34 protein-coding genes and 1 tRNA gene are annotated in these 52,179 nt (G+C 51.9%); 13 read left to right on the top strand and 22 right to left on the bottom strand.

Annotation, left to right across the window (positions count from 1 at the left end; translation table 11 throughout):
* Nucleotides 1–143 precede the first annotated feature (143 nt).
* Genes KJ970_16430 through KJ970_16415 form a run of 4 tightly spaced genes read right to left on the bottom strand, consistent with a single transcriptional unit; the run spans nucleotide 144 to nucleotide 3,531 of the window.
* Nucleotides 144–1,340 (bottom strand): glycosyltransferase family 4 protein, encoded by a 1,197-nt coding sequence (locus KJ970_16430; GenBank protein MBU2692508.1) that lies wholly within the window; start codon nucleotides 1,338–1,340, stop codon nucleotides 144–146.
* Nucleotides 1,337–2,254, bottom strand: coding sequence for a hypothetical protein (locus tag KJ970_16425; GenBank protein MBU2692507.1), 918 nt, complete (start codon nucleotides 2,252–2,254; stop codon nucleotides 1,337–1,339). Before KJ970_16425 ends, KJ970_16430 begins: the two co-directional genes overlap by 4 nt.
* On the bottom strand, nucleotides 2,247–2,624 hold the full coding sequence (gene acpS / locus KJ970_16420) for a holo-ACP synthase (protein MBU2692506.1): 378 nt from the start codon (nucleotides 2,622–2,624) through the stop codon (nucleotides 2,247–2,249). The genes KJ970_16425 and acpS overlap by 8 nt, the downstream gene beginning before the upstream one ends.
* A 10-nt stretch (nucleotides 2,625–2,634) precedes the next feature.
* The gene (locus KJ970_16415) at nucleotides 2,635–3,531 is read right to left on the bottom strand and encodes a glycosyltransferase family 2 protein (protein MBU2692505.1); all 897 of its coding nucleotides are present in this window, start codon (nucleotides 3,529–3,531) and stop codon (nucleotides 2,635–2,637) included.
* Between the two features lie 270 nt (nucleotides 3,532–3,801).
* Between KJ970_16415 and KJ970_16410 the strand changes: the two genes are divergently transcribed.
* Both KJ970_16410 and KJ970_16405 read left to right on the top strand, forming a co-directional pair.
* A complete protein-coding gene (locus KJ970_16410; protein MBU2692504.1) occupies nucleotides 3,802–4,839 on the top strand; it encodes a zinc-binding dehydrogenase in 1,038 nt (345 codons plus the stop codon).
* A 48-nt stretch (nucleotides 4,840–4,887) separates the two neighbouring features.
* Entirely contained in the window at nucleotides 4,888–5,757 is an 870-nt protein-coding gene (locus KJ970_16405) for an amidohydrolase family protein (protein ID MBU2692503.1), read from the top strand.
* Here the strand turns inward: KJ970_16405 and KJ970_16400 are convergent.
* Nucleotides 5,754–6,488 (bottom strand): class I SAM-dependent methyltransferase, encoded by a 735-nt coding sequence (locus tag KJ970_16400; GenBank protein ID MBU2692502.1) that lies wholly within the window; start codon nucleotides 6,486–6,488, stop codon nucleotides 5,754–5,756. The genes KJ970_16405 and KJ970_16400 overlap by 4 nt on opposite strands.
* A 112-nt stretch (nucleotides 6,489–6,600) precedes the next feature.
* Here KJ970_16400 and KJ970_16395 point away from each other — a divergent pair, with 112 nt between their 5' ends.
* From KJ970_16395 to KJ970_16385, 3 genes are all read left to right on the top strand, one after another.
* Nucleotides 6,601–7,638, top strand: coding sequence for a M20/M25/M40 family metallo-hydrolase (locus KJ970_16395; protein ID MBU2692501.1), 1,038 nt, complete (start codon nucleotides 6,601–6,603; stop codon nucleotides 7,636–7,638).
* Nucleotides 7,639–7,831: 193 nt separating this feature from the next.
* Nucleotides 7,832–10,501, top strand: coding sequence for a hypothetical protein (locus tag KJ970_16390; GenBank protein ID MBU2692500.1), 2,670 nt, complete (start codon nucleotides 7,832–7,834; stop codon nucleotides 10,499–10,501).
* 36 nt (nucleotides 10,502–10,537) lie between these two features.
* A complete protein-coding gene (locus tag KJ970_16385) occupies nucleotides 10,538–11,677 on the top strand; it encodes a hypothetical protein (protein ID MBU2692499.1) in 1,140 nt (379 codons plus the stop codon).
* A gap of 25 nt (nucleotides 11,678–11,702) precedes the next feature.
* On the opposite strand, the gene KJ970_16380 is transcribed toward KJ970_16385, so the two are convergent.
* Entirely contained in the window at nucleotides 11,703–15,248 is a 3,546-nt protein-coding gene (locus tag KJ970_16380) for a hypothetical protein (GenBank protein ID MBU2692498.1), read from the bottom strand.
* A 285-nt stretch (nucleotides 15,249–15,533) separates the two neighbouring features.
* On the opposite strand from KJ970_16380, the gene KJ970_16375 reads away from it, so the two are divergent.
* Genes KJ970_16375 through KJ970_16365 form a run of 3 tightly spaced genes read left to right on the top strand, consistent with a single transcriptional unit; the run spans nucleotide 15,534 to nucleotide 20,210 of the window.
* Complete coding sequence (locus KJ970_16375) at nucleotides 15,534–16,265, top strand: creatininase family protein (GenBank protein MBU2692497.1); 732 nt, start codon at nucleotides 15,534–15,536, stop codon at nucleotides 16,263–16,265.
* Nucleotides 16,266–16,305: 40 nt separating this feature from the next.
* Nucleotides 16,306–18,294, top strand: a complete 1,989-nt coding sequence (locus KJ970_16370; GenBank protein ID MBU2692496.1) for a DUF3857 domain-containing transglutaminase family protein — start codon at nucleotides 16,306–16,308, stop codon at nucleotides 18,292–18,294.
* Nucleotides 18,295–18,302: 8 nt separating this feature from the next.
* Nucleotides 18,303–20,210, top strand: a complete 1,908-nt coding sequence (locus KJ970_16365; protein ID MBU2692495.1) for a DUF3857 domain-containing protein — start codon at nucleotides 18,303–18,305, stop codon at nucleotides 20,208–20,210.
* A gap of 65 nt (nucleotides 20,211–20,275) precedes the next feature.
* Here the strand turns inward: KJ970_16365 and KJ970_16360 are convergent, their stop codons facing one another.
* The 3 genes from KJ970_16360 to KJ970_16350 are packed head-to-tail and all read right to left on the bottom strand — an operon-like array spanning nucleotide 20,276 to nucleotide 23,282.
* Nucleotides 20,276–20,806, bottom strand: a complete 531-nt coding sequence (locus KJ970_16360) for a hypothetical protein (protein ID MBU2692494.1) — start codon at nucleotides 20,804–20,806, stop codon at nucleotides 20,276–20,278.
* Nucleotides 20,807–20,853: 47 nt separating this feature from the next.
* A complete protein-coding gene (locus KJ970_16355) occupies nucleotides 20,854–22,152 on the bottom strand; it encodes a 4-hydroxybutyrate CoA-transferase (protein MBU2692493.1) in 1,299 nt (432 codons plus the stop codon).
* Entirely contained in the window at nucleotides 22,149–23,282 is a 1,134-nt protein-coding gene (locus KJ970_16350) for an alanine dehydrogenase (GenBank protein MBU2692492.1), read from the bottom strand. The genes KJ970_16355 and KJ970_16350 overlap by 4 nt, the downstream gene beginning before the upstream one ends.
* Before the next feature lie 437 nt (nucleotides 23,283–23,719).
* Here KJ970_16350 and KJ970_16345 point away from each other — a divergent pair, with 437 nt between their 5' ends.
* Nucleotides 23,720–26,515 (top strand): T9SS type A sorting domain-containing protein, encoded by a 2,796-nt coding sequence (locus tag KJ970_16345; GenBank protein MBU2692491.1) that lies wholly within the window; start codon nucleotides 23,720–23,722, stop codon nucleotides 26,513–26,515.
* Nucleotides 26,516–26,601: 86 nt separating this feature from the next.
* On the opposite strand, the gene KJ970_16340 is transcribed toward KJ970_16345, so the two are convergent.
* On the bottom strand, nucleotides 26,602–26,967 hold the full coding sequence (locus KJ970_16340; protein ID MBU2692490.1) for a cupin: 366 nt from the start codon (nucleotides 26,965–26,967) through the stop codon (nucleotides 26,602–26,604).
* A 143-nt stretch (nucleotides 26,968–27,110) separates the two neighbouring features.
* On the opposite strand from KJ970_16340, the gene KJ970_16335 reads away from it, so the two are divergent.
* The gene (locus tag KJ970_16335; protein MBU2692489.1) at nucleotides 27,111–28,733 is read left to right on the top strand and encodes a DUF2079 domain-containing protein; all 1,623 of its coding nucleotides are present in this window, start codon (nucleotides 27,111–27,113) and stop codon (nucleotides 28,731–28,733) included.
* Nucleotides 28,734–28,818: 85 nt separating this feature from the next.
* Here KJ970_16335 and asnA read toward each other — a convergent pair whose 3' ends face one another.
* Nucleotides 28,819–29,949 carry an aspartate--ammonia ligase gene (asnA, locus tag KJ970_16330; GenBank protein MBU2692488.1) on the bottom strand — a complete coding sequence of 377 codons (1,131 nt, stop codon included), beginning with the start codon at nucleotides 29,947–29,949 and terminating at the stop codon, nucleotides 28,819–28,821.
* A gap of 332 nt (nucleotides 29,950–30,281) precedes the next feature.
* Here asnA and KJ970_16325 point away from each other — a divergent pair, with 332 nt between their 5' ends.
* Complete coding sequence (locus KJ970_16325; protein ID MBU2692487.1) at nucleotides 30,282–31,538, top strand: hypothetical protein; 1,257 nt, start codon at nucleotides 30,282–30,284, stop codon at nucleotides 31,536–31,538.
* A gap of 61 nt (nucleotides 31,539–31,599) precedes the next feature.
* Here the strand turns inward: KJ970_16325 and KJ970_16320 are convergent, their stop codons facing one another.
* The 7 genes from KJ970_16320 to KJ970_16290 all read right to left on the bottom strand — a co-directional run bounded on the left by KJ970_16320 (nucleotide 31,600) and on the right by KJ970_16290 (nucleotide 44,695).
* Entirely contained in the window at nucleotides 31,600–34,356 is a 2,757-nt protein-coding gene (locus KJ970_16320) for a metallophosphoesterase (protein MBU2692486.1), read from the bottom strand.
* 109 nt (nucleotides 34,357–34,465) lie between these two features.
* Complete coding sequence (locus tag KJ970_16315) at nucleotides 34,466–34,738, bottom strand: RNA-binding protein (protein MBU2692485.1); 273 nt, start codon at nucleotides 34,736–34,738, stop codon at nucleotides 34,466–34,468.
* A gap of 277 nt (nucleotides 34,739–35,015) precedes the next feature.
* Nucleotides 35,016–36,134, bottom strand: a complete 1,119-nt coding sequence (locus KJ970_16310; protein MBU2692484.1) for a class I SAM-dependent methyltransferase — start codon at nucleotides 36,132–36,134, stop codon at nucleotides 35,016–35,018.
* A 119-nt stretch (nucleotides 36,135–36,253) separates the two neighbouring features.
* The gene (locus tag KJ970_16305; protein ID MBU2692483.1) at nucleotides 36,254–38,845 is read right to left on the bottom strand and encodes a carbohydrate binding family 9 domain-containing protein; all 2,592 of its coding nucleotides are present in this window, start codon (nucleotides 38,843–38,845) and stop codon (nucleotides 36,254–36,256) included.
* Between the two features lie 174 nt (nucleotides 38,846–39,019).
* A complete protein-coding gene (locus KJ970_16300; protein ID MBU2692482.1) occupies nucleotides 39,020–40,468 on the bottom strand; it encodes a glycosyltransferase family 39 protein in 1,449 nt (482 codons plus the stop codon).
* The gene (locus KJ970_16295; GenBank protein MBU2692481.1) at nucleotides 40,449–41,840 is read right to left on the bottom strand and encodes an FAD-dependent oxidoreductase; all 1,392 of its coding nucleotides are present in this window, start codon (nucleotides 41,838–41,840) and stop codon (nucleotides 40,449–40,451) included. Before KJ970_16295 ends, KJ970_16300 begins: the two co-directional genes overlap by 20 nt.
* Nucleotides 41,837–44,695 (bottom strand): CotH kinase family protein, encoded by a 2,859-nt coding sequence (locus KJ970_16290; GenBank protein ID MBU2692480.1) that lies wholly within the window; start codon nucleotides 44,693–44,695, stop codon nucleotides 41,837–41,839. The genes KJ970_16295 and KJ970_16290 overlap by 4 nt, the downstream gene beginning before the upstream one ends.
* Nucleotides 44,696–44,941: 246 nt before the next feature.
* On the opposite strand from KJ970_16290, the gene KJ970_16285 reads away from it, so the two are divergent.
* On the top strand, nucleotides 44,942–46,672 hold the full coding sequence (locus KJ970_16285; protein MBU2692479.1) for an endonuclease: 1,731 nt from the start codon (nucleotides 44,942–44,944) through the stop codon (nucleotides 46,670–46,672).
* A gap of 30 nt (nucleotides 46,673–46,702) precedes the next feature.
* Here the strand turns inward: KJ970_16285 and KJ970_16280 are convergent.
* The 4 genes from KJ970_16280 to KJ970_16265 all read right to left on the bottom strand — a co-directional run bounded on the left by KJ970_16280 (nucleotide 46,703) and on the right by KJ970_16265 (nucleotide 49,451).
* Nucleotides 46,703–46,786 (bottom strand) — tRNA-Leu (locus KJ970_16280).
* Between the two features lie 141 nt (nucleotides 46,787–46,927).
* Complete coding sequence (locus KJ970_16275) at nucleotides 46,928–47,599, bottom strand: hypothetical protein (protein MBU2692478.1); 672 nt, start codon at nucleotides 47,597–47,599, stop codon at nucleotides 46,928–46,930.
* A 138-nt stretch (nucleotides 47,600–47,737) separates the two neighbouring features.
* On the bottom strand, nucleotides 47,738–49,153 hold the full coding sequence (locus KJ970_16270) for a polysaccharide-degrading enzyme (protein MBU2692477.1): 1,416 nt from the start codon (nucleotides 49,151–49,153) through the stop codon (nucleotides 47,738–47,740).
* Complete coding sequence (locus KJ970_16265) at nucleotides 49,113–49,451, bottom strand: hypothetical protein (protein MBU2692476.1); 339 nt, start codon at nucleotides 49,449–49,451, stop codon at nucleotides 49,113–49,115. Before KJ970_16265 ends, KJ970_16270 begins: the two co-directional genes overlap by 41 nt.
* A 180-nt stretch (nucleotides 49,452–49,631) precedes the next feature.
* On the opposite strand from KJ970_16265, the gene KJ970_16260 reads away from it, so the two are divergent.
* On the top strand, nucleotides 49,632–52,179 hold a 2,548-nt coding region (locus KJ970_16260), incomplete at its 3' end, for a hypothetical protein (GenBank protein ID MBU2692475.1).

The following is a 52,179-nucleotide window of genomic DNA, read 5'->3' as shown; positions in this document are numbered from 1 at the left end:
TTTTATAGCTCCACCCCTCCGGTTTCTTGTGATACCGGCAATGCGGATTGGGACAGTGCGGCGGCTTGAAATAGGTTCGACATTTCGACATACCCTGCTAGGTGAGCAGGAAACACGCCAAATGCAATCTTCGAAGCACAAGCTTAGTTCTCCAGTAGAAGATCGAGATAGATGGTAGCCAATCTGCCATAAGTCAACTTCCACGTGTATTGCTCTACGACTTCCTTCTGCGCCAGAGCCGCCATTTTTCCAGCGGTTGCTTGATCCTTCAGAAGTCCAACCACCGCAGTTATCATCTCCTGGGGATTCCCGGCGGCAACCCAATGGCGACCCGACTCGACCTTCAAGCCGTCCATTGCCTCGGGATATGCGACGATGGGAATCCCAGCCGCCAAGGCCTCGACGGCCCGGCTGCGGAATCCTGAACAAACGCGGAGAGGAAGGGTTAGAACCCGGCCGGCCCGCAGATAGTTCGCTGGATCGGGAACCGTTCCTGGAACGTGAATTTCCGGTCGGCGGCCGAGCGCGATGATATCGGGATGGGGTGACGAGCCCAGGAGCAGAAGACCGGCGCGTGGCCATTGGGCAAGGATTCCCGGGAAGATATTTTCAGTGAGTTCCTTCACTGCGATGAGGTTTGGTTTCGTTCCCATCGCTCCATAGAAAACAATCCAATCGCGGTCCGGCGGTAGATCGGGCGCCGGATCCGCCTCACTCCAGCGCTTTGCGTCGACTCCCATCCCCACTTCAATAAGCTGAGTCTCCTCAGATAACAATGGTTTGAAGATCAGACCATCCCGGGGAGTAATGGCGATGACCGCATCGTAAGCCCGCAGCATCCGCAATTCTTCCGATTTTGCGCGCGGGGGGATCCGTCCATAGAGCAAAGCCTCTCTCTCAAAGAAGACATCATGCGTGTCAAGACACCACAAAGGTGGACGTGGAAAGGGGAAGAGATGACGAAGGGTATACCAATAGGCTACGTGTACAATATCGAAGGATTCTTCCTTGAGAATCGCCTCCACTCTTTTCCCGAATTCCGGAGGACTTTGGAAGTAGGCGATGCGGCTAAGACCCTCGAAATTCCGGAGACGCGCCCTGAGATGGTTTCTGATCCAGGAAAAACGTGATCGTTTGTGGGGGGCTAAAAAGGGAACGACCCGTCCCAGCTTCTGCAGCTCTTCCGGCGGGTCCGCCTCCTCCGGTCCATGGGCCAAATAGACTATCGTCAGCTGAAACGAACCCGAGAGCGCTTGAAGAAGAGAAAGATTCCTGACCCGGTTGCCCGCCGTCGGCGGCCAGGGTCTATCGGGAAATACGGCGAGAAGTCGCGGTCTCAACGACGTTTGATCCTATCCTCCAGGAGCTTTCCTTTCTCTTCCTCTGAAAGCCGCTGGACCTCTTCCATAAAGAGCTTGAAATGCGGCAAGGGAATTTCAATCGTCCGTTGCTCCCCGCATTCCTCGCTCATGATAACAAACCGGTGTTTATAGAGAAAAATGTCAGGGTCCAGGGCCATGTACTGCCCGATAACCCGAAACCTCTTACCTTCCGGGCAATTCGGTTTCAACCGCGCGACAATCCAATCTTCCTGCGTGATCCTTGACGTATGTTTTTGAATAATCCCTTCGTGGCATTGATGAAACTGCTGCACCCAATCCCAGATAAATCGGATATAACCGTCATAGACACCTTCGCGATCCTGGACGCCGGCTTTCATGATCAAGGAGTCGCTCTTTGCATAAAGAAACCGGCCCAAGCGGGTGACGTGAAATCCCAACATTCTGGTGGGCGGAGGGTTCAAGGTGATATTGGCCAGCTCGAATTGCTGGCGCCCTTCGGTAAGAAGCTCATCCGGGTGGATTTCGGTATAGCTCTTTAACAAGGGATAAAGCTGAGTCGAAATCGTATCGGAGAGGTCATCCGTCATAACGATCCAATCCGCTGTATTTTTATTCTTCTCGGCCCACTCGAGGATCGGGCCATCCTGGTAATCGATCTCCCAGAAGAAGAGTTCCGCGAGGCCGCGCGACAGCTCCTCGCGACTCCAAAGCTTGTCCCGCAAAGCATTGACCCGGGTATCCACCGAATCCCGCCCGAAAACGAGGATCGTTTGTCCTTTAAGCCGATCAGGCGAGGCGAGTCCGGGCGAAGACCAGCTCATGAGCGCCATAAAGCTCATCACAGCTATCATCGAAACGATGGGAAGCCGCTTCCGGGACAGCGGTTGTTTTATATCAGATACATTATACATTCTGTTCCTCCAAAATCACGATAGCGACCGCGTGACCTCGCAGATGACTGAGACTCACATGAGCCTTGCCGCCCAGTTCAGCCACCAATTCCCCCGCGGCCCCATGAAACTTCAAAACCGGCTTTCCGGATTCAAGGTTAACGATCTCAAGATCAACCCAGCGGATTCCCCTGCCCCAGCCTGTGCCGAGGGCTTTCATCGCCGCCTCTTTACAGGCAAATCGGGAGGCAAGATATTGATCCGGATCCCCATGCATCCCTTCCTTCTCCAAAGGTCCAAGAATGCGGTCGAGGAATCGCTCCCCATGCCGTTCTCTCAATCGGCGCACCCGGTCAACCTCAATCATATCGATCCCAAGCCCTATGATCAACGCCTCCTCCTCATCCACTCCAGCCCGAACGCTTATCGATCAGATCGGCCAGCAGACCGAGCGCGGCCATTTGGAGACCTGACATGAAGGTGATACTGACCGTCGCGTCCATGATCTTCGGGAGGAACAGCCAGCTTCCTATAAAAATAAGCAGAGAAGCGAGAAGTAGAAGACCGGCTATGGGAAGAAAAATCTTCAACGGCCGGAAATAGAGAACGGTCCGCACGATGAGAGAAATAAAATTCAGCGTATCGTATATGGGCCGGATTTTGGATTTGCCCTTGCGGTGATGATAATCAATCGGGATGTATTCCACGATATAGCCATTCACCAACATGGCCAGGGTGATCGTCGTGGTGAATGAGAAACCAGATGGAAAGATGGGGAAGAAATGTATCGCCACATCCCTGCGGAAAGCCCGGAGACCGGAATTCAGATCGGGGATATCGGCCTCGGAGAGATAATTCGCGAGGCGGTTCAGGAACCATTTGGCGGGGCGCCGGATCAACGGGATGGCGACCGAGGTGCCGGTTCTTCCCCCCACCACCATATCGACATCACTCATTCGAGCCACTAATTCGGGAATGCGTTCATTGGGATAGGTTCCATCGGCATCGGTGATCACGATGATCGGGGATTTGGCTTCGCGGATCCCCGTTTTCAGGGCTGCCCCGTAACCTCGGTTCTTAGGATGCCGGATAACCTTCACACCGCTCCTCCGAACCGTCTCGGAGGTCCCGTCGGTTGAACCGTCATCCACGACCAGAATTTCGTAGGCATCGCCTAACCGTTTGAGTTCTTCGAGAACCGGTACGATTCCCTGCTCTTCATTGTAAGCGGGAATCACGAGGGTCGCCTTGTAGGCTGGGGAGCCTTCAACCGGCGCTGTCCCGGTGAAACGGTCCATCTGTCGAGTCTGAGAGAAATCTCGCGTCACGGAATGCCCTCCAATTTGGCGATTCTAGTGCCCCTCCGGCGCTATGAAAAGGTTCTTTCCCATTTTCGGCCGATCACGGTGCCGATCCCCAGGACTTTCAGGCCGATTCGGAGATTGTTTCCGCATGGGGTAACGGCATAATAGGAAGGAAATTCGGGCGCTGGGTGCCCCCGGCGGATGACAGCCCTCCCCATCCCCCGGATAACACAATTGAAGGAAACCGTCTTGAAGGAGGCAGGGATGAAAGCATGGAGAGTCTTTGAACACGGTGGTCCCGAGGTCCTTCGTTTTGAGGAATCGGCCCGTATTCCGGAGCCGGGTCCCGGCGAGGCCCGTGTGAAGGTCTTGGCGACCGCCTTGAATCATCTCGATCTCTGGGTCCGCCGCGGCGTGCCGGGCCATACCTTTCCCCTTCCTCTCACGCCTGGTTGCGACGTCTCGGGCCTGGTCGATCAACTTGGAGCCGGTGTTCAAGGCTGGGGCGCCGGTGATCCGGTTCTCATCGCGCCCGGCATCGGTTGTGGACGGTGTCCCCGCTGCCTCGAAGGCCGTGACAACCTCTGCCGGCGGTTCGGCATCCTCGGTGAATCCCGTGACGGTGGCTGCGCTGACATGGTCGTTGTGCCGGCATCCCACCTCATCCCCCATCCTGATAACCTTTCACCCGAAGAAGGCGCCGCTGTTCCCCTCGTTCTGCAGACGGCCTGGCATATGCTGGTCAACCGGGCCGCGTTGCAAGCGGGTGAATGGGTTCTTGTTCAAGCCGGAGCCAGCGGCGTTGGTTCCATGGCGATTCAAATCGCAAAGCTCTGGGGGGCTCAGGTCATCGCCACCGTGGCAACCCCATCCAAGGCAGACCGGGTGCGCGAACTCGGAGCCGTGGAGGTGATTGTCAGTACGGAACAAAATGTGCGGAAGGAGATCCGGCGCATCACCGGCGGCGGGGTTGATATCGTTCTGGATCATCTCGGCGGCGTAGGATTTATCGAGAGTTTGTCCTGCCTGAATCTGGGAGGGCGCCTCGTCAATTGTGGAGCGACTATCGATCCGAAGATTGAATTGGATCTCCGGCATCTCTTTTTCAAAAACCTTCAGATCCTGGGTTCTACTATGGGAACCAGGGGAGAGATTGAGCGCGGGATCGATCTGGTTCGGAAGGGTTTCCTGCATCCGGTGGTTGACCGGGTTTTCCCGATGGAGGAGCTCCCCGAAGCGCATCGATACCTCGAGGAACGGCGGGCGGTCGGCAAGGTCGTTTTAAAAGGATTTAAAATCTAACCCGGCTCCAAAGGGAACCGCATTTTGTAAAACCCCCGGGGGTGCCACTTGAATCAAAGTTTGAAAGGGATCACCGACATCCATATCCATGTACAACCCTGGGACCAGCTCCGCCCCGAGGTGAAGGAGATCGTTTGTCGCGGCAGAAAAGACGCCGTTTTTATTGAGGGCGTCATCGCCGATCCCCATCTTCTGATATCAGAGATGGATCGCTTGGGAGTTCAGCGTGTCGGTCTGATGAATTTCGCTTCCTCCGTCATCGGCTCCGGAGAGGAGATCAATGATTGGACGGTGAACTATATTCGCGGGTATGAAAGCCGCCTGGTCGCCTTCGGCTGCCCCGATCTTCAAAACTGCCGCGATATCGGACGGCGGATTCGGGATCTGGCTGACCGGGGGCTCCGGGGCTTGAAGATTCATCCGCCCCACCAGGGAATGGCTCCGAATGCCTATCTTGAGGAGCCTGGACATCCATTGGCTGTCCTTTATGAGACGGCTCAGCATCTGAAACTGCCGGTCGCCTTTCATACCGGAACCTCTTCTTTCCCAGGAGCGAGAAGCCGCTTGGGTCATCCCATGCTCATCGATGATGTCGCCATTGATTTTCCCGAACTCACGATTCTTCTGGCCCACAGCGGGAGACCGCTATGGTATGACGAGGCGGTTTTCCTGGCGCGGCGCCATTCACATCTATATTTGGATCTTTCCAGCATCCCGGCGCGCCGGATACCCGAGATCCTCCCGCGTCTTGAGATGATAGCCGACAAGGTTCTTTATGGAAGCGATTGGCCGGGACCGGGCGTACCGTCACTTCAAGAATGCCTGACCGACTTTATAGAGTTGGATATTCCCCTTGAGGTAAAAACGAAGATCCTTATTGAAAATGGCAACCGGCTTTTGGGCGAGCCCTTCATTTAACGAAGCGCGATGATGAGGTAAGCCGCCCCGCCGGATGGATAGCGAAGATCAATATTTTGAAAACCGGCGCTCGCAAGAACCGGTACAATCGTTTCCGGTTTCGGCCCTTCCTCGACCGTGCGCACCATCCAACGATAGGTTTCGCCGTTGCGGGTCAGGAGGGCTGCCATCATTGGAAGGATATGACGAAAATAGAATCGATAGACCGGTCCCCAGAGGGGCCCTCGCCCCATGTCCATATCGAGCAGAACAAAAACGGCGCCGGGCGCGAGCACCCGCGCGACCTCACCGATATATTCATCCAATGACGGAATATGGCGCGTGGCGAATCCCATCAACGCCCCAGAAACCGAGTTTGCCGGCAAAGGAATCCGGTGCGTCTCGGCGGCGACTCGCATCCCCGACGGCGCCCCTCTCATTCTGTATCGATCTTGAAGAAGGACGGGGCTCAGATCCAATCGCAGGACCCGGGAGATATTGAAGCGGGTCAGAATCCGCGCCATGGCTCCGGTCCCCGAGGCCAGATCGAGCCAGAGGCCCTCTTCCGGGAATGGGACGCCGGATCTCTTTTCAGCCGCGCGTACTCCTTCACGAACGGCCAGCCGGCGCCATCCGTCGTCCAAGCCGAGGCTTAGAAAGGTGTTGGCGACATCATAACGGTCAACAATTTTCTCAAAGCGCCGCTGGATATCCGTCCGTCTCTTTTCCCAGGTCATTCCCAAACGATCCATTGATTTCACCTTTGCATTTTGGATCCGGCTCTTTACTATTCAACCGGGATTCAGTCGGTACTGCAAATCCGGCCGGTGAAAGAAAAGAGTGGAATAAAAGAAAGGCAAAGTCATGGAATTTCTAAAGCAACTGACGGAAACACCCGGTATTTCCGGTCGAGAAGAACGGGTGCGCGATCTCATCCGGAAACATACAAAGGGATGGTGGGACGAACTGCATGAGGACAGTATCGGTAATCTGATCGGTACCATAAAAGCTGCAAAGAGAAAGAGCGGCCAAAAAGAAAAGGGCGTCATCCTCAGTTGCCATTTGGATCAAATCGGATTTTACGTGCGCTACATCGATGAACAGGGATTCCTGCGTATTCATCATGCCGGCGGATTCGATACGCGGAATCTTTTCGCACGGCGTGTTCGCGTCATGACGGCTTCCGGCGATCTGATCGGAATCCTAAACCCCGCCACCCGGCCCATCCACGTCGCCGGCGAGGAAGAGAAGAAAAAGATTCCTATGATCTCCGAGTTCATGATTGATCTCGGTCTTCCCGCCCGCACGGTGAAATCGAAGGTGGAAATTGGAGATCCGGTCGTTCTTGAACAGTCCACGATTGAAATGGGTTCTCATGTTTGCGGCCAGGCGATGGATAACCGTATCAGCCCCTGGATCGCCCTGAACGCAATCAAAAAAGTCAAAGGCAAGAATATCTACGATATTTATTGGGTGGGCAGCGCCCAAGAGGAGGTTGGACTCCGGGGCGCCATGGTGGCGGCGCAGAATATTGAAGCCGAGGTTGCGATCGCCATCGATGTGACCCTCGCCGTCGACACCCCCGGCGCAAAGAAGGAGGAATCGATTTCAACATTGGGTGATGGTGTCGCTATAAAGGTTATGGATGGCTGGTCAATCAGCACTAAGTCCCTGCTGGATGATTTCACCGCTCTGGCGAAAAAGAAAAAGATAAAATTCCAGTATGAGATTCTTCCGATGGGTGGCACCGATGCGGGAGCCATGCAGCGTTATGGCGGCGGCCGCAGGGCGATCACCCTCTCCGTTCCCTGCCGCTATTTGCACACGGCGGTTGAAATGGTTCACAAAGACGACCTTAAAGCGACGGTCAATCTTCTCTCGGCCTGGCTGATGGGGAGTTGATCGTTGCGCCGGCGGGGGGCCGGTGCTGTGGCCCCCCACCCTGACTCAGCGTGCCCCCATTTGGTTCACCGCTCCATTTGTGATATTCTTGACCTGCAGGTATCGGGAAACATGCAATCCCGCCGCTGACCAAGATCATCCATACTTCGCACAATGATGTGCACAATATCTGCAAAATGAAGGAAAGGCCCAGATGAAATTAAGAATTCTCCTCGGAATCGTCGTGTTGGGCCTGTCCGCAGGCGCCATTATAGCGAACCTATGGCCGAACCTATGCCCGCGCCTTTTGCCGGATCTATTTATGGGTGATGGTGATCGTAACACTGTCACCATAGTGGCGAAACCGGTTGCCCTGCTTGATCCTTCCTCCCCTTTCAACGGTGGGACCGCGCCTCCGGCGCCGACGGAGATCGCCCAGTGGAAGCACGATCGAAAAGAACGAAAGCGGCTCCGTGAGGAATGGATGGAGAGTCTTCACCGGTGTCCGCCGGATGTCGATTGGCGCCTCATCGAAAAGGCGAACCGACGATCCCTCTCCTTGGAACGCTTTGCGAAAATAGAGCGGGATGAACGATCAAGTCAGTGGAAGGAAATCGGCAGTGTCAATCAGGCCGGACGGACACATGCCGCGGCGCCCAGCAGCGATGGTGCCTCCCTTTATATTGGAGCCAATCACGGCGGGATCTGGAAGGGCACTATTGATGGCCGGGACTGGGTCGCTCTTTCAGACGGATTGGGAATGGGCTCGAACCAAATTCTGGTCGTTCCTCCCGGATATGGACCGTTGGAACCGGAAATCGTTTTTACACTGAGACCCGGCTTTGCCTCCTACGGAAACGAAGGAACGATCCATGCTTCGAGCAATGGAGGGCAGACCTGGTTCGTTCCCGAGGGAGTTCCCGACGACATTTATGAATCGCGACGCATCGTCCACGATCCCTCCCATCCGCGGACGGTCTACTATCTAAGCCGTTCCCGGCAATATCTGGACGGCGGTGGTTATGATTATGGTTTTATCATCTCGAGATCGACCGACGGCGGCCTGACATTTGAAAAGCGAATCGTCTTTCCAGCCAATCCCCGCTGTGATCTTTGGATCGACCGGGTGGCCGGTGGGCCGATCTATGTCATGGCCGGGGGTACGATTTATCGATCCGACGATCAAGCCGCTTCCTTTCAGGAGGTGGGAACGGCCAGCACCGCCACCGTAGCCGATGTGGTGCTGACCGGCTCTGAAGCGGGCGCCCCCCATTTCTATGCCGCCCTTCAGGAAGGCGGCCAATGGAAGCTCTACAGATCATCCAATGCCGGACAGAGTTGGGCCTGGAAGCATGATATCGATGATTTTTGGGAAACACTTCTCGCCTCCATCACAGACCCCAACCTCGTCTTCTATGCGGGCGTCGAATGCTGGCGATCAACGAGCGGCGGCAGCGCCTTCAACAAAGTGAATAATTGGTATGACTATTACGGTAACCCTGAGGGAAAACTGCATGCCGACCTGCCGGGAATGAATGCCTATATGGTCGGCGGCCAGGAAGCCATCTATTTCAATACCGACGGCGGCACCTTTGTCTCCTATGACGGTGGTATCACAATTCACAATGTTTCCCTTTGGGGACTGGGTGTCAGTCAATATTATGATACTTTTACAAGTCAAAATGATCCCTATCTCATCGTCGCCGGAGCTCAGGACCAGGGATATCAGCAATCGTATCACGGGAGCCGTGGCGCCTTGATACCCTTCAATCAATTGATCAGTGGCGATTATGGACATCTTGCTTCCACCATTCGCGATCACAACTGGCTTTATTCCGTTTATCCTGGATTCATCCTTATTCAAAAAAATGAAACGGCGCCCCAATATCTTTTCCAGCTTGATTTTCCGACCCAATCCTGCAGTTGGATGCCATCTCTAACCGCCGACCCGTTTGATGCGGAAGCCTTCTATTTCTGCGGGGATCATCTTTGGCACTGCAAGCGAATTGAAAACAACTATACCTACGAGATGATCGAAGGGTCTCAGGATTTCAGCAGCGGCGGCTTTCTAACCGGCCTCGCCATTTCCACTGCGGACAGCGAGTACTGGTACGGCGTCACCAATGATGGAAAGATGTGGTTCTCACATAACGCCGGTTTGAGCTGGACTCAATCGGATCACGGACCCGGCTCGCAGTATTTTTACGGCACATCGATTGTGGCATCTCCCGGAGACCGTGAACTGGCTTATGCCGGCGGCAGTGGATATTTGGGCCATCCCATCTGGCGGACGACCGATGGGGGTCTTACCTGGGAGCCTTTCTCTGATGGATTGCCCTTTACCCTGGTCCTGGAATTGGCCCTGGGGGATGACGCCGGCGAGACACCCTATGCCGCTTGCGAGGCGGGTCCCTATCGCTACGAAGCCGGTGCCGCTCAGTGGGTTTCCATCCTCGGCACCGAAGCGCCGCTGACCTGTTATTGGTGTGTTGAGTGGGTTCCCGAAATCGGCGTCATGCGATTTGGAACTTACGGCCGCGGTATTTGGGATTTCTGGGTTCCCCCCGCATCCAGCTCGGTTGATGAAAGAAACCCGGGGGGATATCCCAATGAGACGTTTCATTCCCGATTAGTCTGCTCGCCCAATCCAGCGCACGGTCCCATTGAAATCCGATACAGGACCGCCACCGCTGGGAAAGTACGCGTTGAGCTCTTTGACATCAGCGGTCGAAGAATCGCGGATCTTCTCAACGGCCACAGGACGCCCGGAGATCACCAGTTCTCCTTTTCGCCTTCGACGCTTCACTTGGGAGCCGGCGCCTATCCGGTGCGCTTGGTCACGCCGGATGGGGTTGCGGTTGAAACGCTGCACATTGTTCGTTAGGCTCCCTATGGATTCATACAAAAGGGAGTCATAAATATGGTTCCCCAGAATAAGTCAACCGCAAAGACGCACCCATCCCGGGGCATGTCTATCCTTTTCACCATCACGGCCACTCTTCTTGTTCTTCTTATTGTTGAAATCGGATTGCGTGTCGCCGGATTCGAGTATCACAATATTCCCCGTTATATACAATTCGCCGACGATAAGTACAAATACCCGGAAAGACACAAAGGGCAGTACGATTTTATTCCGGATGATCATCTGTTTTGGCGTCTCAGAGCGAACAATCCGGCGTTACAGACCAATGGACATGGATACCGGGGCGGGGAATTCACAACCGATAAACCCGAGGGGACCACTCGGATCATCGCCCTGGGCGGATCCTGCACTTTCGGCCTGAGGGCCGCCTTCTCGTATACCACCGCGCTCCAGCAGTTCCTCAATAAAAATGACAGCGGGTTGAAATATGAGGTCATCAATACCGGTGTCCCCGGCTATTCGAGTTTTCAGGGATTGCGGCTATATGAAACTGAATTGACCAATCTCAAACCGGATATCATAACGGTCTATTTCGGCTGGAATGATCACTGGCTGGCCCGGCATTTTCAGGACAAAGACCAAATATTACCGTCAAAATCCACTCAATTCATCCTCGACACCGCTTCCAAAGTGCGAATATTGCAGGCTTTGCTGCGCCTCAGCGTTTCAATCCGCAAAGCAGCCGGGTCGGAGGCAAAGTCGCCTTTACACCGCGTGGAGCGCGAGGACTACAGGCAGAATCTTGAGCGGATTATTGCATGTGCGAAAAGACGAGGAACACAGGTCGTCCTCATCACGGCTCCCGCTGCATACGCACAATGGACCGATGTTCCGGATAATCTTGTAAACGATGGTTTTATAATCGACAAGGCTTCTCTTCTCAAGATTCACTCTGAATACAATCATGTCGTTCGCGAAGTCGCCCGCAATACGGGGAATCTCCTCGTTGATTGCGCCGCGATTTTCGACAACATCCCCGATAAGAGTTCCCTCTTCGGCAAGGACGGTATACATCCCAATGCGCCGGGGCATGTAGAGATTGGAAAGCAGATCTTTATGGGTTTTGCGCGAGGCGGCTTTATTAATATCAATGACTATGCTCTGGAAGATGATGCGGCCGGGATCCCGACAGAGTGAGATTCCGGCCGCTGATTGTTACTTTTTAATCGTTGCCGCCGACAAGCCAAAAATCCCTGGGGTAGAGCTTATGAACGGATTGGGGCTCTTCCGCGGTGGCGATATACTCCTCTAGTGAGGCGAACTGCTCATCGGGTCCGATGAGGAAGAAAACGCCGTCGCGACTTTCTTTTAGCTTCGGGCCGTAGCCTGCCAGCACCTGTCCATAGACCCTTTCCATTCGCTGATTCAGCTTCCCGGCAAGATCGGGAATCTTGCGGGCATCCAAGACGGCTTGCCGGTATCGGTTAACCACCTCAGGACCGAAGTGATCCACCAAATCCGAAGCCATGGCGATGCCTCTTGTCTCATAAGGCCCGGCCGCCCGTGATCCACTGAAGCTTCCGGCGACGGCGTATTCCATGAGTTTTTCATCGATTTCAGCATTCTTCAAAATATCTACGACGAATCGCATCGTTTGCGCCACATCGGGACATCGTTCGGCGTAGTAGCTGACCCGGCCGCTCTGGGACCCGTAACCATACCCATTGCTGTAAGCGAGACCTGCAGCCCAGGTTTTCATGAAGAGCCCATGTCCGCCGCTGCCGCCATAAAGCCGGCCGGTTAAACAATCCAGGATTGACTCCTCTTCCGGATTCCAGATGGCCGTGTTTGCAGCTGAGAAAACCAGCGTACCATTCCGCGTGTTCTTGTTGATCAATCCGACATAAACCGGCCGTTCCGTCAGATTCTCGCGTTTCGCGAGTCGCTCAAAGATATTCATACGAGAACTGTACGTTTGCCGGATGGAGGATGTTTGATCATCCAGCTTTCCCGCAAACTCCTTCAGACGCTCAATACTCCCTTCCCGATTCGCGGTATTGGAGATCATATAGAAGCGCGCATTATCCGTCCGAAGAAGCAACTCCATCACTTCATTCAGACCATCAAGCGCCGCCTGCGGAGGTGCTGCTAGATCTTCTTTGATTTGATCGCAGACATAGCGCCAGTCATTCTCAAGATCTGCGTCGGGACTATCGGGCAGGCAGGCTTGCAGGGTTTCAACTATCTTCGTACACGTTTTGCGGCAGTAATCCGTATCAGAAGGTATCGTCGACGCTTGTAGCAGTTTCAGAAGCTCATCTCGGCTCTTTCCATCGCCGTCACGGCGGAGGTCGTCCAAGAACTGCGCGATCATCCGACTCTCATCCTCGGTTCCCGCATCCCGCAACAGCCACTGCAGTTTCTGGAAATGATGTGCCCTCGTCAGGAATGACCGGGTTGAAAGATAAAGGGGGTTGTCTTGGAAACGATAGGCATTCGCGGGATCATCAACCCACGATTCTTCCCCTCCCTGCATCATTCCGCGGAGGCTGACGAGTGATTGATCCACTATATCCCTTAACCGCGGAAGGTTCTCCACGTTCAGATAGGGAGCGTAGAGCGATGCTTCCATCCATTCCAAGAGGGAAACGATCTCCTCGGGATCACCCGCGCCCCCATCCAGAACCAATTCAATCCGCCCCGTTTCCCGCCCGACATCATAATGGGCGTTGTAATTCATGACCTCCCTGCGAAGACGCTCCATCATCTCAGTATAGGGAACGATTCTCCCATCTTTCTCAACGCCGATCTCCGTTATAATGCTGGGCAGCAGGGGCAGATACACCAGATGGGATTCCGGGACGACATCCATTTTCAGCGCCAATCCCACGGTTGAAAAGGTCATGTTCTCAAATGTTGAAGCCACCAACTCGATGCCACCCGGCAATTGAATCACCTGATAATCCAACTGGTCATCGAGGGTCAGCGGGGGATTGTCGATAAATTTGGGGATTTCTTCCTCCGCCGCCAGCAATTCCAGCGCTTCGCTATTCTTGTCAAATTCGCTTTTATAGGCGGCGATGGCTTCTTGTTCATTCTGCGTGCCATATTTCTTTTTAAAATCCGCCAAGATCGAGGCAAGACGTTGCTCTTTCTCAAGTGAAGCTTTTTTCAATACGCCGGCATCAGGATAGACACCGACGGACACCGGCTGCATTGAGATCAGCTTCCAATGATCGATATAGCTCCGCCAGAAGTTTGCTTTCGAATCCAAGAGCTGCCGTGCGTGAGCAAAATGATTTTTTAGTACAAGTGACTTTCTGAATCCCCCCTCACGTTCAAGGAACTCCAGATAAGATTGCCAGCGGCCCGCAGTTCCCCGCCGGTAACCGAACATCGGAGGCGAGTTGAGGCTCCGTTCATAGCCCTTGGCGCTTTGATCCAGGAGGCTCGCGACGCGGTCATTGAATTTTCTCAGATCCTCCGAATTGTCTTCAAACGAGGCGAGCTTCTGAACCTCGTTGACCATCAGATTCCGAATCTCAGCCAGTGACTTTTCAGTGATGTACCCATTCTCTACCCCCGATATCCCGAAGAAGATCGGATGGCCCGGCTCGGCACTATTGTATCCAAAGGTGCCGGTGGCCCCGATATCCATCGTGCGGGTTTGGGAATTGATAAAGAGATCATAGAGATTGGAATCGGAGCCGCCGGCAAAGGCATCCAGGAAGTGATCCAACAGAAAACTTTCGAAGTTATCGTATTCAAGATCCGGCTGCCAGCCGTAGAGAATGCGCCCTCTGTCTTCAGGGTTTTCGCTGGCGTAGGGAATGATCTCTATATGACCCGGTTGAGCCGAAGGGCTCGGCGGCGGCAGGTCGACAAAACCGATCCCAGGGGTTGGGCTTGAATCGGAGCCGGGCTGGCATCTCTCCAGAAGTCCACCCGTTCGATTCAAAAAGGAAGACAGATCCATGTCGGACGGAATGGCGACAATCATCCCCATATTGCTGAGATGATAACACTCCCTGTGGAAATCCCTCAAATCCTTGGGAACCATGGTTCGCATGGAGTCAGGATGCCCTCCGGCGCTGTTGGCCAACGGATGATCTTTGCCATAAAGGAGATCGCTCATGGTCCCCCAGAGAGGATACCCGGGCCCCTCAAACGAGCTGATCATCTCGGTGTAGACGGTGCCCTTTTCTTCCAAGGTCAACCGCCCATCGGCCGGATCATCGGAAACCCCGATATGGCAGACTTCCCGGCGGATCTCCTCATCAGTGAAGGATGGGGCGAGCAGGGCCTTGAGACGCGCCTCCAGAGTAGAGTAAAAGCCGTCTTCTCCGGCAAGGGTGTTGAAGTGGTAGACGGTGGTGATTTGACTCGTCCAAGCGGAACTGCTGCCCAGGGTCATATCCTCCAAGGCGGCGACATATCTCCCCTGCTTGCCCTTCCCAAGAAGCAGGTGTTCGCAAGCATGGGGTTCGCCTCGATCGCTCAAGGGAATGGACTTAACCCACATGAAGCCCTGCGGAACCGACTGAATGCGCAGAAAATCGACCAGAAAACCGCTTTTCTCGTTTATAAAGCGGGCGCCGAGGATCTGCTCAGAGCCATCCTCATAGAGATTCAGGACCCTGAAGCCATTCACCGACTGATCCGGTTCGAGATCTTCCAGCCGCAACTCCGTTGAGGGATTATTTTGACAAGCGGGGAAGAGACACATCCCAAGGAACAAAAAGGCGTTCCATAACATACGAAAGGTCATCGCCATCCATCCTTTCCTTCGACTGAAGAGATTCGGGGACTCTCTGGAGTATACGATCCGGCGTTCGGGCTGTTGCGATCCATGGGCGGAATTCTGAAACAGCTTCCACACCCATCATATCCCATACCACCGGCCGGCAAGAGAGTTTAATGCTCCGGACTTGCCGGTCGCTTTCTTTCCCTATAGACTCCGTTCCAACCGAACCTTCGGATGGGAACCTCTGTGGATGCGTCTCTTGGCGGGTTTCCCATATCAAACGAACCGATAACCTTGGAAGGTGTCCCTATGGAATGGCAGAATTTGTCAACCGGTGATCATGCCCGCCACCCCTTTGAAACGGCGCTCCTCCCGATCGGGACAATAGAAGCCCACAATGGCGGCCCGGTAGGAACCGACAACCTGATCCCCGAAGCTCTGTGCCGGCATCTTTCGACACGGCTGGAATTGCCGACCCTTCCGCTGATGCCGTATGGGATTACGGGATCCCTGCTGGCCTACCCCGGCGGATGTTCATTGAGCGAAGCAGTTCTCGATTCGTTTCTCTTTGAATTGGGCCGTTCGCTTGCCCGGCACGGTCTGAAGAGGCTCTTGGTCATTAATGGACATGGAGGCAATACGGCGACCCTGGAGAAAGCCGCAGGTCGCCTGTTTCGAGAGATCAATCTCTATGTCGCGGTTATTGATTGGTGGTTCGAGGGGCAACCCGATGCCGTCGAGATCTTCGGTGAGGGCGGCATGGGGCATGCCGGCATAGACGAGATGGGGCTTCTCCTCGGCCTGCATCCCGAAATCCGAAATCACCTTCCACAAAAAGCGGTTCCGGCCTACTACCGTTTCAAGGGAGTCACGGCCATACCGACCCCGAGACCCGTCATCATCTATGACCATCCGGAATCACCCGTCGACTTTGCCCGTTTGACGGAAGATAAATGTACAGCCTTTGCAGATCGCATCCTCCATCGGATGGAAGAGATCATCCGCAATATCATGACAGGATGGGATACGACGCAACGATGAAGTCGATCCCGGAGACCGCCTCCGGGCGGAAGGAGAAATAATGCGGTTTTTGTTCGTGATTCTCGCCCTTACACTTTTCTGCGGGAGCGTTCATGCCATTGACCCACCTGCGAACATACCATCGCCCGATGCACTGGCCCTTATGTCTGAACCATCCGACCCGATTTTTGAAGAGGCTGATCGCATTCTGCTCTTTGATCGAACGACGATCGAGGTTGAGGAGAGTGGATTAAGTCACAGATATCATCATCAATTCATTAAAATATTGAAACCTGCCGGCGCCGTGGCCACCCGGGCTCTTCGTTTTGATTATGATACCAGCTCCAATATCATTGAAATTCGCAGTGTCCGCATATACCACGCAGACTCCACCACAATTGATGTTGATCCAGAAACGGCGGTTGACGTCACCGCACCGGCCGACCTCATATATTGGGGTGGAAGAATGAAGGTCTTGGGTCTTCCCCGGCTGATGCCGGGAGACGCGGTGGAAATCTTAACATATATGAAAGGCTTCCAAATAGCCTATCTCACAGAGGAGCCGTCGTCCTTCACCCCTGTCGCCTCGGAAGACAGCCTCTACATCCCTCCCATGCGAGGCCACTTCTATGACGTCGTTTTATTTCAAGGCGACCTTCCCATGGTTGAGAAAGTTTATGAGGTCCGGTTGCCTCGCGATAAACCTCTGCAATATTCAATGTATAATGGCGATTTGATGAGCAGCCTCCGATTCACGGACGAAGCTTTCATCTACCGATTCTGGAGCGAGAGGATTTCCGCCGTTACTTATGAATCCCGAATGCCCGATCTCAGCGATTTCGTCCCCAAAGTGGTCATGGCTACCGTTGAAAATTGGGAAGATAAGAGCCGCTGGTTTTATGAAACAAATGAGTGGGTCTTTGAATCAACACCGGAGATCGACGCCAAAGTACAAGACATCGTTTCCGCCGCTCAAAGCGATGAAGATAAAATGGCTCTACTCCTCCACTGGGTTGCGCAGAACATCCGTTATAGCGGCCTGAATATGGGCGCCGGCGAAGGATATACAATTCATCCAAGCTCGATGACCTTTCAAGACCGGTGCGGTGTCTGCAAGGATATCGCTGGCATGCTCGTGACAATGCTGCGATCCGCCGGGTTTAAAACCTATGCCGCGATGACAATGGCCGGTTCAAGGGTGGAAGATCTTCCGGCCGATCAGTTTAATCATTGCGTGGTCGCCCTTGAAACGGAGAAGGGCGAAACGATCATGCTGGATCCAACCTGGGCTCCATGGAACCGCCCGATTTGGAGCCGCTGGGAAGGTGAACAAAACTATGTCATCGGAAATCCAGAGGGTGACGGATTGAGCATCATCCCGGCTTTTGATCCGGCTGAGAACCTCCTCACTGTACGGAATGAAGCTCGGATCTCAAAGGATGGGTCTCTAAATGGCGTTTTCAAAATTTCCGGCCGTGGCATTTCCGACGGAGGACTAAGAAATTTAGTGGCAGGTCAATTAAAGCGTGATTTGAAACAGTCTTTGGAACGACGTTTCGGCCAACTCTCTGACCGGATCATCATCAGTGATTATACACTCGGGGATCATCGGGATTTCTCGGGAGATATGAGCATTGAAATCAAATACGCTATCCCCGGCTACGCCGATTTCATTGGAAAGGATATTATCTTCAGCTCCCCATCTCTCACTCTGCTGGCCCACAACCCCGCTTGGTCGCGGTTTGCCGCGGTTCCCATCGAACCGACCCGTGAACACGACCTCTTTCTCTGGGCCCCCCAATTGATCCAGATCGAAGAAAAGATAACATTGCCCGACGGCTTCAAAATTGAGCCGCCGGAGAACCTTGACAGAAAAGCCGAGATGGGCGCTGCAACACTGGAATGGGAAGCAAAGGGTCCGTCCCTCCATCTGCACGGTGAGCTCAAAATTGAGAAACGGATGATACCCTCCGGTCTGATCCCCGAGCTGCAGGAGGTCGTCAAGGCGCTTCAAGAGCAGGCCGACGAATCTCTTTATGGAACAAGGTGAGGAGAATCATGAATAAAAGATATATCATTGGATGGCTGCTGATCGCCTCACTCATTCTCTTTGCGAACCTTTCCAGCGTAAGGGCCGCGACGGGGACCAGCGGGCCATTGAATGAATCCGAAATGGTTCAACGGGTTCTGGCTGCTCCTCCTCTGATTCTCTCGGATGAAAATGACGGCTTTGTTCTTTTCGACGGACGCTATTACAAATTCGACGACGGCCGGCTTGAATTCCGGCATCAGCGATTGATTCAGATCCGCAGCGAACATGCCCTCGAGATTCTGGGTGATCCTCGCATCGCATACGATTCGAGTCGCCAGGAGCTGACCCTTCATAAAGCCCGAACCTACTTCCCCGATGGATCATTTCAGGATTCGCCGGAAAACGCCGCCAATGAGGTCACCCCGGACGCGCTTGACTTATCGGTGGATTATCTTACCCAGCGCGAGATGGTCGTCACTCATGTCGGCCTGGAGCCCGGCACCACGATCCTCTTGGATTGGACCCTTCGTGATATCCGACCTTCCGAGATTCCATTTAACGAAACGATATTCCCTCAGGATACCTATCCGGTTTTGGAAATGGAGATCTTCGTTGAAGGCGCTCTGCATGGGGAATCGGTGAATCCATCGGGAACCCTCTTCTCTATCCCTGAACCCCGACGGGAAAACAACAGTCTCCTTTGGCGGATAGAAAACATTCCTCCCGGTCCCGGCGATTCAAGCTATCGGATCGGTGATCAATCATCCGCCATCAATCTTTCGGCCCAAAAGGATTGGGATCTCCTTGCCGCAAGTCTTGGCGCCGCTCTGGGGGAGAACCTCTCGGATATCGTATCGATTGACCCGCTCATGACCTACCTGGAGAAGGCGGCTCCGTTCATCGGCGACCTGGAAAAGATGGAGGCTTGGGCTGGAGTCTGCCGGGATCATACGGCTTTGATCCGTTACACACCGCTCCGATCCACCCGGAGCCCCCGCTCCCTGGAGCGCATTTTACAAACATCAACGGCGACACCCCTTGAACGCTCTCTCCTCTTCGCCGCCTTCTGCCGCAGCAACAACTACGAATTTCAAGTGCTCCTTCCTTCACGATGGATGACCCTGAGCCACAATGTCCCCTCTCTTGAGCCTTTTGCCGATCCCATCCTTCAAGTTGTGGGCCGGAACGGTGATCTTTTCATGGTAAATCCATCTACGGGAATTGTACAATCACTCCGCATCGCGGCCGCTTCATGGCCGCAGCTGGCCATCTATCCAGGTATTCCCCATTGGATCGATCCGGCGAATGGAATTGATATCATTCAGATCGACATATTTTGGGATTTGGAGAGCGGCGCCGGCAAGGCCGACGGCTGTCTCAGCGGTCCCCGGACCCTGCTCATGGAACATAAAAATCCGGAAGGCGCGATCGAAGCATGGGCTGAAGGTTGGGCCGACAGCACCTCCATCGATAAAATCCGGATTTTGGAATCATCGCCCGACCGGATGCTTTTCCAGGTGAATGTCACCGCACCGATACCCGAGAAGGATGAGCGGGGACGCATCCCTGTGAGCCTCCCTCTGCCTCCTCTTGACTTGAAGGATCTCCGGCCACAAGGGATGAACCCCGTTTATAGCGTGTGCCGATCCAGGCTCTTTCCATTAAACCAGACACAAATCAACCTGACTTGGATTGTCAAATTCCCAAAATCCTGCAAACTTCTGAACCCTGTCAACGCCGAGGCATACTCTTGGCATGAGACTTCCTATACATTGACTCCGTCCACCGACGATCAATATCTACGGGTCGAATATGAATTGAAATGGAATGACAGGGCAATCGAGCCCGATCAATACCCCGCCTATCGAAATCTTTTGGCCGCGGCCCTTGATCTTAGAAAATTGACCCTCTATCTGGAAGAAACCGGCGAATAGATAACGCCCGGGGCCCAAAACACCAATTCGCCATCTGGCAACAAAACATACCGTATGATGGCAGGCTACCAGCCTTCGGTACAGTTGGAGTCGGTGAATACAAAAGCGGTTCCCAAGAGCCAAGTCTCTTCGCCGTGATCTGTATCAAAAGTGAACCATTTGACATCAACGGCCCCATGACCGCCCAATGCGCTGATCTTAACCTTCAACATATTTTCGGCGTGATCGGCGTCTAGGTTCTGCGCTCGGACAAAACCGATTTTTTCGTAGGGGCACTTCGGTTTTTGCTGATTCCGATAAATTCTGATCTTCTTGATCTCAGGAGGGTAGAATGGATCATCGACCGGCGCCCCGGCTGGATCCTTCTGAAAACCTGAGGGGTCCAGAGTTATCGGGCCATCCTCAGAATCCTTTGGAGTTATATCCCAAGGTGGAGTCTTGGGAGATCCAGGTTTTTCTTCAGATGTAACAACCCATTTGGAGTCGACCTCCGGGCCGCCTTTCTTATTCTTGGTGGCTGAACAGCCGATCATGAGAAGCATAGGAAGAGAAACTAAAGCTATGATCCCGGCAAGACGGAATAGACGCATCATCATTTTCGTCCTCCTGGCGCACTGGCCTGCCCATATTAAAGAAATCACTTTTAGAAAAGCAGGTTCATTTCTCTGGCTGCATTCTCAAGTTCCTGTTGGAAATCCGGGTGCGCAATCTTTATTAATGACACCGCTCTTTCCCGGCGATTTTTCCCGAACAGGTCCACCGCCCCAAATTCAGTGACAACATAATGGACATCCGCACGTGTTGTCACAACACCAGCGCCGGGCTTCAAGAAGGGAACGATTCGTGAAAGTGTCCCATTTTTTGCCGTTGCCGGAATGGCAATGATCGGCTTGCCGCCCTTGGATCGCGCCGCTCCCCTGATAAAGTCGACCTGGCCTCCGAATCCGGAGTATATGGTCGACCCGAGCGAGTCCGAACAAACCTGCCCCGTCAAATCAATCTCGATCGCCGAGTTGATAGCCACCATATTGTCGTTCTGGCTGATAACAACGGGATCATTCAAATATTCCACAGGGTGAGCTTCAATCAGCGGATTGTTATCCAAGAAATCGTAGAGTTCTTCACTTCCAAGAGCAAATGTGATCAAGACTTTTCCCGGGTGAATCGTCTTCCTGTTGCCTGTTACAGCACCCCGCTCAATCGCTTGCATGGCGCCGTCTGAAATCATCTCGGTATGAATTCCCAGATCCAGTGACCCCCGGATCGAAGCATAAACCGCGTCGGGTATTCCTCCAATGCCCATCTGGATCGTTGCTCCAGGCTGAATGAGACCGACAATATGCTGTCCAATAGCCATTTCAACATCCGTCGCTGGATTGAGCTTCAGCGTTGGAAGAGCTTCCGTATGTTCCACAATTGATTGAACCCGGCTGACATGCAGGAAGCAATCGCCCAAAACACGCGGCATCTTTTCATTGACTTGAACAATGACGGTTTTTGCGTTATGACAGGCTGCTTTTGAGGCCAGTGTTTCAACGCCGAGACTCATAAACCCATGCTCATCCGGCGGTGACACGGAAACCATAGTGACATCCAATGGAATGATATTTTCAGTGAAGAGGCGCGGTATCTGATGAAGGAAGACGGGGACATAGTCAGCCCGGCACTCGTTGACCGCGGAACGGTCCGCCGGACCGACAAAGAGCGAATTGTGTCGAAAATGACCCTCCATCTCCGGCGCCGACAAGGGGTCTTTCCCGAGCAAAAGCACGTGATTGAGTTGCACATTCTCTAATTCTTCAGCCCGGTTTACCAAGGCGTTCACAAGGGCTTTTGGAACAGCCGCGTTTCCGCCATAGTAGACTTTATCACCGCTTCGGATCATGCGGACCGCCTGTTCGGCGGTTTGTGATTTTGATTTGTAATCGTCAATCCAGCTCATGACACTCCATCTCCCGGCAACAAATCCCTCAAATTCTTTACCGGAATATTCATGGCCTTCCCAATACCCTCATTGACCATTTCTCCACGGTAAAGGTAAACACCCCTGCCCAACCCAACATCTTCCCATAAAGCGCCATCGACACCGAGATTGGCAAGGTTTTGTATAAATGGCAACACCTCATTGGCCAGCGCTCGTGAGGCGGTGCGCGCCACATTCGCCGTCATATTCGGAACACAAAAATGAATGACATCATGCATTTTAAATGTCGGTTGATCCAAAGTCGTCGGCCGGCTGGTTTCGACACAGCCACCTTGGTCAATGGCAATATCGAGAATAACGCTGCCGGGTTTCATGGCCCTCACCATCTCCTCTGTGATAAGATAGGGCGCTCTCCCTCCAGGAATGAGAACGGCTCCGATCAAAACATCCGCGATGGCGCTATATTGAGCCAATCGCGCCGCCGTCGGCACCATCGTCACGGCGCGGCCGGATAGTCTGTTATTGAGATGCCTCAGTTTTGGAAGGCTGGCGTCAAACACAATGACATGCGCCCCGCTGGCCAGCGCCTGGCACGCCGCCATGCTCCCCACCGTACCAGCGCCCAGGATAAGGACCGTTGGCGGCGGAACACCGGGCACATTTCCCATGAGGATGCCGCGCCCTCCCATTTCCGTCTGGAGATAACCCGCCGCGACATGCACCGACATATGTCCCGCCATTTCACTAAAGGGCAATAAAATCGGGAGTCTTTTCTTCTCATCCTGAACTATTTCATAGCCGATCAGGGTCGTTCGCAGCTCCTGGAGCTGCCGAATCATCTCTTTTGACGCCACCGCCAGGTGATGAAAGGCGCAGATCGTTGTATCCGGACTCAGAAGTTCAAGCTCCTCGGCAGAGATCGTCCCAACGCGACACACCAGCTGCGCCCTCTTGTAGACCTCATCACTGCTGTAGACGATTTGCCCGCCGACCTTCTGATATACTTGATCGGTGAAATGGGCTCCCTTGCCCGCTTCTCTTTCGATGAGAACTGTATGTCCCTGTTTGATAAGCCGGGAAACGGCAAAGGGACTCAGACCCACCCGATGTTCATGACGATGGGTTTCCCGCGGTACACTGATAATCATGGTTCTTCCTCCTCAGGTCCGCTTCGGCAATTCCTGACAAGACGGCATCCCCTTGTCGGGCCAGCGGGATTTATGCCCGCACCATGTGCAGTCTAGCCCGTGATTTATTCCATGCCAAGAGCTTGCCGGATATCCCCTCTTAAAACCTGGTTTCCGCTTTCTGCCGTTGAGGTCGCGTATCATATTGCCCACATGTGAGTTGCCGGATATCACGCACATCCCTCCCATCATTCCCGTTCATCAGGTAGTCAATTACTAACGGTTTTGCTATAATTTATCTTGGTTCGCCTTGCGATCACCACGCCGTGGTGGTTGCCGTTGTCAAAAAAGCATCCCCCAAGACAAGGAAACGCTGCGCCGCGCTTCTTTGCTTCATCTCTTGTCGCCATGAGGAGGAATCAATGCGTCTATGTTATCGGAGTCCCCGGAGCCCCAGATTGCGGAAAAAAGGGCAGCCGCTTGCCATCATATTGCCACTGATCATTTTTCTGACCCTCATAACCGGCGCATCGGCCGGCAGTGTGGAGGATGCGGATTTTCCCATCTCGTCGCAGATGGGTGATTCGAGAATCGGTCCCGATGCCCCCCCCATTCTTCTGCCCCCGACAGCGGCCGGTTGGCAGGGAGAGGTTAGATCTCCGTGGGATGTCGCTTCCTATCTGGCGTTTCACAAGGCGGCCGCCTTCGATGCCGGCACCGGCTCAGGCTCCCGGGAGATACCGACAGGCAACCAGTATCTTTATGATGTGGGTTATTATGATATCGTCTTTAATCTCAATCCGTCGACTCATGTTCTGACAGGAACCGTCACGATGAGGGCCACCGCATCCACGGCATCTCTCGATATGGTTGAACTGGATCTTCGGGTGAACATGAACGTCTCATCCGTCACATCCGGAGGCGCTGCAACGACCTATTCGCATCTTTCCGATATTCTTTCAATCGACCTGGACAGAACGTACAGCAGCGGCGAGGAGTTTATCCTGGTCATCGATTATTCCGGCACTCCGTCCGGCGGATATTTCGCTTTTGATAGCAACGGCGGAGAAACCTTGATCTGGACGCTGAGCCAACCCTACGGGGCCCGCACTTGGTGGCCCTGCAAAGATTATCCTTTTGACAAACCGGACTCCGTGGATATTCATGTCACCGTACCTTCCGGACTTATCACCGCCAGTAATGGTTCGTTGCGCGAGCAGACCGATGACGGAACGTTAGCCTATAGCTGGTGGCATGAGGAATACCCCATCGCCACATATCTCGTTTCGCTGGCCATCCACCCCTATTCCGTTTTCACCGATGCCTATGTCTATTCGCCCGGTGATTCAATGGACCTGGTCTTTTACGATTTCCCGGCCCATGCCGCCGGTAACCGCCCGATTAATGCAATGATCAAGGATATTATCGGGGCGTTTGCCAGTGTTTATAATGAGTATCCCTTCCTCAATGAGAAGTATGGTCACGCTGAATTCCCTTGGGGTGGCGGGATGGAACACCAGACCTGCACCAGTCTCGGATATTACGCGGAGAGCATCGCCGCTCACGAGCTGTCTCACATGTGGTGGGGTGATATGATCACATGCGAGGATTATCACCACATTTGGCTGAATGAGGGAATGGCCACCTATAGCGAAGCCATTTGGTACGAGCTTGCATATGGCCCCGAAGCCTATCATCAGGACTTGAGCGCCAATCAATATTTCGGTCCCGGAACGATCTATGTCCCGGATCTGAGCAACACCAATCGCATCTTCGACAGCAATCTCTCCTATAACAAAGGATCCTGGGTTCCGCATATGCTGCGGCATGTCGTGGGAGACGATGATTTCTTTGAGATCTTAAATACATATTACACGCAGTACGGCTATTCCGTCGCCACAACAGAGGACTTCCAGAGTGTTGCGGAATCTGTTTCGGGATTGGAATTAGGCGCCTTCTTTACTCAGTGGATCTACGGCGAGTATTTTCCCATTTATAGTTACTCGTGGAATGCTGCTGCTTCCGGAGACGGATTTGACATATCGTTGATCGTTGATCAATTACAGAGTTCCCAGATCTTCACTATGCCGATCGATGTCGCGATCACAACAGCAAGTGGAGAAGAGATCCAGGTCATTCAAGATCATCTAGCCACTCAATCTTTCATGCTCCATGTGGATGAAGAGCCGTTATCGATTGTTCTCGATCCAGATAATTGGATCCTCCGCCTTATCTTATCGCCCTTACCGGAACCGACCTTCGACAAGGAAATCCTCCTGGTCAACGGTGTCAGCTGGGATTCTTACGGCGCCGAGATTCTCTCCGCCTACGAAGACCGGGCTTTCAGCGGCGATCTCGCCATCGACTTCTGGGATTACTTTGATGAGCCGGGGTCCGGTTATCCCTCAACCCTACCGGCTCCGCGCGGTCATGGCGCCGTCCCCGGCGATATCCTTGGGGAATACAAAAATGTTATTTGGATCGGCAATGATTATAATGGGGATGTTTCAGGATGGATTGATTCCCCGATCTACTCCTATCTCGGCGCGGGCGGCAATGTGCTGCTGATGACGCGCCGGGGCGAAAGTTTCATCATGGACCCCTATCGCGAGTATCTTGGAATCGATTGGGAAAGCGAAACAACGATATATGATTGCATCGCCGTCGAACCTGGTTTGTCGGATATAGCTCGGATTGGAACGCAATCCTATAACGCGACGTTCAGTTCAACTGTAGGCCCCGAGAGTACTCTCCTGTTTGAAGCTCAACAGGGTTTCGGCGCTTACCGCGGTATCGGGGTTATCGCCATTCCACCTGATGGTGGAACATACAATCCAGAAGGTGGCCGATTCGCCTTTTTGAGCGGGCGACCCTACCGTTGGGATCATTTCGATCTTCAAGAAAATGTGATTTACATCCTCTATCATTATTTCGGCATCGAGGCGAGTGATGTCGGCCAAAGTGAAAGCTCGAATCTGTCCTTCATTCTGAATCATCCGGGTCCCAATCCCTTTTCGGCTTTGACATCCATTGGATTCACACTCCCCACCGCGGAATCAACCCGGCTGGCTGTTTGGGATATCTCCGGCCGCCTTGTCCGGGTTTTATTAGACAACAAGATGGATGCCGGCAGACACTCCGTTAAGTGGGACGGTTTGGACGGATCCGGGAATGAAGTGGCAACCGGTCTCTACTTCTATCGGCTGGAATCCGGAACGCATTCGGCCCAGCAAAAAGTCCTAAAATTGAAATAGGATCTTCGAATCATAAGGCTATGCCCACCGGCATCTCAGGATTGCCGGTGGGTTTCTCTTTGTCATGAATTGTTCAACTCACAATCCTAAACAACCTCCCTATGAACCGTTTCCAATGAAAACGCAGGCAAGCACACGGAAATATATTGGGCCCCCTCTTTGCCGGGAGTGCTGTAACGGACTCTCTCTCCGGGAGAAACAATGATGGCCTGGTTCGCACAGACGTCAAGGAGGCCCCCCGGATACTCGACACGCAAGGTTCCGTTTAGAACCAAGGTGATCTCTTCAAAATCGGGAGTCTGAAACGGTTCATCCCAACCGGCGGGTGATGTCATCCTGGCGATGCTGACACGGCCATGCCCTGAATTTACCCTTCCGATATACTCTTCAATCCTTTTGGGGATTACCCCGGCGGCTTCAATAAGGGTCGGCTTTTCGATAATTTTCGGCATTCTTCACTCCTTATCCCTGCGATCCATCATTCGGTTTGACTCCAGTACATTAGATTGATGGCTCACATTATCCTTGTCCAATGGATATTTATGGGCTATGAATTGACTTATTCTGAGTCGAAGCGCTGCTGAGGTACCTACCTATGTTTCGTTTTTCACACCGCCTGGAACATCAAGACATACGAATGTTCACTATTGTACTGATTGCTATTCTATATGCGGTTTTTCTTTCATTTTTCTCCATCCGCGCCCATCTCGGCCTGCAAACCCAGATGAATGATCTCGGAAATGCCGATCAGGCTATTTGGGCGGCCTCGGAAGGCGACTGGTCCATGCCTCAATCCAACAACCTCGATGGCCAAATCCATAGCCGTCTCGGCATGCATGCCAATCTGTTATTTCTGCCACTTTCCCTTTTATATCACTTATGGCCGGATCCCCGGATACTGCTCATCCTTTCCAGTATGGCCTGTTCTCTCGGCAGTATAGGACTCTATAAAATCGCATCTCACCGACTGGGACCCATTGGGTGGTCTCTCGTCCCACCCCTTGCTTTTCTCTGCAGTCCGTTGGTTCATACCGCCAATCTGTACGACTTTCATATCATTACTATCGCAACGGCATTTATCATTTGGGCCATTTATAGTTTCTGGATTGGAAATAATATTAGAGCATGGATCTTCTTGATATTCGCGCTTCTCTGCAAAGAAGATATCCCTCTTATCACCGCAATGTACGGTATTATAACCCTAATGTATGGAAACCGACGGCGGGGAATCATCATCATTGTTATCAGTCTTCTTTATCTCATCGCCGTTTTAGGTTTGCTTGTCCCTGTCATGAATAAGGGAGAATGGACTTCGAATATCAATGGCGCTAACGATCGCTATTCTTGGATCATAAGGACTCCAGGGAAAATCCTTCCAACAATTGCGCGTCCAGACCGCCTTCGTCTCCTTCTCTACTTTCTTCTATCAGGGGCGATTGCCGCCTGGAAGGGACGCCGCTGGTTATTGCTGCTCATCCCTTCCATTTTCTATGGCCTGTTTTCGGACATGGTGTGGATGACAAGGCTGACGGGAACTTATTACTGGATCACCGCCGAAGCTGTCATTATCATTGCCTGTTTGGAAGCCTCCCGCGGATCGTTAACCGCCATGAAGAAGAGCCGTCCTTGGCCATTGATCTATCTGTCGACGGCGACGATTCTCTTTTCATTTCTATTTTCGCCTCTTCCCCACGGTGTGTGGGCCTCATGGGATAATTACAAAGTCGATGATGCTTACCGGTCCCTCGAGGAAATCCAAAAACGCATACCAATCGACGGGACTCTCTCGGTGCAAAACAATCTAGGAGCCCATTTGTCACATCGGCCTGATATTGCGACAATCCCCCGGCGAAGCGCCAAAGCATCCCATATACTGATCCATTTGAGGTATTTGGGAGGGCCTGTCAGCGGGCTATTCGTCAGGACATCGCCGTCCTTTATGTATGGGTTGTCGCTTCCCCAACTCCTGGAAGTCACACAGAGGCTCATTCAATCACCAGATTGGGGTATCGTTGAGTATTGCGACGGCTTTTACCTATTTGAGAGGAACGCGGAAGATCGGTTGGATGAGACTGAAATCCTGGATAGATTCAGAAGCGATTCCTCAAACATGGTGGAGTCATACAGAAGCCAATCAAATAATCTCTCTCCTCTGAGGCCCTATATTGTCTCAAGCCTTACTTGGAAACAATTATTCCATCCTGAATTCTTGAAATAATAGTAACAGCCATCGGCTTTCAAATCACCGATGGCTGTACATTTACTTATCTATCGAGCTACTCAATACTCAATCAAACAGCTGACTATTCCAGAACAAAGATCTTCTTCTCGGCACAGATCTTTTTTAGAATTTTGGGCCAAACAGTGACGCTGACCTCACCCAGATGCGCCTTCTTTAAAAGATACATATAGGTTCGGGACTGTCCGATCCCACCACCGATACTCAGAGGAATCTCATCATTGAGAATCGCCTGATGATATGGCAATTCCAAGAAATCGAGTTGATTCGTCATCTCCAGCTGGGTCTTCAAAGTCTCTTTGTTGACCCGAATACCCATCGACGTCAATTCATGCCGGCGTTTTGTCACATGGTTCCAAACGAGAATATCACCATTCAAACCATGCATTTTCTCGCCTTTCTTCGTGACGGACTCTGTAACCCAATCATCATAATCCGCGGCTCTCATCTCATGCGGATAGCCGTCCTTCAAGGTCCAGCCGATTCCATAAATAAAGACCGCAGGATATTCCTGCAGAATCGCCGTTTCTCTTTGTTTCCTTGGAAGCTCAGGATACATTTCAAGAATTTCTTCAGCATGAAGGAACTTCAATTCGTTGGGCAGATCCGGATATTTATTTGTTTTCAGTTGTGGATACATTTTTTGAACGTGGACCTCAGCTCCTTTGAGAACCTTCCAAATTTTCTTGACGGTATCTGTCAGGAAATCCAGGTTCCTCTGGTTGGGAGTTATGACCTTTTCCCAGTCCCACTGATCGACGTAAGCGCTATGATCATGGTCCAAGAAATAGTCTTTACGCACTGCATGCATATCGGTATTGATGCCTTCGCCAACCGCACAATTGAATTGCTTCAACGCGACTCGCTTCCACTTTGTTGCGGCCTGAACGACCTGCGCATCGATAGGATTTTTTCCGTGGTCATTTGAAATGTGGAATTCAATCGGTGTGCGCGATCCATCGCGGTCCAAGTAGTCATTGACGCCGCTAGTCTTATCAACAATCAACGGGACCTGTACCATCATAAGATTCAACTCTTTACAAAGATTCTCCTCGATGTAGTTCTTTGCTGCAAAGAGGGCCTTCATCGTCTCTTTCGGGGTCAGCAGTGACTTGTAATCGTTGGGAAGAACTTTTACCAACTCATCATAGTTGCCAATGCCGGGACCAGCCAGATCAGCTTTCTTGTCTCCCATGCTCATTTCTCCTACTTATTTTAGTAATTAGAGATGCCGAACGGGTTATATGAACACCAAACTCTGGTCATCCTAGCTTTTGTCGCTTGGCAGTTCAAGATACCCCGATTCGAATTCTGGCCCGTTTTGCTATCTGGCTTTATAACATTGGGATAGAAACTCAGATCGCATAGATCCTGGAACAAGCTTTCATTATTCTGTTATTCTTCCGGTAAGATCCCGTCCAAAGTTAAGGGGGACATGGGAACCCCAAACGGGACGACTCCTGATGAAGATTCTTTATCGCGTGACCCAAACTGATCGAATCAACCGATGAAGTCGAAGGAGGATACTTGAGATTCATTTCAACCGCCGCGATGAGATTGCTTCCGATCTTAATCATCCTTCAAGTTTCATATAGTCAAAATCCTGCAAACGCCGAGAGCCCCTCTCCGTCCTCAATTGCTGAAAGGATTTATAACCGAATTATACCGCTTAATGGAGTCGAAAGGCTCAAGCCGCAGGAATTATGGCGGGCGGGTGGAGAAGATGACGAGATCTTCTTTGGTAACATCCAGAATGTTCTGTCCGACCAGGGCGGCAATATATACCTCCTTGATACCCAGCTTTTTCAAATTCTCGTCTACACTCCGGACGGCCGCTTCCGTGGAACCCTTGGGCGCCAGGGCGAAGGTCCGGGTGAAGTGAGAAATCTAACGGACATGCTCTTTCTTCCGGACGGAACACTGGGTCTTGGGCAGGCATTTCCCGGAAAAATAATAAAACTCGATTTGGGGGGAAATCCAGCCGGTTCGATTGATCTGTGCTCTACATCAATAGAAAGTGGAAATCTCATCGTATTTCTTGCAGGAAAATCTATCAACGATTTGATTCTTCTTGCTGGAATGCGCTGGCATCCGGATGAAAGCGGCCTGATGCAGCAAAATATGTTTCTATCTCGCTTTGATCCGAAAGGACTTGAACAGATTTGTTATCACAAAAAGGTTTCTTCTGTCAATTTGGCCGAGTTTGCTTTTGATGAAATGCAGTTTGACTTTATATGGTCACGCTTTGCCATATTGCCGAATGATAATATCTGTTTCGCTCCCTATCGGAATCTTTATGAAATTCATATTTGCAACAAGGACGCCGAGATCATAAAAATCATCTCGAAGGAATATGAAAGTCTTAAACGAGATGACAGAGGCAAAAAGAATGCCTTGTTGACCGGGGAAGCGACAGGACGAAATTACGGGGTCCCCGTGAAGAGTGTCAAAGTCGAAGACACAGAGCCTGACATCACAGCGCTTCAACCTGCCCAAGACGGGTCGCTCTGGGTTCAAACAAGTCGCGGGGACCACCTCTCTCCCGACGGAATTTTCACAACCTTTGATTTCTTTGACTCTGAGGGCATATTTTTAAAGCAGGTAGAGGTAGAAGTCCCCGGCAAGGCGACGGAGGATGACATTTACATCCTCCCAAACAAAAGGATCATCGTTGTTCGAGGAACGGTCGCCGCATATCAGCGAGAATCATCCGTATCCAACTCTGATAAAGAGCTGGCAGGGGAAGATGGCCTATTGGAAGTGATTTGCTATTTAATTCCGTGAGCCACAATCTCTCCATGATAAGGCACGCAAAGCTCCTGGATACAGATTCCAGAATATATCTCTATCGGCTCAGAATCATCTTGCGCGATAAGGTCCGGTCTTTCGACTTCAGACGCGCGAAATAAATGCCGTCAGCGGCGGGTCGCCCCTGACGATCCCGCCCATCCCACACGACGACGTGTTCTCCACCATCCACAATGCGATCTACCAACCGTACAATCTCTCGCCCGGATAAATCATAAACAGAGAGCCGAATTCCTTCTTGATCCGGAAGGGAGTATTTGAAACTCGTTCGCGGATGAAAGGGATTGGGATGGTTTTGACTCAAACTGTATTGATAGCGTGAGGCCCCCGGCCCCGGCGCATCTGAAGAACTCAAGCTCAAGGTCACCGTCTGAAATGAATTCGGCATAATATCCACATTAACATAATAGACGGCGACAGAATCCTGAGGATCTACTTGAAAAAGCACACCTCCAATTACCTCAGCTTGTGCCGGCCCATTCGGCATGATGAAACGCAATTGGGCATGTTCAAACTGTTCGGAATAATTATTGGTGATCTCCGCAACAACTTCATTGTGAGTTCCATCATTTGCCGGTTGGTATTGTACTGTCAGCGATTCGCCGAAATTTCCTGCCGAAATAGTGGGGCGTGGCGACAGAACTCCCTGTGAGACCCTAATGAGCCTAAAGGACCGTTCTCCATCACAAACATTGTTGGTGGAAAGATCGTAGGGTTGTACTCCGATATCCCCGTCATCTCGATGTATATGCCCCCAGAGTCCCATTTCTATCCCTAAGGAACCGAGCTGGATCTGATTCGCGAAATCGTAATGATAAAAAAGCACCCGGGCTGAGCTTCCGGCCGCCTCGGTCAGGTCATCAGACAGCCACTGGAGTTGTCCTGTTGTAAAACTCGTGGCGCCGTAAATTCCGGAGCGCCACATATCATAATTATCGTAGGCTTCCATACCTATGTAATGCACCGGTCCATAGTCAAAACTATAATTTTGCGTGTACCATGGCGCTCCCGGCGGCGGATCGTTCAATCGACTCCAACCAAAGAAGCGCCACCAATCGCGCCGCGCCGTGCCCGCGCTGGGCGGTGTAGCATCCCAACCTCCGACATCATGATTGCCTGCCGTCAAGTAAACCGGAGATTGAAACTCCGCCAAAAGGCGCTGACCGCGGGTATAATAGCGCCCATAAAGAAAATCCTCTAATTCTCCTTCATTGATGAGATCTCCGGTCATAAGAACAAATTCTGGGTTTATTATTTTGATATCCTCGATCACTTCCCGGAAATCCACAATTTCCGAGGTGTCGGTATCAGCCCCACTTTCATAGTAATACAAAGTCGTCGGCAAATGCGTGTCAGTGACATGAACGAAGTAATAATCGTCTTTTAATGCAGGTATTAATTTCACTGCATTCCGCGTGACGTCATAAATTCCACCCGCTGCTGTTACTTCCAAATCATAGAGCTCATAGACAGCTCCATGGGGGATCAACGCCGACAAGCTCCACCATCCTGTGTCCTGATCAAATGATGATGCAGTGACGGTCAACGGAATCCATGTCCCGCCATGCAGAAGCGCGGCTTCCCAATCGGAGGTTTCGGGGACGGCGTCGCATGAGATTTCGAGCGTATCACCGGGAACAACAATGGAGGGGATATTCAGAAGAGGACGCTGAATTACCGTCAGAGTGTCACCGATAGCCGGAATCTCGGGGCCCCCACCGGAATCCAAGTAAAAATGAACATTATAGGATTCACCTGCACTGATGGTAAGCCAAGCATCATCTGATTCATACCCATCCCGCGAAGCCAGTAAGTGCCAGTTTCCCTCCGGAAGCGTTGCCATGGCGTTTCCCGACAATGATGCTTCCATTTGAAGATAAATGACATCCTGGTCATCAAATACATCTATAACGGCGCCGGGCAAAGGGGTTCCGTACGCCGCATCTTCGGCATAACATTGAACGGTGCCAACAGGTATTTCCAAAATCTCATGAGCAATGGATGCAACTGAAGCGATATCATTTCCACCGACGACAAAGCGACGGCTGTAGGTTGCTTCCTCTCCAGGACCTAGATGTTCACTCACAACATTTATATCAGACCAATAGCTTCCATTGGGTCCCCAAAGTGTAACTGAAGGTTCCGTATATCCATAGGAAACCTCTTCATCCGTCCCGGCCAGCCATGCTTCGGTCGTATTTCCCGATGTTATGAATCCATAACCTGGAATGAAGAGATGACATCCCCCCCAATGAAAAGCATCACCTAATTCAAAATTATTGTACGTGGAACCGCCGGCATTCGTCACGGTGGTCGTGAGGGTCACATAGGCATCCCCTTCCGCCAGCGAGTAGTCGGTTACGACAGTTAGAGAAGGGTTATCTGAATCGACACCCAAAACGCGCAGAACAGCCGGTCCGCCGCTGGAACCATCATCAATAACCGCTATGGAGCCGTACTCGGCCTGCCGGGGCCAGTCATTATCAAAATAAGTATATAAATTACCCAGGGCATCGATCCGCGCGGAACTGGCTCCGGCATCGATGATATTTCCGCCGGTATTAGCATTATATTGAACATGATCTATATCACTGATCACAACGGCAACCAGATCATTTTCAAGAATATAATCGTTGATTTGACCGTCAGAGTAATATCCCGTCAAGTAATCCTGTGAGGAGGTTATCCTGTGAGCGGTGACGGACCCGGCTGCGGGTGGAACAAAAAGCCCACAAAAAATGATAATCCCGACGAGCAAAGCGGGAATCTTGTTGCCTCTAAGCTGCTGCGGCATGTTGGCTCCTGATGAGTTGCATTCAAAACATTGTTGCGGCCAACAACGATGAATAATGCCTGCCGATGTTTCGAATGAGCTCATCCCCCGGCAGGCATTTTTTATTAGATTACCAGCGCTTCTTGGTCCGAGGCCGGTCCTCCCTCGGCTTGGCCTCATTAACCTTGAGGTTGCGCCCCCCCATTTCTTTGTCATTGAGCGCCGCAATGGCTTCTTCCGCTCCTTCGGACATTTCAACAAAGCCAAAACCCCGCGGACGGCCGGTTTCCCGGTCGGTTATGATTTTTACGGATTCAACATTACCGTACGGCGAAAAAAGCTCTTTCAGCTCTTCTTCCTTTATACTAAACGGCAGATTGCCGACATAGATCTTTTTGGACACGGTCCCTCTCTCCGCGTTTACTTCTCAGCAAACGCCTCTTATCAAGATAACAGTTGAAGGGAGAATGGTGTGAGTTGAATAGAGAAGAGGAAGCAGAGCACGGAGCAGATTTCAAGAGAATCACCCAATCACCCTTGTGGGTTTATCCCACCACGATAATCATACACCATGGGGATCCCCGGGCACAGGATTATTAGACCTCTGGAAAACGCTTGTTTATTGGATTCACCCTCCTCGATTATCGGAAGATTCTCGTAACTATCTATTTTAATTGCAGTTATAGAACCTTGGCGCTCAAAGGCCCCGATCGACGTCCTTTCCAGGAAGGTCCAAATGATGAAGGACCGCTACCCACCCCGCCCCGATTCTTCATTGCTGAATATTCGGCACTGGCAACAATTGTGTGGGATCGTCCAAAGAGCGCGAATATTCTGTCAATTGACCAGCTCATCGGCAAACCAATGAAAACTCCAAAGGCCTTAACAATCATTGACTTGGACCGGCCGACATAGCGCTCTTCAATCAAATGCTGTAGTTCCGATGTTGAGCAGAGGGTGTTGTGCTTGAAACGTACATTGGTAAAACCATGCTCTTGTAAAAGATTCGCAAGGGTGCGTGTCGAATAACTGAAGAGATGACGCGGAATATCCTCACAAGAGGAATGTGGAAAAAAAAGGCGGCGTTCGAGGGCCGCGGCATTGGGCACTGAGAACAGGATACCGCCCCCCGGCCGCAGCCACAGGGATATCCGCATCAGGAGCCTATTGGGATCGGGGATATGTTCAAAAGCATTCCAGAGAACCACAAGATCCTTTGACTGTGTCGGGATACGCTCATCGGCCTCTGCATCAAGCACACCCGGGACACCGACCTCCGATTGAATCCGTTCTATTACTTCAGGATTTATGTCCATCCCCAGGACGTCAAAACCCTGCGACTTCAGATAAGCCAGAAAGTCCCCTCCCCCCGGACCAATCGCCAGAATCGAAGATTGTGGTCCGACGAGCCGCCGCACCAGCTTAAGTTTCTCCCTCATCTTCCTGATCCTGCGGGGCGGCCTGATCCAGTGGACAATATCTAATACGCATGACTGATGCCGGGTTGCCGAGGGATCGGAGGGACGGTTGGAAATATACTCTTTCGGATAGAATTTCAGGAGAGCGGATTCAACAGGTCGCGGCGAGAGAAAGCGCAGTCCACATTCCTCACAGCCGACAAGTGAGAAGAAGTTCCGGGGTGTATGGCTGTATCGCATATCCTGCTCTGTGAAAAGGACCGTTCGGTTTGAGCTCCTACAGAGGGCGCAGGGAACCTCTTCTATTTCATTATTGTTCAGGTGATTCGTTTCATCTCCTGATTTCAGATTGAATCCGGCCGCTTTGGGTCTTTTGCTCACGACCCCTCCCGCCTTCATTCCAGAATTCCAATCCCGCCGGCCATCCGGTCAATAGACCCCTGTAGATCAGGAGTGAATACTGGCACCGGATAACGCTCCAGCGCAGTCCGAAGGCGGCGTCAGATGGAAAACCAATAACTTATCTTTGCCAGGAAACGGTTTTCGGCCTCATTGTCGAATATTGGCCGCGTGCTGAAATTATTCTCAAACTCGCCCGGATCACCATGGAAGGCACGAGCATCATAATCCTCACGGCTATGTGTCCAAACCAGGTAGAAACTCGAACCAGGCCTGTATTCCCACCGATAGACCAGATTGAGATTCACCGCGCCGTAGGCGAAATCATGTGCTGAAACGTCGTAGTCGTAGGCCTCCAAGTCATAACTATCAGGCTGGACCAACTCGCGGGCTTTTGAGTAGTTTCCCACAGTGAGGAAGGGTTGCAGATAAAGCTCCAGCGAAGCATCCCGGCTGAATAGGAAACGGCTGCGAAGAGTGAGATCCCAAGTTCTTTGCTCCAATTCGCCGAAGACATAACTGACGCCCCCGATGCCGCCGCCCGCATTCTCAAAGTTCCCAACCCACTGCGCATCGTTGAAAGCGCGTTCATATTCCAATGAGAGATTGTGGCGGATGCGGCTATTCTGAACCCAATAAACACTTCCATCTAATTCGAGACGCCGGCTCCCCTCAACATCGGCCCCTGTTTCAATTGACCCATCGAAGCCATACGTTTTCCGGCTATCGGACCAGAAGCCGATGGATGCATTATAATTGGCGGGCGCAGTCATGAGCGGGCCCCGCTGGGTGCGATCGGGGGTCCAACGGGTTGTATATATTTCGGTGCAGTCCGGGTGGTAATCCAAGTTGATCCATGCCCCCCAGAAATCGCGGGTCTCAAGCGATCCCTCAATATGCCAGAGGGTATTCAGGTTATGTCCCCTATCATAAGACCAGATCGTTTTCGATGGATCGGCGGGATCCGGAAAACGACGATCGGCATAGATCCAATTTTGATAGAATCGCGCATGAACGTTTCCATCTTTTAAGAAACGCTCTCCATCATCGGCATTGAACACCCGCGTCACCCATGCCTGAACAGCATAATGATTCGGATCACTGATATATCCCAAATCATTGATATCGAGTTTGTCGGATTGATGCCTGGTTGTCAGCGCCCAACGCCAATCACCTGATGTTTTTTCTACCTCAAAACGCGATCCGGTCCCATAGTCCGGATCCGGATTATCACTCGAATCTTCCGGATGACCCAATCGATCCACAATACTCCCGACGAAGGATCCAGTAATTTGGTACATTCGATCCCTGAAATTCAATTCAAAATCACCGCCGGTTGTATAACCATTGCGCGTGCTATATTCGTAACTGCCTTTATCTCGGATGACACCGGTCTGCATAATATTAATGCTGTGCATATCATTGTGGAATTGCTTGCCGAAACGCCCGATAGCATAGAAGGCTTTCTGATCGCCGTTCTTGAAGGTGTTGTGGGCCTGCCCATCCATCGTCTCATCGGTGGCGGCCACGAGAATCGCCGTAGAGATATCCCCGGCCGTTTTCCCGGTCATTTTACCCGCATACCGGATCCTTGAATTCTCGCTGCCGGTTCCAATCCGCCGCGAGTAAAAGACGGTAAAATCCGGATGCCAGAAGAATTGCGCTCCTTCAATAAAGAAGGGGCGTTTCTCAGAATAGTAGGTCTCGTAGGGTGACAGGTTTAGAACAGAGGGATCGGCTTCCACCTGGCCAAAATCGGGCTGGAAGGTCGCATTGAGTGTCAAATCTGAGGTGACACCATATTTGACATCCGTCCCGAAATTGCTGAAATGATGCCAATCTTCATTATAGAAGCCGTGGGCGCTGACATCGGATGGGTCGGTGGTGCTGCTGGCAACGTAGGGAGTGATTTCCAATTGTCGCGGAGAACGAATCCCTTTGATACCGGTTATGGTACCCGACCGGCTCATAAAGCCGTTTTGATCCCGATCCCAATTTGACCAGGCGGTGCGTTGCGCTTGGCTATGAATATATTGAAAGACATTGAAACCCCATGTCATCGATTCCGCAGCACGGTATCGAATGGAAGAAAATGGGATGCGCAACTCGGCGTACCAACCCTCTTCATCGATGGAGGTGTCAGCATCCCATACGGCATCCCATGAGATATCGTGGTAGAGATCACCGTAGTTGTAATAATCCTCTTTCACGCCATGTGGATTGATCCGAAAATGATAGCCGGTCACCATATCGTGATAGGGACTGATATAAATGCGGATCCGATCAGAGGAAGCAATTTGATCGCGCCGTGAGAGACAACTGATAATGGGCTCCCCCTTAAGCCGGTAACAAGCGACGCCGAAATAAATCGCGTCTTCATCATAGATCACTTTGAAAACAGTTTCTTCGCACGGTTCGCCCCGGCGTTCGGGCTCAAACTGTGTGAATCCGGTCGCCGCTGGGGCATTCATCCAATCGACTTCATCCAAATGACCATCGATCTGAATCGAACCATGAGAGATTTTATGAGCCGTGAGTGAAGGCGGCTCATTCATCCGGCCATTGGCCGCTTCTGGATATCCGGGGCCTGTCCTCTGCGGATCGAACCCATCCAAGGCAAGGCCGGGCGAAATGGAAAAGGCGATCAGTATCAATCCGAGGACTGACAGGGCGATGATTGGGCTGCTTTTCACGGGTTTCTCCATCGGTAGGTGGTCCTGCGAATGCCATGGCGGCTTCAAATTCTTTGAAACCATGAGATATACGGCCTACCGTATAAGACGTCATTGAAACCCAAAGGGTTCAAATTAATTAGGCTGTTTGCTTGGATTATTTTTACTAAACTCGTGAATCAGCCTCACTCATATTCAAAAAGCGGCATTCCCATCCCTTCGAATGTATATATTCTTGAATTCCGTCTGCGTATAGTACGACATCAAATCACATTCATTTATATTCAGGTTGAACCGAGATATTATTTTCGGTTTCTTTGATAGTATCAAAGCGCATATATTGTAGTCTTGATAACGCCCGTTCGTAATCTTATTGAAGTTATCCAAGCCTTTGTTCTTACTGACCGAATACCAGAAATAATGAAGGTCCCGCCGGTAAAGATTAAACTGTATATCACCGTCATAGACACAATCATTCGAGGCTGAGTTCTCCAGCACATATTGAATGGCTGCCAATTGTTTGCCGTTGGTTCTTTGCTTTACAAACGTCAAATAGATTAATGGCATTGCGATAAGACACATCAGGATGACCGCCCGCAAGATCTTCGGCGATCGCATCCGATCCGTCAATTCGGTCAGCACATAACCGCCCGAGATCGAAAGCAGAGGAAGCGCCCCCATGAAATATTGCCGGTGAGGTTGTTTCGCAATGAAGGCGGTCAGAACTAGCACGATTCCAGCAAACGAGACAACCTTCAGATTGAAAGGCAGGCGGGGCCGGATCAGAAGGATCAGCGCTCCTCCGCCGCCGAGAATCCAAAACATTGTGTTTTGGTAAAATGATCTTGTTAAATTTGCGTGACCGGCAAAAGGCTGTGGCTGGCTCAAATTCAGTTTTACCGTCGTAAGATAATAGTCACCAAGACTTCCTGTAACAACCAAATAGATCAAAAGTAATAGCTGAAGAGAAAGAAATCCCCCCGCAAAGATGAGGATTTCACTGAGGGATATCCGACGGCGTATGAATTTGTAAATAAGGGCCATGGCCATGACCAGCAACAGGAAGAGATGTTTTTGAAGAAACAAAAATGAAATTGAACCGGCGAAGGCTGACAGCAATAACGTTTTTCTATCGGAATTCTCAAAATGAGCCAGCAAATAATATAGAGAAATGAGACCGAATAAGACCTGAGGGACATCCGGTCTTATTTCAACAGCCTTCTCAACAAACATCACCATGGTTAACAGCAACAAAACCGCCCACAATCCTGATTCTCTACTTCTGCCGAACGCCGTTGCCAATTTGTAAGTCATGTAGGCAATACCCATGAGCTGGGCAAGCATAAAAAATCTGATAATAACCGGTGTTTGCACGGTCTCACCGAAGAGGACCAGGAAAGGGATCATTACGATCCAAAGAAGCGGATTATGATGCTGAAAGAAATCCGAATACGGCACGGCGCCATGTGAGATGTACCAGGCCGAATGGATATGCTCAAATTCATCATGATCGAACTGCTTTTCAAAGCTTATAGAAAGAATCAGGAGAAGAACCAGAGCAATAAGGAGCATGAGAAGGGCGTCATAGCCAAAGCAAGCGAATAACCGGGAGGTCCTTCCACTTTCAGCTGTGGATCTGTTCACCCGACAAAACCTCCGGTTCACAAATCTGTCCCGAGACTCCAGAATGACAGGATGAAACAACCTCAAAGCCATACCGCATCATATCGTGGATCCAGGAATAGACGAATTTCGCATTCCGTCCCTCCGATTTAAGATTCGAAAAGCGAGAAAGATAGGCGTTAAGTCTTGAGACCTTCTCTTCGTATCCCCTCTCGAGGATCGGATAGGCGTTTGAAAATCTTCTGATGGTCGCATCCATGATTTCACCCTCATGAATCCACCCCATCCGTATTAAATGGATTCTCACGCGATCGATCAATTCATCTCGATCGGCCTCCCATACAGCATCTCCCTGCTGGCAGGGAATCTCGGCGACCAATGAGGTAAATCCCACCGGAGATAGAGAATGATCCCGGTTGCGCGGCTCATAGATTCTCGTGAAGGGGAAGTTGGAATCCGGAAAATAGACCGTGGCGTTGTTTGTAACGCTTTCCTTTGTCAAAAGATGAGTGACGAGGACCATGCTTCGGAACCGCAGGGACCGTGCGGCTTCAAGCAGCGGCTCCGGCGGCGATGGATCCAGACTCTGAATGAATGAGGGGAGGGGCAGGGTGGACACCACTTCACTCCTGTCGAGCCCCACAATCTCAGCATGATTTAGCTCCATGGCCTGTAGCCGGGTTTCGGTATGGAATACTTTGGTCACACGCGCGCCGCATCGAATGTTCCGTGAATCACACACTCCGGCCATCCGGTCAGGAATACACTGGATACCTCCCAGGGGGTAGTAGAAGGAGGCGCGTTCCATATGCCGTGTGGCCGCCGACCGGCCCATGAATGACTCGACAAGAAAAGTGCGAAGATCAAGGCCTTTGAGACGTTTCCCGGCGATATCAATTGATAGATTCTCGCATGATGAACCCCAAAGCTTCTCCGAGTAGTTCAGCAAAAATCTCTTAGCAATATCTTTGCCATAGGTCTGAACGGCGAATGATTCAAAATGTTGGTGTTTATGGGACTGTTTCAATCTGGATCTGAGCACATCCAGAGCCCCCCCCAGAAAAGACACCGGTCCCAGGCGAAACATCAAATTCAGTGGCGACAGAGGGAAGTTGATGAAGCGTCCATTGTGATAAATCTGACTAGGCGCGTGAATTTCCGTAAGGTCATCGCCAAGCAGCAGCTTCAACTCACGCGTCATCAGCGGATCTTTATCGTGAAAGCGATGCGCCCCGGAATCAAATCGGAAATCACCATGTTGGAATGTTTTTGTATTTCCACCGACCTGTTCGTCGGCCTCGTAGATAGTAAAGGGGATTCCGTATTTTTGGGCAAAATATCCGGTGGAGAGCCCCGCCATGCCCCCGCCGAGGATTTTTAGTGGAGAACTCATTCGGCCGACTCCCCCATCTCCGTCCTTAGCCGAACTGTTTCCATTTCCAGATGCTTTTCGAGATAGGTTCGACGATCCATAATATACTGCCTCAAGGCTTGAAATTGATTTTTAATGACTTTGAGATCATAGTCTGGATCGCGGCCGCTTTTCAAACTGTATTCTAGAGCTTCTTCATTCATAAGGGCTTCACGGGATGCCAGGAGAGGCTGCAGTGTGCCCTCCGAAAATTCACTTTTTAGCATGTCCCTCAAATATTCGATAACTAATTTTCTAAATTCATCATTGGCCAGAAGCGGACCGGAAATATCACCAGGCGGCCGCCACCATGCGGGGACGCCCGGTCCCCGGAATACTTTTTCTCCCCAATATGGAAGTGCTGCAAACCCGGGCGGCAAATCTCCTTTTCCCCCGAAACTCATCGGCATATCGGCAAACCTTCCGGCGACATTTCGCAATCCAAAAATACCCCAGGTCCGATCAGGATCCCAGGGAATCAAATGCCAGCGTCCCTCCTCTCCCGGTTCGTTATACATAAAGTAATTATTGAAGTAACCATCCCAATGTGACAAACAGAAATTAACGGCATAATATCTTGCGATCTCATCTGGATCGAATTCATCGCTCATCATCTTCCAAAGAGTTTTTGCATCGGAGATTTCGAGCCTTTGCACAAGATTGAGAATGTCATCTTGGTTTTCATGGAGATTCGTCTTCTTCTCATACCGATGCCCGACATCATAAGGATTCCATGTGCTTTTGTATAAATTTCCTCCCCTTCGCCACCCGTTTCTAATAAGAAACCCCGTATTGGGCTGTTCGACGAGGTAACCATATCCAATATTTTCTGAATCCACCGTCGAACGGATATTGAGGGACAATGGAGCAGGAATATTTGCCCGGCGATATAGCTCGAAGCTTATAGGTTCAAAGATGGCTCCTCCTGGATTTGCATCTATGATCAAATTCGCGGTTGTGATGTAGCCTTCATCTTCACTAAAATTATTCATCCTTATTTTTAAAGGCTTATCGCGATGGAATTTAATTTTATATCCGCCGCCCCGGGGAATGGCGTCGATATAATCATATACGGCCGCCGCCATTTCGCCTCGCTCAATAAAGATAAAGGCGCAATCCCCGCGTGCCCGGGAATCTTGTCGGGCTGGAATAGAAGTTCCGTCATATTGCGCATGATCGGCAAGCCATTTCATGGACCCCTTCGCCTGCTCCTCAGTTAAAGCGGCGTTCACGGATCTCATGACGGATCGCTCTAAATCCAAACCCCTTTCAGCGGCTCTCCACCAATCTTCGCAAATATTCTCTTTGGTCCGCAATTCCCGAAAGATTTCAGAGCGAGACATTTCCGCTTTCTTAAAAAGAGCTTTCATCTCATCAATCTGCGATTGTTCTTTACGGCAAATAACCGTGAAATAGAACCACATGGCCTCCAAATCGAGCAGGCTCCGCTTGTCTTTGATATATCTCGGCTCTCTCCGATTCACCGTTTCTCTTGTTCTGGACTCAAGATATGCTTGTTCAAGTCGACGACAAAGATCAACGGAAAGGCTGCTTTCCATATTCATTTTAAATTCTGATTTGATGTCGTTTATTGAGTCAGCAAACGACTTCAAAGCAACCTCTGGATAACGGGCCTGTATGATTTGATCCAGAGCCTTCTCACGCCGGGCGAACATCTCCGCAAAGAGATTCATGGCCTTGTCGTATATATCCGGAGAGAGATCTTCAGTGAAGCAAAGGAGCATCCAGGTGCCTTCCAGATCCACACCATCGCTCGAACAGACTCCAAGGGCATGCCGATAAGCTTGTTCCCGGCTCCAAATCCGAGTCTTTCTCTTTTCTTGTCCTCTTCTGAAATCGACGTCATCCAGATGCATCAAAAAACCGCGGGGAATATCCGTTCTCACCGTATCACCAACCACATAGCAGGAAAGGTATGGGCGAAGATCCGTAGGATCGGGTTCGATGCGCATCTCATCCTTGCTGACAACGGCGCGGACTCGAAAACGGATGAGAGTCTCCTTTCCTTGTCCGGGAATATCGCCTTGATGGACCGATTCCACATCGCCGGCTGAGGCGCTTCTCATTGAAATCGCCATCTCCTCGCCTATTGATCCCGGAGTGCAAATCCGATAGAGAAGCTCCACACTCTGCAGTTTTTCTCTGAAGGAAACATTCGCCTCAACGTGGATCGATTCTCCGATTTTGGGACTCTCCGGAGTCCATTTAATGTCTGAGATAATCGGAGGAAGAAACCGGGTTGAATTTTTACTCGGCAACCCAGGTGTACCGGAGGGCTTGATCACATCCCATGATGTCTCCGAAGAACGCCAGTTGTACGGCGAGCATGCCGGATCCTTCACGGAAATACGTTCCAGCGAAGATCCGTATCCATCGGGCGCCATCGGCCAGGGAGATTGATCTGAATAGAAAACACTATCAACCGGTGCGCCATCCGGCGTTGACAGAATAATCATTTCTCCGCTGTTGTTTAATCGACCCTTGAATCCGCCGATGAAGGACGCCTCACATTCATAAACCCGGCGAAACGTCTCTACATCCCGGCAAATCACAAGAAATCCATGCCCTGGAATGACGGTGCCCTCCGGGAACTGATATTGTATCCCCCCCTGGATTTGCCAGCGGGATAGATCGCGGCGGTCTGATGCGAGGTTCTGTATCTCGATATACTCGAGTTTTTCTCCATCATCAGGCGGATGATACATGATCTCAGTGAAAACCATTCCCGGATCATCAGCGCCCCAGGAAGGCGTCAGCAGGAGAGCCATCCACAACATCATGAAAAGAATGTGGCTTTTCCCGCTCTTGGGTTTCATTGGCTATCTTCCAGGGCCCCAGGGTGTTTCATCCGCCTTCATGAGCTTGTTTTCAACAGGTTCAGAATACCCTGCCATGGTTGCCGGATCACCCTCCTTGTGATATAATTTAATTGTAAAGAACGCAAGAGGATATGGGATTCCCGATCCCCCAAATGCGCCCGTAATGCGTTCTGTCCCAATGTCGTGGAATCCATGAATTCCGCGACATTGGCCATGCTCGTTTTCATTTGAGGGGGTTGTCCGTTGAGAAAAGTCATCGCGAGACGTTGTGTCCTGGCGGTCCTGCTGCTGATATCTCTTTCCGCCGGATCGGTAATGGGCGGATCGGGTCGCGAACCCGGGGCTTTGCTTTCCGACGCAAATCCCGATTTTGGTATCATTTTAACGGGCAGCGCCTCTTCAATCCCCATCACGCTCAGCAACATGCTCTCGGTGCCGATTCTCGCCACCGGAATCTTCGAAGAGGATGCCTTCTATACCGACCTCCAGGGGTCATTGATTCCCGCCAATGGCGAGCTGGTTTTTAATATTTACTGTGACCCCCTGCACAATATTGATTACGAAGACTTTCTGCGCGTCGAATTAAGTGACGGATTAGATCCACTGATCGCCCATGTGACGGCTGAAGCCCACTATCCAGATTCATACTACGATGGAACGCAAAATCTCTGGTGCGAGGATTTGAAACTCGCCTTGCGTGACATTATTGATAACCATACCTCGCTCGGCTATACGGCGGCACGGGATCATATGTACGGCCACATTGACAATGACGACACATGTAGTGAGTGCCCCACCTTGGGTTGTGTGGAATGCGTCTATACCGGCAGGATCGCCTGCTTCAATACGCGAACGGGAGCCAACGAGAACAGCTTCAATTGTGAACATACTTGGCCGCAAAGTTTCTTTTGTGAAAACGAGCCGATGAGGTCCGATATTTTCCATCTTTATCCGACGGATGTCACGGCGAACAGTATCCGGGACAATTATGATTTCGGCATCGTTGTGACTCCGACTTGGAGTGTCGGTGGATCGAAGCGGGGCACCGATTCTGAAGGGCAAGTCGTATTCGAACCGCGGGATAGTCATAAGGGGAATGTCGCGCGGACGCATTTCTATTACACAACACGCTATACGCCGGCCCAGATTGAAGCCTGCGATTCTTATGAGGATCCGGAGAAACTCGAGGAGATTCTCCGCATCTGGCACCTGTCCGATCCGGTGGACAGCCGCGAGTTGCAGAGGAATGAGGATATCTATGACCTGCAGCACAATCGCAATCCGTATATTGATCATCCCGAATTGGTCGATCGAATCTGCGCCTTTTGGGGATCGGGAACGATGGCATTAAATCCGGAAATCGCCGTGGCGCCCTCGGCGATTGATATGGGAACGATTGCACTCGACACGGAGACTCAGTTTTCGTTTGCCGTTATCAACACCGGTAACAATGCGTTGGTGGTCACAGCCATGACATCAACAAACAGTGACTTTGGTTTGGATACAACCGAATTGAATTTGGCTCCTGAATCTTATGATATTGTCTCCATCACATACACATCGGGCGGTGTTGCGACAACGGATTACTCAACACTTCAAATTACCAATAATGATTCGGATGAAGGTTATCTTGAAATTCCTGTAGTCATCCATGTTTCCGGCTCTTCAGGGGTTGAAGACGGCGAGTTTTCGCCCGTTCTGTTCCATCTCCACCAGAACCACCCCAACCCCTTCGCGGCCCAGACATTTATCAAATATGATCTACCCGCCATTTCGCAGGTACGACTGGGAATCTATAACATCCGGGGGCAGAAAGTCGCCACTTTGACCGATGAGCGACAGGGGCCGGGATCTCGCACGGTGCGCTGGAATGCCACGGATGATTATGGACATCCTGTCACCAGCGGTATTTATTTTATCAATCTCGAAGCCGGCGACTTCACGTCAACAAACAAAATGCTGCTCATCCGTTGATAGGAAACGATCAGCAACGATGGATCCATGTGCCGAGGGGGGGACTCGAACCCCCACTGAGGATTACTCAAGCGGATTTTAAGTCCGCCGCGTCTGCCATTCCGCCACCCCGGCTTTATGAGGGCAATCCTGATTCTAGGAATAAAGTCCGGTATTGGCAAGAATTTGCCGGGTAAAAAGAAACGCCCCCCAGTCGATCTTGGCCGGAAGGCGCACCTTCTTGGGGATCGGAGGGAAGGCCGATCCCCTTTTCACTTACCGAATGAGGGCCATCGGTGCTATGGAGCGTCCTTTGGAGGTTTTACCACTGATGTAATAGATCCCGCTGGGAACCTTCCGTCCCTGGGCCGAACGTCCATCCCATGGAATGTTGTAAGAGCCGGGTTGCATTGTCTCATCGGCAAGCAAAACGATTTGGCGTCCGGTTGCGTCAAAGACCCGCAGTTGGACATGATCGGCCTGAGCCAGGATAAATCGCACGACCGTGTCCGGATTGAAGGGATTGGGTGAGGCATGAAGCTCTGAAAGACCGGCAAAATTCCCGGGACCTCCATGTCCCGAAACTCCCGCCACATCCTGGACCGTCACAGACCCCCTCATCCCGCCGAGGCAATGGGGCATGCAAAAGTAGGTCGAGGCCGTCCCTCCCATTCCGGTGAAATCAAACTCAAAGAATGTATTCGATACAGAAAGGGGTGCATTCCAGAGTCCATCCGGTGTACAGCTTGTTGGATCTCCGGATGTCGTTGTGTGGGTTCCACTTACCCAACTCCATCTGACCGTGTCGCCATCGGCGATCGTAAGGTCAGCCGGGCTGAATGCGAAGTTCGCGACCTGGACCTCATGTACGATGGCCATGGCTACGGCCACGGGAAGCGATACAAGGAACAGGACCAGAACCAGGATAATGCTTTGGTATTTCGACATATAGAACCTCCTGGACAGTGCCATCAGTCAAGTTATGTTGAGATAATGAATATAATATACTTATTTGTCAAGTAATACTTACTGATACTTTCCATATTTGTATTTATTTAGGCGATATCCAGGTCCTGCCGTTCCTGCTTAGCGGTCGGGGATATAGATCACCTTCCGACCGGCACGCGGCGAGGAACCCCGAATCCCAAGGTAGTAGATCCCGGCCCGCAGATCCGCTGGAGGGTTCCAATCCCAATTCATGGATTCCGCGTTCCCCTCTCCCGCGCCCGCATGATATCCGCCGGATTCCCATACGATCCGCCCATCCACACCGACCATCACGAGGGGTGACGTCGCCGATCCCTCGATCGTCAGCCGGTTGCTGAAGGGGTTTGGATAGGCCTTGATGGGATCCAGCCCCATGAGCCCTCCGGTGCCATCCACACTGCTATCGGAAGCAAACTCATAGGCGCCGATATCGAGAATCGAATCATCATGCCGCGGCCGGGACAGAGCGTGTTTCACATACTCCATCACGGGCCTGTGATCCGTCTCGATCTCTGCCGCGAGATCAACCCCGGCGTCGATGGCATCAGATCCATCCCGCAGCTCGAAGGACTGCTCGGCGAAGTCAATGAATCCGGGATCCTGGCCTTCGACATTCCCATAATCCACAACTTCTCCAGGCGTCGAACCGTGGCAAAGGACCCATCCCGGTTTGATCCAATTGCCCCGCAGTTCCAGCAACCCGCCGCTTTCGGCCAGCATAGCCAGATAATAACCGGCGGCTTCGACATAGATGATGTTGTTGCGGGCATCACATCTTTCATCGTTTGTCGAAAGGCGAGCGAGCGTCGTATTTCCGCTGCGCGTTGATACAATTGTATTATTGTGCAGGTACAGTGTCCCTTTACGGTAGCGTTCGGTGGCGCCCGAATCACCGCCATAATGCAGGATCTGGCTGTTGCCCGCGCCATCCGGCTCGATCAGGATATTCCCATAGACATAGGTTTGGCGGTAACTCGGATCGTCATAAAAAGAGGCGTAATCGCTGTCAACCAAATCGAGCTGGCGGTTTCCGCTCTCTATCCAGTTGTAGCGAATGACGCAGCCCGCCGATCTGTCTTTTAAATTATTCCCGAGGCAATTTGTTCGCAGCGGCCCGAAATGATTGAATTGAAAGAGAACCCCAAAAGCCTCGGTGTAATTGTTGTGCTCATATATTGAGCCCTCAATCCCGTTGCCATAGACCGTATTACCCTCGACAACGAGGTCCGTCATGAGATGTCCACAGAAAAGGCCGTTGCCGCAGTCCCATAATGTACAATTGCGGATCTGGACGTGCTCACCCTTTTCAATATAAATCGCCGCACAGTTATTCACATAGCTCGTGAGCCCGTAGCGGCCGGAGAAGGAGAACGGCGGCCGGCCGCTACGGATTTCCAGATTTTCGATAATGATATAGGCGGGTGTTGTATCGGGTGGCTGATTCGCGCCGCCGATCTTGAGAACGCCGCGTTCCTCATTCCAGAAGTTCAGTTCCGATCTTGTGGTGGCGTCCATGCCATTGATCACGGGCAAATCGCCGCCCGGGGAAGGGATGCCTTGAACCACAATAGGAGCTTCTGAAGTCCCTTGGCGGCAGATCACCCCACTTTTCGTGGTAATGCGTTTCGCGATAATGGATCCGGACGCTGTCTCCAGGATCCAGGGTTTCCCACGCGACATCCCCGATATTTTCATACGCGAAACCAGGTCCGACGTCATAGCTCTCAGCCCGGGCCGCAGAGAAATGGAGGCCGCAAATTGCAAGAACCAGCATAAGAAATCCGCAGAATTCCGAATGGATTCGCACACGCATCGATCTTCCTCCATGGCTCCCGGATCAGGTTATCGGCAGCTTCAAGGAATTTTGAAGAGCCCAAACCTCTAGCATTTATCCGGTGGAAATCATAATATTGGAGTGCTGTTTAATTTCGCGGTCGAGTCCAAAGACGAACTGATATCCTCATTGGGGAGAGATGGAGGGGATCTCGCGTTGATGCCTCATTGCGTCCGGTCCAAGACATTCATTTCGAGCGCCATTGCCCTTCTCCTTCTCTTGATCGCCGCCGGCGCATTCACCCAGTCTCCCGGCCCCCTCTCTTCAACCCACGAATTCCTGGATGATTCGGGAAGCTGTGATATTTGCCACGGCAATAATCCCAGTGATGATGAGGCTTCGCAGGATGAATCCTGTTTAACATGCCACGATGGCATCGCCTGGCTCATCGCCCAACAACGGGGATTTCACGCCGAATACTCCGAAGGGTGTGGTGGGTGCCATGTCGAGCATGAAGGCCCAGATGCTCGCTTGATCGATCCCGATCTTGTCGACCCAAAGGGCTTTGATCACAACGATACAGGATGGCCGCTCGGCGAAACGCATGCCGATCTGTCGTGTTCCGATTGCCATCAAGATCAGCACCAAGTCTCTCCCGTTTTGAATATGGAACCGGGATCATCACCCGATGGCTCTTTCCTCGGACTCGAAAATCGTTGCACGGCCTGTCATGCCGAAGATGAGATTTCTCCTGGCTTGATCTCCGCCACCCATGCCCATCTTGATTGCAGGAACTGCCATAGCGAAGGCGCTTCCATCGAACAGGCCTGCCTCGCTTGTCATCAGGGCATAGACCATCTGATCAAGGCGGAACGGGGATTCCACGCCGAATACTCCGAAGGGTGTGCGGCCTGCCATACCGAGCATGAGGGCCGTGATGCGCTCCTTATTGATCCTGATTTTGTTGACCCTGGCGCCTTTGATCATTCCGACACCGGGTGGGAATTTCAAGGCAGGCATTCTGAGCTGGAATGCACGGCATGCCATCGGGATAATTTCAGGCGTTCACCCGTGATGAAGCTCCGGCCGACGGTTGAGGCGGGTGAAACATTCCTCGGTTTGGAGACCACCTGCGTTAATTGTCATATCAATCCTCACGGTGATCGGTTTAATACGCCGTTGGATAAGAAGGATTGTACAATCTGCCACAGCTTCACAGCTTTCCGGCCGGCCCGGATTGATGCCATGCTGCATGCGACCTTCCCTTTCCCGCTTGTTGGCGCCCACCAGGCCTTGCCATGCTTTGACTGCCATACCGAACTGCGGCTGCCCCGGCTGGCCACGACCCTCCATAATGAGAGTGACCCGCCCCCGTCGCTTCTTTTTGCCAAAACGCATGCAAGCTGTTCAGACTGCCATGAGGATCAACATGGCGGGCGTTTCTCATCCGATTGCTCTCAATGTCACGGCGCCGATCGTTTTCATCCCGTTGCCCGGTTCGATCATGCCGAGGCCACTGGTTTTGCTCTTGAGGGAGCCCATGCAGACCTGGAGTGCGCCACCTGCCATTCATCGAAGGATCTTTTCCAGGGCGACCTGGCCTGCGTCAGCTGTCATCAGGATGTTCATCGAGGCGAATTCGGTACCGCTTGCGCCCTATGCCACTCGTCACGGGGATTCCAGGATCCGTCCACCTTCGCGCGCGCTCATCGCGAGACGCGTTTTCCTCTGACCGGAGCTCATACAACCGTAGCCTGTGACGCCTGTCACGGCAGCCCCGGCGGCGAAGAACTCAATTATGTGCTGACACCTGTCGACTGTGAGGCCTGCCATCTTGCTGAGTACGACGCCACAGGCGATCCGGATCACGGCAAGGCCGGATTTCCTCACGATTGCTCGGAATGTCATACTCCATCGGAGTGGGCGAGCGCCGTATTTGATCACTCCTTCTTTGATCTATCAGGGGGACATGCCGCCCCCACCTGCGCTCAGTGTCATTCCGCTGGAATTTATGAGGGTATGCCGGATGAATGCTATGCCTGCCATCAGGCCGACTACGAAGGAACATCCGACCCCGATCACGCGGCCGCCGGATTTCCCACCCATTGTACAATTTGTCACGACCCGACCCGATGGGACAACGGCGCCTTCGACCATTCCTTTTTCGATCTCTCCGGCGGCCATGCCGCGGCGTCCTGCGCTCAGTGTCATGGGGGCGGCCTCTACGAGGGAACGCCCACTGAATGTTATACCTGCCATGAGGCCGACTACGAAGAAACATCCGATCCCGATCATGCGGCGGCCGGATTCTCAACCGACTGCACCCACTGTCATGATCTCAGCAGATGGGACAACGGCGCCTTCGATCATTCCTTCTTCGATCTCTCCGGCGGCCATGCCTCCCCGACCTGCGCCGAGTGCCATCTGAATGGCGTTTATGAAGGGATATCGAACACCTGCATTGCCTGCCATCATACGGATTATGAAAATACGGAAGAACCGGATCACGCTGAGGCAGGCTTCCCTACTGATTGTCGCATCTGCCATGACCCCACAAACTGGGAAAACGGAGAATTCAATCACGCCTTCTTTGATCTCTCCGGCGGACATGCCGCGGCGTCCTGCGCTCAGTGCCATGGGGGCGGCGTCTACGCGGGAACGCCCACTGAATGTTATACCTGCCATGAAACCGACTATGCGGAAGCATCCGACCCCGATCATACGGCGGCCGGATTCTCGACCGACTGCACCCACTGTCATGATCTCA

This window comes from Candidatus Eisenbacteria bacterium, assembly GCA_018831195.1.
Taxonomy (GTDB): Bacteria; Eisenbacteria; RBG-16-71-46; order CAIMUX01; family JAHJDP01; genus JAHJDP01.
Note: the sequence above shows the minus strand (reverse complement) of the source record. Positions and strands in the feature narration are given on the sequence as shown.

What these genes read in the sequence shown, in the direction of transcription:
- KJ970_16425 (MBU2692507.1), bottom strand. Translation starts at nt 2,254, where the DNA reads ATGTATAATGTATCTGATATAAAACAACCGCTGTCCCGGAAGCGGCTT.
- KJ970_16415 (MBU2692505.1), bottom strand. Translation starts at nt 3,531, where the DNA reads ATGGACCGTTTCACCGGGACAGCGCCGGTTGAAGGCTCCCCAGCCTAC.
- KJ970_16410 (MBU2692504.1), top strand. Translation starts at nt 3,802, where the DNA reads ATGAAAGCATGGAGAGTCTTTGAACACGGTGGTCCCGAGGTCCTTCGT.
- KJ970_16400 (MBU2692502.1), bottom strand. Translation starts at nt 6,488, where the DNA reads ATGGATCGTTTGGGAATGACCTGGGAAAAGAGACGGACGGATATCCAG.
- KJ970_16395 (MBU2692501.1), top strand. Translation starts at nt 6,601, where the DNA reads ATGGAATTTCTAAAGCAACTGACGGAAACACCCGGTATTTCCGGTCGA.
- KJ970_16390 (MBU2692500.1), top strand. Translation starts at nt 7,832, where the DNA reads ATGAAATTAAGAATTCTCCTCGGAATCGTCGTGTTGGGCCTGTCCGCA.
- KJ970_16385 (MBU2692499.1), top strand. Translation starts at nt 10,538, where the DNA reads ATGGTTCCCCAGAATAAGTCAACCGCAAAGACGCACCCATCCCGGGGC.
- KJ970_16380 (MBU2692498.1), bottom strand. Translation starts at nt 15,248, where the DNA reads ATGACCTTTCGTATGTTATGGAACGCCTTTTTGTTCCTTGGGATGTGT.
- KJ970_16375 (MBU2692497.1), top strand. Translation starts at nt 15,534, where the DNA reads ATGGAATGGCAGAATTTGTCAACCGGTGATCATGCCCGCCACCCCTTT.
- KJ970_16370 (MBU2692496.1), top strand. Translation starts at nt 16,306, where the DNA reads ATGCGGTTTTTGTTCGTGATTCTCGCCCTTACACTTTTCTGCGGGAGC.
- KJ970_16365 (MBU2692495.1), top strand. Translation starts at nt 18,303, where the DNA reads ATGAATAAAAGATATATCATTGGATGGCTGCTGATCGCCTCACTCATT.
- KJ970_16360 (MBU2692494.1), bottom strand. Translation starts at nt 20,806, where the DNA reads ATGATGATGCGTCTATTCCGTCTTGCCGGGATCATAGCTTTAGTTTCT.
- KJ970_16355 (MBU2692493.1), bottom strand. Translation starts at nt 22,152, where the DNA reads ATGAGCTGGATTGACGATTACAAATCAAAATCACAAACCGCCGAACAG.
- KJ970_16350 (MBU2692492.1), bottom strand. Translation starts at nt 23,282, where the DNA reads ATGATTATCAGTGTACCGCGGGAAACCCATCGTCATGAACATCGGGTG.
- KJ970_16340 (MBU2692490.1), bottom strand. Translation starts at nt 26,967, where the DNA reads ATGCCGAAAATTATCGAAAAGCCGACCCTTATTGAAGCCGCCGGGGTA.
- KJ970_16335 (MBU2692489.1), top strand. Translation starts at nt 27,111, where the DNA reads ATGTTTCGTTTTTCACACCGCCTGGAACATCAAGACATACGAATGTTC.
- asnA (MBU2692488.1), bottom strand. Translation starts at nt 29,949, where the DNA reads ATGGGAGACAAGAAAGCTGATCTGGCTGGTCCCGGCATTGGCAACTAT.
- KJ970_16320 (MBU2692486.1), bottom strand. Translation starts at nt 34,356, where the DNA reads ATGCCGCAGCAGCTTAGAGGCAACAAGATTCCCGCTTTGCTCGTCGGG.
- KJ970_16295 (MBU2692481.1), bottom strand. Translation starts at nt 41,840, where the DNA reads ATGAGTTCTCCACTAAAAATCCTCGGCGGGGGCATGGCGGGGCTCTCC.
- KJ970_16290 (MBU2692480.1), bottom strand. Translation starts at nt 44,695, where the DNA reads ATGAAACCCAAGAGCGGGAAAAGCCACATTCTTTTCATGATGTTGTGG.
- KJ970_16275 (MBU2692478.1), bottom strand. Translation starts at nt 47,599, where the DNA reads ATGTCGAAATACCAAAGCATTATCCTGGTTCTGGTCCTGTTCCTTGTA.
- KJ970_16270 (MBU2692477.1), bottom strand. Translation starts at nt 49,153, where the DNA reads ATGGACGCCACCACAAGATCGGAACTGAACTTCTGGAATGAGGAACGC.
- KJ970_16265 (MBU2692476.1), bottom strand. Translation starts at nt 49,451, where the DNA reads ATGCGTGTGCGAATCCATTCGGAATTCTGCGGATTTCTTATGCTGGTT.